57 protein-coding genes, 1 riboswitch and 1 other annotated feature (1 of these 59 running past the window's edge) are annotated in these 57,671 nt (G+C 40.5%); of the genes, 45 read left to right on the forward strand and 12 right to left on the reverse strand.

The features are described 5' to 3' along the window. From BW986_RS21650 to BW986_RS21675, 6 genes are all read left to right on the forward strand, one after another. On the forward strand, positions 1-1,965 hold a 1,965-nt coding region (locus BW986_RS21650), incomplete at its 5' end, for a ribonuclease YeeF family protein (RefSeq protein ID WP_076370679.1). 9 nt (positions 1,966-1,974) lie between these two features. Beyond that, on the forward strand, positions 1,975-2,244 hold the full coding sequence (locus BW986_RS21655; RefSeq protein ID WP_076370681.1) for a hypothetical protein: 270 nt from the start codon (positions 1,975-1,977) through the stop codon (positions 2,242-2,244). Between the two features lie 282 nt (positions 2,245-2,526). Further along, a complete protein-coding gene (locus BW986_RS21660; RefSeq protein WP_076370683.1) occupies positions 2,527-3,549 on the forward strand; it encodes an ADP-ribosylglycohydrolase family protein in 1,023 nt (340 codons plus the stop codon). 107 nt (positions 3,550-3,656) lie between these two features. After that, a complete protein-coding gene (locus BW986_RS21665; RefSeq protein WP_142244713.1) occupies positions 3,657-4,088 on the forward strand; it encodes a hypothetical protein in 432 nt (143 codons plus the stop codon). 138 nt (positions 4,089-4,226) lie between these two features. Further along, a complete protein-coding gene (locus tag BW986_RS21670; RefSeq protein ID WP_076370685.1) occupies positions 4,227-4,649 on the forward strand; it encodes a hypothetical protein in 423 nt (140 codons plus the stop codon). Positions 4,650-5,049: 400 nt separating this feature from the next. Continuing rightward, positions 5,050-5,241 carry a hypothetical protein gene (locus tag BW986_RS21675; RefSeq protein WP_076370687.1) on the forward strand — a complete coding sequence of 64 codons (192 nt, stop codon included), beginning with the start codon at positions 5,050-5,052 and terminating at the stop codon, positions 5,239-5,241. Positions 5,242-5,680: 439 nt separating this feature from the next. Here the strand turns inward: BW986_RS21675 and BW986_RS21685 are convergent, their stop codons facing one another. Beyond that, positions 5,681-6,937: a DUF445 domain-containing protein gene (locus tag BW986_RS21685; RefSeq protein WP_260320927.1), complete on the reverse strand. Its 1,257-nt coding sequence runs from the start codon at positions 6,935-6,937 to the stop codon at positions 5,681-5,683. Positions 6,938-7,200: 263 nt separating this feature from the next. After that, complete coding sequence (locus BW986_RS21690; protein ID WP_076370691.1) at positions 7,201-8,172, reverse strand: bile acid:sodium symporter family protein; 972 nt, start codon at positions 8,170-8,172, stop codon at positions 7,201-7,203. Positions 8,173-8,560: 388 nt separating this feature from the next. On the opposite strand from BW986_RS21690, the gene BW986_RS21695 reads away from it, so the two are divergent. The 4 genes from BW986_RS21695 (at position 8,561) to BW986_RS21710 (ending at position 12,494) form a co-directional block, all read left to right on the forward strand. Continuing rightward, positions 8,561-9,238, forward strand: coding sequence for a response regulator transcription factor (locus BW986_RS21695; RefSeq protein ID WP_076370693.1), 678 nt, complete (start codon positions 8,561-8,563; stop codon positions 9,236-9,238). After that, positions 9,235-10,614, forward strand: a complete 1,380-nt coding sequence (locus BW986_RS21700; protein ID WP_076370694.1) for a sensor histidine kinase — start codon at positions 9,235-9,237, stop codon at positions 10,612-10,614. The genes BW986_RS21695 and BW986_RS21700 overlap by 4 nt, the downstream gene beginning before the upstream one ends. Positions 10,615-10,713: 99 nt before the next feature. After that, positions 10,714-11,820, forward strand: coding sequence for an ABC transporter permease (locus BW986_RS21705; protein WP_076370695.1), 1,107 nt, complete (start codon positions 10,714-10,716; stop codon positions 11,818-11,820). Further along, a complete protein-coding gene (locus tag BW986_RS21710; protein WP_076370696.1) occupies positions 11,817-12,494 on the forward strand; it encodes an ABC transporter ATP-binding protein in 678 nt (225 codons plus the stop codon). Before BW986_RS21705 ends, BW986_RS21710 begins: the two co-directional genes overlap by 4 nt. A 118-nt stretch (positions 12,495-12,612) precedes the next feature. Here the strand turns inward: BW986_RS21710 and bioC are convergent, their stop codons facing one another. The 3 genes from bioC to bioF are packed head-to-tail and all read right to left on the reverse strand — an operon-like array spanning position 12,613 to position 15,411. Next, positions 12,613-13,476, reverse strand: a complete 864-nt coding sequence (bioC, locus tag BW986_RS21715) for a malonyl-ACP O-methyltransferase BioC (protein ID WP_076370697.1) — start codon at positions 13,474-13,476, stop codon at positions 12,613-12,615. Next, complete coding sequence (locus tag BW986_RS21720) at positions 13,469-14,215, reverse strand: alpha/beta fold hydrolase (protein ID WP_076370699.1); 747 nt, start codon at positions 14,213-14,215, stop codon at positions 13,469-13,471. Before BW986_RS21720 ends, bioC begins: the two co-directional genes overlap by 8 nt. Next, entirely contained in the window at positions 14,212-15,411 is a 1,200-nt protein-coding gene (gene bioF, locus BW986_RS21725; protein ID WP_076370701.1) for an 8-amino-7-oxononanoate synthase, read from the reverse strand. The genes BW986_RS21720 and bioF overlap by 4 nt, the downstream gene beginning before the upstream one ends. A 466-nt stretch (positions 15,412-15,877) precedes the next feature. Between bioF and BW986_RS21730 the strand changes: the two genes are divergently transcribed. The 16 genes from BW986_RS21730 (at position 15,878) to BW986_RS31315 (ending at position 28,938) form a co-directional block, all read left to right on the forward strand. Next, complete coding sequence (locus tag BW986_RS21730; protein ID WP_076370703.1) at positions 15,878-16,717, forward strand: YitT family protein; 840 nt, start codon at positions 15,878-15,880, stop codon at positions 16,715-16,717. A gap of 165 nt (positions 16,718-16,882) precedes the next feature. Then, positions 16,883-17,068, forward strand: coding sequence for a hypothetical protein (locus BW986_RS21735; protein WP_076370705.1), 186 nt, complete (start codon positions 16,883-16,885; stop codon positions 17,066-17,068). 358 nt (positions 17,069-17,426) lie between these two features. Then, a complete protein-coding gene (locus tag BW986_RS21740) occupies positions 17,427-18,716 on the forward strand; it encodes an ABC transporter substrate-binding protein (protein WP_076370707.1) in 1,290 nt (429 codons plus the stop codon). A 167-nt stretch (positions 18,717-18,883) separates the two neighbouring features. Next, complete coding sequence (locus BW986_RS21745; protein WP_076370709.1) at positions 18,884-19,744, forward strand: carbohydrate ABC transporter permease; 861 nt, start codon at positions 18,884-18,886, stop codon at positions 19,742-19,744. Then, positions 19,744-20,562 (forward strand): carbohydrate ABC transporter permease, encoded by an 819-nt coding sequence (locus BW986_RS21750; RefSeq protein ID WP_076370711.1) that lies wholly within the window; start codon positions 19,744-19,746, stop codon positions 20,560-20,562. Before BW986_RS21745 ends, BW986_RS21750 begins: the two co-directional genes overlap by 1 nt. 57 nt (positions 20,563-20,619) lie before the next feature. Next, positions 20,620-21,663 (forward strand): LacI family DNA-binding transcriptional regulator, encoded by a 1,044-nt coding sequence (locus BW986_RS21755; RefSeq protein ID WP_076371187.1) that lies wholly within the window; start codon positions 20,620-20,622, stop codon positions 21,661-21,663. Positions 21,664-21,879: 216 nt separating this feature from the next. Next, positions 21,880-22,608 (forward strand): ThuA domain-containing protein, encoded by a 729-nt coding sequence (locus BW986_RS21760; protein WP_076370713.1) that lies wholly within the window; start codon positions 21,880-21,882, stop codon positions 22,606-22,608. Positions 22,609-22,621: 13 nt separating this feature from the next. Then, entirely contained in the window at positions 22,622-23,644 is a 1,023-nt protein-coding gene (locus BW986_RS21765) for a Gfo/Idh/MocA family protein (protein WP_076370715.1), read from the forward strand. 17 nt (positions 23,645-23,661) lie between these two features. Beyond that, positions 23,662-24,702: a Gfo/Idh/MocA family protein gene (locus BW986_RS21770; RefSeq protein ID WP_034305944.1), complete on the forward strand. Its 1,041-nt coding sequence runs from the start codon at positions 23,662-23,664 to the stop codon at positions 24,700-24,702. Between the two features lie 21 nt (positions 24,703-24,723). Further along, positions 24,724-25,692 (forward strand): sugar phosphate isomerase/epimerase family protein, encoded by a 969-nt coding sequence (locus BW986_RS21775; protein ID WP_076370717.1) that lies wholly within the window; start codon positions 24,724-24,726, stop codon positions 25,690-25,692. A 44-nt stretch (positions 25,693-25,736) separates the two neighbouring features. Beyond that, on the forward strand, positions 25,737-25,967 hold the full coding sequence (locus BW986_RS21780) for a hypothetical protein (protein WP_076370719.1): 231 nt from the start codon (positions 25,737-25,739) through the stop codon (positions 25,965-25,967). A gap of 339 nt (positions 25,968-26,306) precedes the next feature. Further along, positions 26,307-26,627 (forward strand): PadR family transcriptional regulator, encoded by a 321-nt coding sequence (locus tag BW986_RS21785; protein WP_016131412.1) that lies wholly within the window; start codon positions 26,307-26,309, stop codon positions 26,625-26,627. Between the two features lie 70 nt (positions 26,628-26,697). Continuing rightward, complete coding sequence (locus tag BW986_RS21790) at positions 26,698-27,051, forward strand: DUF1048 domain-containing protein (RefSeq protein ID WP_076370721.1); 354 nt, start codon at positions 26,698-26,700, stop codon at positions 27,049-27,051. Positions 27,052-27,254: 203 nt separating this feature from the next. Next, positions 27,255-28,016: an ABC transporter ATP-binding protein gene (locus BW986_RS21795; RefSeq protein WP_076370723.1), complete on the forward strand. Its 762-nt coding sequence runs from the start codon at positions 27,255-27,257 to the stop codon at positions 28,014-28,016. Then, positions 28,017-28,766 carry an ABC transporter permease gene (locus BW986_RS21800; RefSeq protein ID WP_076370725.1) on the forward strand — a complete coding sequence of 250 codons (750 nt, stop codon included), beginning with the start codon at positions 28,017-28,019 and terminating at the stop codon, positions 28,764-28,766. It abuts the gene before it with no gap. 64 nt (positions 28,767-28,830) lie between these two features. Continuing rightward, on the forward strand, positions 28,831-28,938 hold the full coding sequence (locus BW986_RS31315) for a carboxymuconolactone decarboxylase family protein (RefSeq protein ID WP_397222837.1): 108 nt from the start codon (positions 28,831-28,833) through the stop codon (positions 28,936-28,938). Positions 28,939-29,194: 256 nt separating this feature from the next. On the opposite strand, the gene rluF is transcribed toward BW986_RS31315, so the two are convergent. The 4 genes from rluF to brnQ all read right to left on the reverse strand — a co-directional run bounded on the left by rluF (position 29,195) and on the right by brnQ (position 33,473). Continuing rightward, a complete protein-coding gene (gene rluF / locus BW986_RS21810) occupies positions 29,195-29,902 on the reverse strand; it encodes a 23S rRNA pseudouridine(2604) synthase RluF (protein ID WP_076370727.1) in 708 nt (235 codons plus the stop codon). A gap of 100 nt (positions 29,903-30,002) precedes the next feature. Continuing rightward, positions 30,003-30,914 (reverse strand): DMT family transporter, encoded by a 912-nt coding sequence (locus BW986_RS21815; RefSeq protein WP_076370729.1) that lies wholly within the window; start codon positions 30,912-30,914, stop codon positions 30,003-30,005. A 172-nt stretch (positions 30,915-31,086) separates the two neighbouring features. Further along, positions 31,087-32,019: an aldo/keto reductase gene (locus tag BW986_RS21820; protein ID WP_076370731.1), complete on the reverse strand. Its 933-nt coding sequence runs from the start codon at positions 32,017-32,019 to the stop codon at positions 31,087-31,089. A gap of 122 nt (positions 32,020-32,141) precedes the next feature. Further along, positions 32,142-33,473 (reverse strand): branched-chain amino acid transport system II carrier protein, encoded by a 1,332-nt coding sequence (gene brnQ / locus BW986_RS21825; protein ID WP_076370733.1) that lies wholly within the window; start codon positions 33,471-33,473, stop codon positions 32,142-32,144. A 97-nt stretch (positions 33,474-33,570) separates the two neighbouring features. After that, positions 33,571-33,817: a binding site (T-box leader), on the reverse strand. Between the two features lie 207 nt (positions 33,818-34,024). Here brnQ and BW986_RS30375 point away from each other — a divergent pair. From BW986_RS30375 to BW986_RS21850, 6 genes are all read left to right on the forward strand, one after another. Next, the gene (locus BW986_RS30375; protein WP_164468807.1) at positions 34,025-34,198 is read left to right on the forward strand and encodes a hypothetical protein; all 174 of its coding nucleotides are present in this window, start codon (positions 34,025-34,027) and stop codon (positions 34,196-34,198) included. A gap of 464 nt (positions 34,199-34,662) precedes the next feature. Next, positions 34,663-37,404, forward strand: a complete 2,742-nt coding sequence (locus tag BW986_RS21830) for a GTPase domain-containing protein (RefSeq protein ID WP_260320928.1) — start codon at positions 34,663-34,665, stop codon at positions 37,402-37,404. A 95-nt stretch (positions 37,405-37,499) separates the two neighbouring features. Further along, a riboswitch (SAM riboswitch) is annotated at positions 37,500-37,605 on the forward strand. Between the two features lie 115 nt (positions 37,606-37,720). Then, positions 37,721-38,833 carry a sugar ABC transporter substrate-binding protein gene (locus BW986_RS21835; protein WP_076370735.1) on the forward strand — a complete coding sequence of 371 codons (1,113 nt, stop codon included), beginning with the start codon at positions 37,721-37,723 and terminating at the stop codon, positions 38,831-38,833. A 56-nt stretch (positions 38,834-38,889) separates the two neighbouring features. Continuing rightward, on the forward strand, positions 38,890-40,392 hold the full coding sequence (locus tag BW986_RS21840) for a sugar ABC transporter ATP-binding protein (protein WP_076370737.1): 1,503 nt from the start codon (positions 38,890-38,892) through the stop codon (positions 40,390-40,392). 1 nt (position 40,393) lies between these two features. Continuing rightward, a complete protein-coding gene (locus BW986_RS21845) occupies positions 40,394-41,398 on the forward strand; it encodes an ABC transporter permease (protein WP_076370739.1) in 1,005 nt (334 codons plus the stop codon). A gap of 284 nt (positions 41,399-41,682) precedes the next feature. Continuing rightward, positions 41,683-42,048, forward strand: a complete 366-nt coding sequence (locus BW986_RS21850) for a winged helix-turn-helix transcriptional regulator (RefSeq protein WP_076370741.1) — start codon at positions 41,683-41,685, stop codon at positions 42,046-42,048. 66 nt (positions 42,049-42,114) lie between these two features. Here the strand turns inward: BW986_RS21850 and BW986_RS21855 are convergent, their stop codons facing one another. Beyond that, the gene (locus BW986_RS21855; protein WP_076370743.1) at positions 42,115-42,645 is read right to left on the reverse strand and encodes an NAD(P)H-dependent oxidoreductase; all 531 of its coding nucleotides are present in this window, start codon (positions 42,643-42,645) and stop codon (positions 42,115-42,117) included. A gap of 642 nt (positions 42,646-43,287) precedes the next feature. Between BW986_RS21855 and BW986_RS21860 the strand changes: the two genes are divergently transcribed. Together BW986_RS21860 and hmpA are read left to right on the forward strand one after the other, a co-directional pair. Then, positions 43,288-44,271 (forward strand): ketoacyl-ACP synthase III, encoded by a 984-nt coding sequence (locus BW986_RS21860; RefSeq protein WP_076370745.1) that lies wholly within the window; start codon positions 43,288-43,290, stop codon positions 44,269-44,271. A 288-nt stretch (positions 44,272-44,559) separates the two neighbouring features. Continuing rightward, on the forward strand, positions 44,560-45,780 hold the full coding sequence (gene hmpA / locus BW986_RS21865; RefSeq protein WP_076370747.1) for an NO-inducible flavohemoprotein: 1,221 nt from the start codon (positions 44,560-44,562) through the stop codon (positions 45,778-45,780). A gap of 362 nt (positions 45,781-46,142) precedes the next feature. Here hmpA and BW986_RS21870 read toward each other — a convergent pair whose 3' ends face one another. Next, complete coding sequence (locus BW986_RS21870) at positions 46,143-47,543, reverse strand: purine-cytosine permease family protein (protein ID WP_076370749.1); 1,401 nt, start codon at positions 47,541-47,543, stop codon at positions 46,143-46,145. A gap of 368 nt (positions 47,544-47,911) precedes the next feature. Here BW986_RS21870 and BW986_RS21875 point away from each other — a divergent pair, with 368 nt between their 5' ends. From BW986_RS21875 to BW986_RS21925, 10 genes are all read left to right on the forward strand, one after another. Beyond that, positions 47,912-48,568 (forward strand): GntR family transcriptional regulator, encoded by a 657-nt coding sequence (locus BW986_RS21875; RefSeq protein WP_260320929.1) that lies wholly within the window; start codon positions 47,912-47,914, stop codon positions 48,566-48,568. Between the two features lie 20 nt (positions 48,569-48,588). Continuing rightward, positions 48,589-49,734, forward strand: coding sequence for an LLM class flavin-dependent oxidoreductase (locus BW986_RS21880; protein ID WP_076370753.1), 1,146 nt, complete (start codon positions 48,589-48,591; stop codon positions 49,732-49,734). Next, a complete protein-coding gene (locus tag BW986_RS21885) occupies positions 49,735-50,313 on the forward strand; it encodes an amino acid synthesis family protein (protein ID WP_076370755.1) in 579 nt (192 codons plus the stop codon). It abuts the gene before it with no gap. Beyond that, positions 50,313-51,107 carry an alpha/beta fold hydrolase gene (locus tag BW986_RS21890; RefSeq protein ID WP_076370757.1) on the forward strand — a complete coding sequence of 265 codons (795 nt, stop codon included), beginning with the start codon at positions 50,313-50,315 and terminating at the stop codon, positions 51,105-51,107. Before BW986_RS21885 ends, BW986_RS21890 begins: the two co-directional genes overlap by 1 nt. A gap of 14 nt (positions 51,108-51,121) precedes the next feature. Then, positions 51,122-52,606 carry an aldehyde dehydrogenase gene (locus tag BW986_RS21895; RefSeq protein WP_260320930.1) on the forward strand — a complete coding sequence of 495 codons (1,485 nt, stop codon included), beginning with the start codon at positions 51,122-51,124 and terminating at the stop codon, positions 52,604-52,606. Positions 52,607-52,664: 58 nt separating this feature from the next. After that, on the forward strand, positions 52,665-53,225 hold the full coding sequence (locus BW986_RS21900) for an NADPH-dependent FMN reductase (protein ID WP_076370759.1): 561 nt from the start codon (positions 52,665-52,667) through the stop codon (positions 53,223-53,225). A 101-nt stretch (positions 53,226-53,326) separates the two neighbouring features. Continuing rightward, on the forward strand, positions 53,327-53,632 hold the full coding sequence (locus BW986_RS21905; protein ID WP_076370761.1) for a hypothetical protein: 306 nt from the start codon (positions 53,327-53,329) through the stop codon (positions 53,630-53,632). A 37-nt stretch (positions 53,633-53,669) separates the two neighbouring features. Then, the gene (locus BW986_RS21910; RefSeq protein WP_076370763.1) at positions 53,670-55,112 is read left to right on the forward strand and encodes an aldehyde dehydrogenase family protein; all 1,443 of its coding nucleotides are present in this window, start codon (positions 53,670-53,672) and stop codon (positions 55,110-55,112) included. 13 nt (positions 55,113-55,125) lie between these two features. Next, positions 55,126-55,380, forward strand: coding sequence for a YciI family protein (locus tag BW986_RS21915; protein ID WP_076370765.1), 255 nt, complete (start codon positions 55,126-55,128; stop codon positions 55,378-55,380). 872 nt (positions 55,381-56,252) lie between these two features. Then, complete coding sequence (locus BW986_RS21925; RefSeq protein ID WP_076370770.1) at positions 56,253-56,705, forward strand: helix-turn-helix domain-containing protein; 453 nt, start codon at positions 56,253-56,255, stop codon at positions 56,703-56,705. 140 nt (positions 56,706-56,845) lie between these two features. Here the strand turns inward: BW986_RS21925 and BW986_RS21930 are convergent, their stop codons facing one another. After that, entirely contained in the window at positions 56,846-57,202 is a 357-nt protein-coding gene (locus BW986_RS21930; RefSeq protein WP_076370771.1) for a hypothetical protein, read from the reverse strand. Between the two features lie 189 nt (positions 57,203-57,391). Between BW986_RS21930 and BW986_RS21935 the strand changes: the two genes are divergently transcribed. Then, positions 57,392-57,671 carry the 5' portion of a hypothetical protein gene (locus tag BW986_RS21935; RefSeq protein WP_076370773.1) on the forward strand. The gene runs 392 nt beyond the window's last position, so only the first 280 of its 672 coding nucleotides appear in the window; it begins with the start codon at positions 57,392-57,394; its stop codon lies beyond the right edge, outside the window.

A 57,671-nucleotide genomic window follows, 5' to 3' on the forward strand; every position in this document is an offset into this window, starting at 1 on the left:
GCGATGAAAATATATGAAGCCAAGACATTGACGGCCGCAACCAAGTCGCGCGCCAAGCAATATGAAGAACTAAAGAAGGAAGTCACAGCCCTGAAGAAAGAATTTCAGGGCATCGTCGGCCTGGATAACGAGTTTCAAGGGGCCGGTGCTGCCGCCATCAAAAGCTTCTACGAAGCGCAAATCGAGGTGGCGGACGCCTGGATGGAACTTTTTACGACCCAGATCAGTTTTTTTGAAGGCATTCCGGCAAGTCTGGAAGAGGCGGACCTTTCCGGAAATACGGTGGTCGAGGTTCCCTTTTTAGATGGCGAAGTCTCGAACGGCATCAACCAATCGAAGTCGCTTGTCGATGAACAAGCGAACGATCTTCAAAGGATCCTCGACAGCATTGACGATATCCTGCCTCTGGATATGTTCGACCAAAAAGACTTTAATGAAAAAATCACGCTGGCCGGACAAAGGCTGGATGACACCGTGACAAAGGTCGAGAATGTCGACCGGCAATTGGTCGAGGAATATGATGTATCCGTCGGGCAGGAAAACGTGGCCGTCGGCCTCTTCCGCGCCTTGCTCGATGCCACCAAACAGGACGGCAACGTTTCGCCGATGACCTTCAATCAATCGGCCTTCAAGAAAAGTGATGTCTATCAAGTGAAGAATGAAGTCGCCGGTCAGATGAAAGACTATCAGACCTTCAAAAAGCAGCAGGCCGAAGCCCGGAAAATCGAACAAGAAATGGAAGAACTCGAAAACCGCCCATGGTACGAAAAAGCCTGGGATACGACAAAAACCTTTACAGGCGAATTCACGGGATATTATGATTCAATCAGGGCCTCAACCGGAGTCGATCCAGTAACCGGCCGCAAGCTGTCCGATGCCGAAAGAATCGCCGCCGGCGCCATGGCCGCCGCTGGATTCATTCCCGTCGTCGGCTGGGCCGGCCGTGCCATCAAAGGCGGCAGCGCCATCTATAAAACCGCCAAAGGACTCAATGCAGCGAACCACGCGCTCGATGCCTATAAAACGACAAAAGGCTTTAGCCTCCTCCAGAAAACCGAATACGGGATATACGGCCTCCTCGCAGCCAACGGCCTCGGCGAAGCCGTCACCGGCAAAGACATGTTCGGCAACCAGCTGACCGAGGAACAGCGCCAGAACGGCCTGTTGATGGCACTCGGAATCGGCGGTGTGGCAGGTGCGGCTAAGATCGTTGATAAAGTAGCAAGTGGTACAAAGTTTATCCCTTACAGTAAAGAATTTGCGCAAAAGCAGGTACATAAGGCTCAAGCTATAATAACAGACATAGCGAGATCAGGAAAAACCACGTTAAACAATATAGGTAATGAAATAGGTAAGAAAGAAATCCCAAAACGGATAAGTATGGAACAAGTTTCCCTCGCAGGAGGTCCAAGCCTACCCCAAGTTGTGATGGAAAAGCAGACAATTAAGGAAGTCTATCAAAAATTCACAGTGAAGGATAGCAAAGTAGAGGGTGTTTCAGGAGAGAGTATTCCTAAGGGTACGGGTAAAGTTGAAACCTTTGGTAAATATTCAACGAATATCGATGAAAAGGTTAAAGTAATTGAAAAAGTAGACTTACCTGATTGGATAAGTGAATCATTTACTGATGGTATTTATAGAACTGTAATTACAGAAGAAAATATTACATTTTATAGAACTTATGGTGGTGGAGCAAAAGTTAATGGAGCATTTGTCACTACTAGCCCAGCTGGAAATAGAATAAATGCAAAAATAAATACTGCATTAGTACCTGATTGGAAAAATTCTAGACAATATGAAGCTGTTATAGAAGTACCGAAGGGACAAGTTTTAAATATAGGTAGAGTTGAAAAGCAATATACAAAATCAGGAGCATTACTAGAAGGTGATGGAGATCAAATACTATTACCCCAAGGGTGGTCTTCAGAATGGATAAAGGAAATTAGAGGGGTTCCAAGTAGATAGGGGGATAAAATGGATAAGAAAAAGCAGTTAATCAACCAAATAAAAGTTGTAATAAATAATCTTGAAAATGATTATTATAATGAAATTACTAGTGGCGTTTTACAACTTATATATAAAAGATATAAGAATGCATTGACAGTATTGGAGAATAATAAAGATATAAGAGAGTTAAATATAATTGGTGGCATAAGGGCTTATATGGATAGTTATAGTGACTATCAAAACCCACTATTAGGAGAGTTACATAAAGCTGAAAAATTAAATAAAGAATTATTATAAAAATAGTTGTTACAAAATTAACTAGAGCTATCTTTATGCCTTACTTAGACCTTGATTGGCTATTTATGCCTTTCAAGGTTTTTTAATGAAATTGACAGTATAAATTTTTGTATAAGAAATATAAGCAAGTAATTTGAAATACTTTATGATTTTTCCTTTGTGATAAAATGGAAAAATATTATAGGGGTTGTAGTATAGATGTTAGTATAGAAGCACATTGAAATTAATCAAGGATTACTGAAGGTGACAAAATAGTACTTTTAAAAAAAGTAGGTGTAATGAATGACAAGCAGAAGAATGGTAGACAGATGGGAAGACGATAGTAAAAGTTTTTTGAGATTTAATCTAAAAAAAAGAATGTTACCAAGTCTGTATGGCAGTATTATTGGAGACATGCTTGGTGTTCCAGTTGAATTTAAAAAAAGAGGGACATTCACTATTAATGATATAACGGGATATGGAAACTATAATCAGCCGCCAGGTACCTGGTCGGATGATACTTCGTTAACTTTATGTTTAATTGAAAACTTAATTGAAAAAAGCGATTTAGCGGAGCTGATGCAAAAATTCGTTCAGTATATGGAATCTGGTTATTGGACACCACATCATGAAATGTTCGATATTGGCAGAACGACAAGTGAAGCCATAACCAAGTTTAAAAATGGAACGCCAGCGCAAGAATGTGGCGGAAATGCAATGTTTGATAATGGGAATGGGGCGTTGATGAGGATTGCTCCAGTGGCATTTATCCTTATTAATAACTTTAATTTCATTGAAAAAATCCAAACCATTAAAAAGTACACGGAAGTAACCCATGCACATCCGCGTTCTGTGGTAGGTTCCATTATTTATGTCGAATTTTTACTTAGACTTTATTATAATAATTCTCCTGAAGATGCAATAAGACAAACAAAAAAACTTTTTGATGAGAATTTTGGTAAAGATCATATATACCAAAAAGAGCTGCAATTCTATTCAAGAATTTTTGAGGAAGATTTCTTTTCATTACCACAAGAAGAAATTCTGTCAGATGGTTATGTCGTTCATACGTTAGAAGCAGCCATTTGGTGCTTAGGAAATTCAGATTCATTTAGCGAAGCCGTTTTAAAAGCAGTGAATCTAGGGGATGATACGGATACAGTAGGTGCCATTACAGGCACGATGGCAGGTATGTACTATAAAATGGACGACATCTCTAAAGAATGGCTTGAGAAAATTACAAGAAAAGAAGATATTGATCAATTAATCGAGAAATTCCATAGTTTTTGTGCAGATAAAGCAATTAAAGAAGAGTATGGAGATTGACGTAAATAACCCATATAAATATAAAAAAACCCCTATAAAAGACTTTTATAGGGGTTTTTTATGCCCAGAGTCCAGTTTATGCTATGTTAAACGGGAAGCGAAGCAGTTTGAATTTGGGTGATGGAAAATTAAATAATGGAGTGAGTGGAAAAATGATAAGAAAAGGTGAGTATACGTTCTATAATGGGAAAGAGTATAGATTCATAGAATCTGAAAGCAAAGGCTTTATAGAAGTAATAAGCAATAATAAGGAAGACATGAATTATGGATTTATCCATTATAAAGATAATATTTATACAAAAGTTATTTCCTTAAATGAAGTAGAAAAGGTATTTTTAATTCATTCTTTTGCAAAATATAAAGGAGAGTTGTTTGGAGCTTCTAATGACGGAAATGGAAAAATTCTTCTATCAACTCCTCATTTAAAACTCGCCGAAAAGTATAGATTTGAACGTACAGATAAATATCTTTATTCTAAAAATGTTAATTTAGATGAAGTTGAAATAATAGAAGAACGAAAACCGTTTTCTTTAGATTAGATAATATATATATCAAAAAAAAAATATATAGAGAAAAAAGAGGTTCCTAGTGTTATTAAAACAATTTCAAATTAACTAAAGCTGTACATATTGAAGCGATAGGAAATGCTGATTTATTTTTGAAATGGGGATTCACTAATGAATAATTTGAATATTGGAATATTGAAAATAGATGGAATTGAGGTAAAAAAAGATACAAAATTAGATTTTTTTGAGAAGTCATTAGCAACAAATCCTAATTTTGAGGTTAGGAAGAGGCAGCCTGATAAAGCAACAGTTGGTTCCTTGAGGCCTATACAATTGGGAAGCAAAAAGTTTTCTGTTAGAATCTCTTTCGAAGATAACATAATACAGGGGATACGTTTAAAAGTTAGTGATCCATCCATTAACCAATGGGACTATGAAGAAAAACTATCTCAGCATGGCGAATGGCTGACAGAGCAAATTGGGTATCCTGAGGGAATATTGTCTGAAAATGTATTTGAATGGGGTAAGATTACACAATGGTATGATCCAAGGTCATGTGATGCAGGGATCAGCATACTATATTTTCAAAGATAAAATGAAAAAGGTGTATATCAGAATCGTGTAAAAAGATAACTTAGATTTTATATTTCTTGAGGTGAAGCTAAAAATGAAATATGCCATATATAATCATAAGGATTACCACCTGAATATCCGTAACGACAGGCTAAGACTAAGAACCCATTTTTACGTTCGATTATTCAAGGGTATTTTATCAAAAAAACTCAATATTGCTGAACCATTCTAATAGCGTCCGATGACGCTTTATTTATTGCATATATACGAATGTTTGAATATCCACCAAGTTCTTTAAGGAAGCAATAAAGCGATTATTCGTTCAATAAGTGGGTATAAAGTATTGAGCGGTCTTTCATTTAATATCTAGCACTAAGTTTTCTTTATGTTGTATAAGGAGAATTTGGTGGGAGGTGATTAAATGAGGAAAGCCTATGGTATAAAAAGGTTAATAATTTACCTTGAGTCGGTAAATTATCCAATTACCGAAGAGGAAATCAATGATCTAATATTAAATAAAAGGATACCCCATCTCAGACCCATCGATAATTTGCTGATTTTTAATTTAGATCATATTGATGGCTGGCTTAGTGATCAGCAATTCAAGCCTTAGTTAATTGAAGCCCTGCTTTAAGTGGGGCTTTGATGAATATGTTGTACAAAAGGAAAAGCTAGCCAAGGTGTTTCTTGAAAACCTTGGCTAGCTTTATGTTTAAAAAAGGCTCTTTTCGTAAAGATTGTTGTTTTTAAAACGAAACGATTTAAGGTTGATTGGAGCGGAAGTGCGAGACTCCTGCGGGAGCAGCGGGACAGGTGAGACCCCACAGGCGTTCACTCTGAGGAGGCTCACCGCCCGCCCCGTGGAAAGCGAGCATCTGGAGGGGAAATCAACCACACCGGATTATTTGGTAAATAGTAACAAAGTATGCGAAAACAGCCTTAAAAAAAGAGGGCCCTGCATATTAACGACATAATAATGGTAACGAATCAGCACCAGTAGATTTGGTAATAACAGTATACTGCAGTTACCAAACCGGCCGAAGGTGCCTGAATTATAACAGCTTAAGTAGAGCCTGTGCACCTGTTAGGATAAGCCCTATTATAAAACCACAGACCGCTCCGTTCACACGAATCCATTGTAAGTCTTTCCCTACACCATTTTCCATCATATCAATCAGTGTTTCATTGTCTAGCTTATCTAAATTTTCTTGTACAAGATTACCGATCTGCGTATGATTTTTTTCAATGAGAACAGTAATTTGTTTCTGTATCCATTGATCGATGTGCGTGCTATTTTCTTTTATGTTGTCCAGTACGTTCTGAATTATTGGAGTCAGGTAAGTATCCATGAAATGTTCATCTTCTACGAAATCCAACGCCTCTTGTTGAATTTGTTGTAGACTTCCCTTTATTGTCGCCTCAGGCTCCCATTTTGTCAGAAGTTGATTTTTCCATTTTTCAACTCCTTCCAACAGTTCCTGGTTATGGTTAATGCCTTGTATCTCATTTCGGATATATAGGATTAAAGCCTCTCTATTTGGTTCTTTCTCGTTTTGTAAATTATTTACGACACTTAATAAAAGGTTTTGTATGATATTCCCAAGTTTCTCTTCGTTAAGCAGACTTTGAATGGATTTAACGGCAAACTGAAGCATGCCTTCCAATTCAATCTTGCTGAGTACATCCATGGAAACAGTGCCAAGTCGGCGGCTGGTTTGTTTTTTCCTTAACCAATCTTCCGCTTTTTTCAAAACATGATCCAAGGCCTTCTTATCAAATTGTTCATTAAGTAACTCTGAACTTACTAGATGAAGAATCTTGCCCATGTCTATGTTAGAAAGTGATGCTTCAATTTTTTTTGCAACGAAAGGTGTAATCTTTTCTATATCTATATAACAAATCATTTGCTTGATCAGTTTAATCAGGACTTTTCTAAAAGTATCACTTTGTATCTCTTTTACTAAAATGGGGATCAATTTTTCTGTAAAAGGAATATGTTTTACTTTGTCTTGAATACTTTCCTTTGATAGCCAGTCATTTTTTAGCATCGAAACAAGTGCATTCGTCATTCTTTTACGATTGTTGGGCAAAAGTGCTGTATGGGGGATCGGTAATCCAAGCGGGTGCCTGAATAATGCAGTGACTGCAAACCAATCTGCTAGACCACCAACTAATCCTGCCTCAAACCCTCCATGTAATAAATCCAGCGGCAACGTACCTTGAAATGGAGTGGTTGCAATATAACCCGCCCCCATGATCATTAGTGAATATTTAGCAATTTTTCTTGACGATTTTATTTTTGGTGACATTCTATTCCTCATCCTTAAAATGATATTCAATTACTATAACCCGAATCATTAGCAAATTCCATAACTTACTTTTATCTAGTAGTATAGCAGGTAGTTCAAAAAAATACTCCCAACAAGGGCAGTCAGTTCATTTATTTGGGGATGGGAAAATCACATATTAAGAATCATTGATATTTTCCTTTGAATTTCAAAGATGAGGATGGTTGATTCACAATAAAAAAAGCCGATTTATTCAATCGGCTTTTTTTATTCATCCAACAATATTATGATGCGTCTGTTTTTATCGAATTATTTGTGCCTGCATTTTTTTTATCTTTCATGCGACTGAAAATAAAGGCTAGAACGGAACCTGATATATTATGCCAAACACTGAAAATGGCACTAGGTACAGCGGCCAAAGGTGAGAAATGGGCTGTTGCTATAGCTACACCTAAACCTGAATTCTGCATACCAACCTCCATTGCAACAGCTTTCTGTTTAGCTAAATCCATCCCGCATATTCGAGCAAAGAAAAAGCCTAGAAGAAAACCAAGAACATTATGAAGAACAACGACTGCAAAAATAAGCAAACCTGTTTTAGCCAGCTGAGCTTGGCTGCCAGCCACTACGGCAGATACAATCAGAACGATGGAAATGACAGATACTAGAGGCAGGGCCTTTGCCCCGGCTTCTGCTTGTTTACCGAAAAACTTTTTAACAATGAATCCAAGCAGCAATGGGATGATCACCACTTGAATGATGGAAATGAATAATGATCCAATACTGATATCGACCCATTTACTTGCCAAGAGCAAAATAAGCAGGGGGGTTACGATAGGCGCTAGAATAGTGGAAACAGAAGCGATGGCCACTGCAAGCGCAACATTTCCCCTCGCAAGAAACACCATGACATTTGATGCTGTTCCACTAGGGCAACATCCAACCAAAATAACCCCAACAGCCACTTCTTTCGGTAAATCGAACCCTATTGCTAATACAAATGCCAGTAATGGCATAATGATAAAATGTCCTGCTACTCCTAGTGCCACTTCTTTTGGACGTCGGAAAACTTCTTTAAAATCCGATGCTGATAGTGTAAGTCCCATGCCAAACATGACAATTCCTAATAATGGAACAATATAGGCTCCAATCCATATAAAATGATTAGGCAAGATATAAGCGATAATGGCAAATATGATGACCCAAATGGTAAACGTTTTACCAGCAAATGTGCTGATTTTCTCTACTACTCCCATAGTGACCCTCCTAGATGTTTTGAAATAAAACAATTATAGTTTATATTCAGAATATTTTAAACCTTTTTTGAAAAAATCAATACATTTTTAAACAGCCTTTTGGGTATTTTCATTATGGACAGTCATATTTAAAACGATGATTTTTGGAACTATTTCGCTGAACTAGTGTGAATATGACGATTTACTATAGAAATAGGGACAGGGTTTTTAGAGATTCTGTTCGCTTTTTTACTTTATCTTTTAATATAAAATAAGAGGGTGCTGTATATTAGTGGCAAACTAGTTTATAAGGAACTGGAGATTGAATTAGTATTTGTTGTTTTACAGGTTTAATTATTGCTATTGTAAGTTTAGCTAGGGCTATAAAAGAAGTGGAGATGTGGTTTCTTTGATACATATATTAATTGCGGATGATGATCGGCATATTCGGGAGTTGCTTAAATTTCACTTGGAAAAGGAAGGGTACATGGTATCGGAAGCGAAGGACGGGAATGAGGCTTCCTTGATACTGGAGAAGGAACGGATCCATCTGGCGGTTGTCGATATTATGATGCCGTTTAAAAACGGACTGGATCTTTGTAAGGAAATCCGGGATCAATATGATCTGCCGGTCATTTTATTGACAGCTAAAGATCAACTTATCGATAAGGAAAAGGGGTATTTTGCGGGTACGGATGATTACCTCGTGAAGCCATTTGAGCCACGGGAACTTCTATTCCGGATAAAAGCGCTATTGCGAAGGTACCGTATGGTGAATTCTGAATCCATCTCATTGAATCAAACGGTCATTGACCGTAAAAGTTATGAAGTTCGAATAATGGGGAATACGCTGCTTCTGCCGCTTAAGGAATTCGAGCTGCTGGCTCAGCTGGGGAGCTTTCCTGATCAAGTCTTTACGCGTGAGCAGCTTATTGAATTGGTATGGGGTGCTGATTTTGAAGGGGATGATCGGACGGTTGATGTCCATATTAAACGGTTAAGGGAACGTTTTGCCGGGCGGACCGATGATTTTGTTATAACGACTGTCCGTGGCTTAGGTTATAAACTGGAGGTCAACAAGAAGTGAAAACACTCTATTTCAGGATAGTTATTCAAACCATTTTGATCATGGTGCTTGCCAGTGTCATCGCTTTTTTAATTTCCAATGTCTATTATCATCAGGTTCAAAAACCCAACAATGGTGAGAAGATAAAGAAAGTCGCAAGTGAGATCGTCTCCTTATATGAGGAGAATCCTGATCAGAATATTGATGCGTATTTAAATCATATTGCAGGATTGCACTATCAAATGTATCTATTTAATGAGCAGGGTGAAGGAACTTTATATGGTGAGCCGTTTCGGGAAACGACATTGGACCCAGATACGATTTCCGGAGTTTTGAACGGGAAGACCTATCAAGGGATCGCCCATTATAATAATGGGTTATTTATTACCGGATTTTTTGAAGATGTATTGATTAATAGCATTGGGGTCCCGTTGAACGTCAATGGCGAAAAGCATGCATTATTTGTAAGGCCGAATATAGAGCTGCAGTTTGGTGAATTCCGCTTTTTCCTTGCAGTTTTGCTTGTACTCACGCTCCTTCTCAGCTTTTTATTTGTGATCATTAACACGCGTTTCATCGTTAAGCCGATTACGAAATTAACGGAAGCTACAAAGAGGATCGCTGATGGGGATTATAATAATGAATTGAATGTCACCCGGAGCGATGAGATAGGGGATTTGGCACAGCATTTCTCGAAAATGACCCATAGTATCCAACGGTTGGATGATATGAGGCAGGAGTTCGTTTCGAATGTATCTCATGAAATTCAATCTCCGCTTGCATCCATCCAAGGTTTTTCCCAAACGCTCCAATCGGAGGAATTAACAAAAGAACAAAGAAATCAGTACTTGTCCATTATTGAAAAAGAAAGCAGGCGCATGTCTTTGTTAAGCAAACAGCTGCTCATGCTTGCTTCGTTGGATAAAGTGGATGATCCGCTGCAACGGTCCAATTTCGATTTAGCGCAACAAATACGGCAAGTGCTGTTCATGCTGGAATGGAATTGGCGGGAAAAAGATATGGTGATCGAAATGGATTTGCCTTCAACCGTCATTTCAGCAGATGAGAAACTTTTAAATCAAGTATGGACGAATTTGATAACCAATAGCATTAAATACTCGGAAAGCGGCAGTTCAATCAATATTCGGATAAAAAAAATAGGCAGTAATGTTGAAGTGATGATTGCGGATACGGGTATGGGAATTCCGGAAGAAGACCTCGCTTATATCTTTGATCGGTTTTATAAAGTCGATAAAGTGAGGAACAGGAGTGAAACAGGCAGCGGATTAGGACTTTCGATTACGAAGAAGACGGTCGAACTTCATGGGGGAACGATCGAAGTTCAAAGCGAACTCGGTAAAGGGACCACTTTTTATATACGGTTGCCCCTTATGTAATCAGTTGTTCATCTTCCATTCATATTGATTGTTTACAATCGGTTCATACCGAATCAAGTTGGACTTGATAGGTAAACAAAAGGAATGGGAGATGAAATAATGTTTTTGGCAATACGTGAACTAAAGCATTCAAAGTTACGTTATCTGCTGATTGGGCTGATCATGGTATTGGTCGCTTTGCTTGTCTTTATCATTTCAGGATTAGCTAATGGACTTTCTTCGGATAATGCTTCATCCATACAAAACATGAAGGCCGACTATTTCGTAATGGAGCATGACTCCAAAAATAAATTGAACCGATCGATCATATCCATGGAGAAGCTGGATGAAATCCGGGCTTCGGCGGATGTTAAAGCAGCCGAAGGTCTGGGACAAATGATGATCACATTGAATAAAATCGGCTCATCGGAGAAAACGGATGTCACCATTTTTGCGACCGATGCCAGTGGTATTTTAGCACCGAAGGTCATTGAAGGAACGAGCTATGACAATGAGAAACAAGGTGAAGTCGTGGCAGATCGCTCTTTAAAAGAAGTGGGGTATAAATTGGGTGATTCACTTAAAGATGAGCTATCAGGTAAGGTTTTCACCATTGTTGGATTTACTGAAAAGCAGTCTTACAGCCACTCACCGGTAGTTTACATGAATGTTAAGGGGTGGCAGGAGATTAATCCTGCATTGAAAAATCAAGAGAAAGATTCAATCAGCACAATAGCCGTGCAAATGGATTCGAAGGCAGAAGAAAATGTACGTGAATCATTGCCTGAAGGACTAACGATCATTTCAAAAGAAGAATCACTTCAGAGTATACCAGGCTACAAAGAGGAACAGGGAACGTTGACGATGATGATTGCCTTTTTGTTTGTCATCGCAGCTTTCGTTTTGGCTGTATTCTTTTATGTGATTACCTTGCAGAAGACGAATCAATTTGGAGTCCTTAAAGCAATCGGGGCCAATACTGGCTACCTGGCAAAAAGTATCGTTGGTCAAGTAATGCTGCTTGCCGTGACATGCATAGCCATCAGTGTTGCCCTGACATATGGCGTCACGTTAATCATGCCAGAAGGAATGCCATTTGAATTGAGTACCGATTTGGTCGTTAAATATTCCGTGTTACTTTTGGTTGTATCCCTATTGGGTTCGCTGCTATCACTATACCGAGTAGCGAAGATAGATGCGATCGAAGCGATAGGGAGGGTATCATGATGGGGAAAAAACTAATATTTGAAAACGTCAGTAAGATTTATGGGGAAGGCGATAATAAGGTGACAGCCCTTGATAATATTTCCCTGAATGTGAGGGCGGGGGAATTCGTTGCCATCGTGGGTCCTTCAGGCTCAGGAAAAAGTACTTTTCTTTCAATAGCAGGTGCATTACTATCTCCGAGCAAAGGTCGCTTAATGCTGAATGATGAGGATATTACAACACTATCCCCAAAGGAATTGACTAGAGTGCGCCTTGAAAAGATCGGGTTTGTCTTCCAGTCATCGAATCTTGTGCCATATCTTAGCGTACGGGATCAGCTTCTGCTACTTTCTGAATTGATTGGCAAGAGGGATAAAAAAACCATGAAAAAGGCGGACGAATTGCTTAGCCACCTTGGACTTGGACATAGGGCAGATCACTTGCCGGAAGCACTGTCGGGCGGTGAGCGGCAGCGTGTAGCCATCGCCCGTTCGCTGATGAATGACCCAGAAATCATTTTAGCGGATGAACCAACCGCAAGTCTTGATTCCAAAAGAGGCAGGGATGTTGTTGAAATGCTTGCACATGAGGTGAAGTCAAGAAATAAAGCGGCCATCATGGTAACACACGATGAAAGAATGTTGGATTTATGTGATCGAGTGGTCAATATTACAGATGGCAAGGTTTTTGGATGAAGTCATAAAACAAACTCCCATGAGTTGATCATTACAATAAGCTATAAAATGGTCGCCGCCTTTCCAAAGGAATTAGGGGAGGCGGCGGCAGAAATAACCTGGTCATTCGGGCCTGCAATCATGTATAATATTTTGCTTGTATCCCAGGGTTATCTTCGGATTGATCCTGTTTTTTAATTTTAAAGAACAAACAGTGATAGGTTGCTTTCACACCTGGTTCATTTCGATATTCTCTGTCGTATATGTTGATTAACTCTCGAAAAAAGGAAGGGCGTTGGCAGTAGTCTTCTTTGTTGCTGTTAGCCGCACCAATCTTTTTAATTGAAGTGAAAAATTCACGTACTGTCTGAAAGTGCTCCAGTTCAAACTTTTCCATTTTTGTAATCTCGATTGGAACTGATGATGAAAAAGGGATTGCATCTTCACAAACTTGGGATAATTCTTCTAGAGAATAAAACATTTGACCTGGTGAACTATCAATGGCAAGCTGAAGCTTGTCCTTCGCCTGTTCATATGACATATGAAGTTCTTGAAATGTATCTATTCCGAACGTTGAAAATATGAGGCTTCCTTTAGCCGTCAATCGTGTAAAAAGTTTTTCAAGGGTTGCAGGAAGATCATTCAGCCATTGAAACGTTGCATTGGAAATAATCAAGTCGTAATTTTCTTTAAGCGCCATTTCTTCGATATCAGTACATAAAAATGTAACACGTTCTTCATCTGTCATTCCTTTCGCCACTTCGACCATTCCTGGTGCCAAATCAACAGCCGTAATAGCGGCATTAGGGAATGTTTTGACGAGTAACCTGGTTAAGTAACCAGTGCCGCAGCCAATTTCAAGAATATTGATTACATGGTTGGTGTTTATTTTAGGAAGCAAATCCATTAATTGTTTTGCCATGTTTTTTTGAACATTGGCATACGCATCATATGTTTTCGCATGTTCACTGAACCGCTTACTTAACAATCGTTTATCAATCATGAATGTACTCCTTTTGAATAAATGTTTTTATATGCTGCATACATTCCTGTGGTTTTGTGAAAAACGGAGTATGGCCAGCATCCTCGATAATATGAAACTCGGCTTTCCCACCCAGGTTTTCTTTAATGAAAGATGAGGCTTCGAGTGGACAAATGTTGTCTTCCCTCCCATGAAGCAATATAATGGGGGCTTCAATCCGGTCGAGTCTTGCTCTAGCATCTTTCTGAAGTAAATAATCCAAGCCAATAAGAAGCGAAAACACATCATCTCCATGAAACTCGCTTTGAATGGTCTTGATGAATTGATGATATAAACCTTCATCTTTTTCAGCTTCGCAAAACATCGCTTCATAGAAAGAAGCCAAAGTCTTCTCTTTATTGCGCTGTAGTTGTTTCTTCATGCGCCCGACCATTCGTGGATCCCAGCCAAATGAATAATTTTCTCCTGTTATAAACCGACTTGTTGCACCAAAAAAGATAAAACCTTTTATTTTTTCTCGATACGAACTTGCAAGTTCAAGTGATACCAGTGATCCTAATGACCAACTCAGTATATAAACAGGACCATCGATGGAAGCGATTGTGTCTATGACTCTTTCTTCAAAGTCATTTAGTGCTCTCATATCTCTCCATTCTATAAATGAAAGGTAAAATACATCTGACAGCGGTTTGATTAACGGTTCAAACGCACCTTTTTCCATTCCCCAGCCAGGAAGCATGACTAAATTCGGCTGTTTCATTCAATAACACCCATTTCTTTTCCAATGATTGAAATCTTTTCAACTGCCCAATCAAGATCTTTTTTATCGTGGAGAGCTGTTACGGTAAACCGGATTCTCGCCTCATTTTCAGGAACGGTCGGCGGCCTGACAGCAATGGCTGCAATTCCTTCCTTCTGCAAACGTGCGGCAAATTCCATCGCTTTTTCATTTTCCCCGATAACGATAGGAACAATTTGTGATCGACTTCCGCAAATATTAAACCCGTTATACGCGAGTTCTTCTCTAAAGTGTTCTGAATGTGTTTGGAGCAGTGAGCGGCGTTCTGGTTCTTGCTGTACAAGTTCAATCGCTGTTTTTATGGCACCGAGAATTGCCGGAGGAAGTGCAGTTGAATAAATGAATCCGCGCATGCGATTTTTTAAATAGTCGATTAGCCATTTTTTCCCGACGACATAGGCCCCGAATGAACCGAGCGCTTTACTGAATGTTCCCATTTGGATATCTATTTTATTTTGAAGTTGAAGATGACCGGCATAACCTTCACCGTTTTTACCGTAGATGCCGCTTCCGTGTGCTTCATCTGTCATTAATAATGCGTTATAACGATCCTTTAACCGAACGAGGTCTTCAAGATAAGCAAAGTCACCGTCCATGCTGAAGACTGTATCCGTAACGATTAATTTACATGCTTCAATTGGTGCTTTTTTCAAAAATGCCTCTAAATGATCTAGATCATTATGACGATAGCGTATATGCTTTGCACGGCTTAAAAGGGCTCCATCGACAATGCTTGCATGATTCAATTTATCGCTATAAATAATATCGTTTCGGGACAGCAGGGTGGAGATGATTCCAAGGTTCGCGTTATATCCACTGTTGATAATGAGTCCTGCCTCGGCTTTTTTCCAATCGACAAGAGCTTGTTCCGCATGCTCGTAAAGGCGATGATTGCCAATAATTAAACGTGAAGCCGTTGCTCCTGCACCATATGTATGTACTGCATCCACCATAGCCTTTTTCAGTCGCTCATCCCCTGCATATCCTAAATAGTTATTAGAAGCTAGATTTAGCATCCTGCACCCATTGATCATAAGCCATGGCTGCTCGGCGAATGCCGTCGATACGAGTTCGCGTTTTTGCGATATCTCTTCTAAATAAGCCAGTTCTTTCTTTATTTTTTCTTCCCAACAAGGTAATTGTTTTTCACTGTGCATGCCCATTCTCCTTTTATATGTTAACTAAAATAACTATAGGTTAACATATAAAATATTCTAATCATGACTCAATGAAACTGTCAAGCTTTGAAAAGGGACTGATAATAAATTAATAATCCATTAATCTGGGAGAAATCAAAGGTCGAAAAAAGACACTTATCAAAAGCTCATTGGTTATTTGTACCAAGTCGAGGAACATGAAACTAACTAGAATAAGTTTAAGGAGAAGGAGGCTAATGATGTATGATTGGACAGCGGCTTTGTTAAGCTAATGTATAAAAGAGCTTAGTGAAAATTAATGCCTTTGTATGTATTAAGCACGTTCATTGAAGATAATCTAACTTCCAAGGTAGTCTTTTTGTTAAACCTTCAAATCTTTGAAGGATTAAATGGAATTCCATGTTACTATAGAGCAGTGAAATTACCGAATTCACATTAACCATTACATAAAGGAAGGGTAATAAATATGAAAAAGATTTCTTTAGATGTTTTCTTTATATTAATAGGAGCTTTTATTTTCGCTTTGGCAATAAATCTTTTCGTCATTCCCAATGAACTTGGTGAGGGGGGAGTCACGGGGATAACCATCATTTTATTTTATCTTTTTGAATGGTCACCAGGGCTGTTAAGTTTGATCATTAACGCTTTCCTGCTCATCGTCGGTTATAAATATTTGTCGAAAATGACAACGGTATATACAATCATAGCCGTTGCATTTAATTCACTTTTCCTGCATTTAACCGAAAGTTGGACGATATCTTCAGACGAATTGGTCATCAATGCGATATTTGGCGGGGTTTTTGCCGGTGCGGGAATTGGCATGATCATTCGTGTTGGAGGCACTACTGCCGGTACGACGATCCTGGCCCGAATTACGAATAAGTATTTAGGATGGAGCTTAAGCTATGGACTTCTGTTCTTCGATTTAATCGTTGCGTTCTCATCTTATTTCATCATTGGTGCAGAAGGCCTGATGCTCACTATCCTTATGCTTTATATTGGAACAAAAACGATGGAATTCATCATTGAGGGATTGAACCCGAAAAAAGCGATTACCATCATTTCAAATGAAGCGGACCAAATTGCAAAACAAGTAACCGAATTGATGGACCGGGGGGTCACTGTTTTTAGCGGTCATGGATACTATACAAAAGCATCCAAGGATATTTTATATATCGTTATAAGTAAGCAAGAGGTACTGAAGTTAAAGAGAATAGTGAAGTCGACGGATAGCAATGCTTTTATAGCCATACATGATGTTAGGGACGTATTTGGTGAAGGATTCCTGGATATCTCGAAGTCCTGATGCGATTTGTGGAGGCGGATATGGTATATGCGAATGAAAAGGCCTAATAGGCTTTTTTATTTTGCACTGCAAAAATTCTGTAAATTCCTAATTTTTTGTTATATTATGTAAGTAAGAAAACACACACCTTGAGGAGTGCAGCCATTAAATGTGGAGGTGTCCAAGATGATCCTTTTAAAAGTGGATGACAGAAAGTCCGGGAAAAGCAATATCAAGTACAGTGTCGTTGATAAGGAAACGAATGAATTGATCATTAGCGGTGTGTTTAAAGAATTTGGACAAGCAAGCGATAAATATTATGAATTGAAGGATGAATACGGTTCATCCAATGTGAAGATGATATTGAAGTGAAAAGAGGGGAGCCGACGGGTTTCCCTTTTTTTCGGGTAATGCGACGAATGAAATGGCCCGTACAATAAATAATCGGATAAAGGAATAATCATAGGTTTCTGAATCATATAATTAGGTTAAGAGAGTTCTTGAAATCCTTTTTTTACAATATACTACAATTTTATTGTAAAGTATGGAATTTGGTGGTAATATAAAGCGCATAAATGTAAACGTTTGCAAAAATTTTTGTGAGGAGGTGATGTAAAAGAAGTACGATAGACTTTGATTTTTATAGAATGAAAGGCTTTTATTTTACTATTTTATGCAAACGTTTTCTTAAAATTGCATGAATCTTATGAAAAAGGGAGAGTCGGTAGGCATGAAGCGTAAAAAATGGTACGGGGGAATTCTTACTGTTTTATTAATTTTTAGTGTGATTTTGGCTGGATGCTCCTCTTCAACTGGTGGAAACAGCGACTCAAAGGATGTCGTGACGCTGGATATATTTCAATTCAAGGTAGAATTCAAGTCGCAATTCGAGGCATTGGCAAAACAATATGAAAAAGAGAATCCAGATGTAAAGATCAAGGTATCGACAGTTGGCGGCGGAAATGATTATAAATCAGCCATTACCGCAAAGTTCGCTTCAGGTGAGGAGCCGGCGGTCTTTAACATTGGCGGACCGGTGGATGTCGAACAATATAAAGACAGATTAACAGATTTAAAGGATACGAAGGCTGCAGCTGCAGCACTTGATGGCACTTTGGATGGTGTGGAAGAGGACGGGCAAGTCCTTGGACTTCCATTTAACCAGGAAGGATACGGCTTGATTTATAACAAACGGATATTTAAAGAAGCCGGAATTAATCCTGATGAAATTACAAGTTATGAAGCCTTAGAGGCGGCAGTCAAGAAAATGGACTCACAAAAGGACAAATTGAAAATCGATGCAGTTTTCGCTTATCCGGTCAAAGAGAAGTGGGTGACTGGAAATCATTTATCCAATGTTTTCTTAGCACCGGAGTTTGATGGAAATGTATTAGAGGCAAGCAAGGCTCCAACGGTTAAATTCACCGATGGTGACAAGTTTAAACAACTGGTCGATATCCAAAATGAATATTCCGTCCAGCCGACAGCAAGCCTCGATTACTCCCAACAAGTGGAAGAGCTGTTCTCACTTGAAAAGGTTGCGATCATTCAGCAAGGCAACTGGGTGTATAACACAGTGTATGATATGGACCCTGAGTTAGCTGAAAAGGGAATTGGCATCATCCCGATTCCAAATGGAGACTCTGCAGGCATGCCGGTCGGCGTACCGAACTATTGGGCAGTGAACAAGAAATCGGATGAAAAGGTACAGGAAGCAGCGAAGAAGTTCCTCGACTGGATGTATACATCCGAGGAAGGGAAAAAAGCCGTTTTGGAAGACTTTAAATTCATTCCTGCATATGAAGGATATGATGTCGAGAAAATTGCCGATCCAATTTCAAAAGAAATTTATAAATACTCCCAAGAAGGAAACACGATTGGTTGGGTGTTTAATGGATATCCGGTTGGTTGGAATGATGATCTTGGGGCAAGTGTCCAAAAGTACGTAACCGGTAAATTGACTTGGGATGAACTTGTCCAACAGAACATTGAAAATTGGGAGAAGATTCATAGCAAATAAGTATTGGGAAATGCAAGTGACCGATCGGCATGAAAACTGTGCCGATTGGTTGTTCCTTGTTATAGAAAAGTCGCTTAGGGAAATTGCCTCGACAAGGGATTCATCAAATAACCCAGTCATGATCTAAAACCATTAACTATTAAATCATTTCAAGGAGGTCGGTTTCGTTGAGAAATCGGGATGCTGCATATTGGCTGTTTTTGACACCTGTTCTTGCTGCACTCATTTTGGTTGTGATCGTGCCACTCATCTACGGATTTTATTATTCCTTTACGAATTGGAACGGTTTAGGGACGCCGGATTTCATCGGTCTTAAGAATTATATGGACTTGTTTACGGATAAAGGGTTCCTTGATACATTTTGGTTCACCATTAAATTTTCCGTAGCGGCAATTGTGGTAATCAATATAATCGGATTAAGTTTGGCTCTCATCGTGACTTCGAAAATTAAATCAAGCAATATACTGCGGACGGTTTTCTTTATGCCCAATTTAATTGGCGGTTTGATTCTCGGCTTTATTTGGCAGTTCATTTTTATTAAGGTCTTCGGTGCGATTGGTGATTTGACTGGGATCGAAGCATTTAATGGATGGTTATCAACGACTGATACAGGTTTTTGGGGATTGATCATTTTAACATCATGGCAAATGGCCGGATATATCATGATCATTTATATTGCCTATTTGCAGGCTGTTCCTGAAGACTTGATCGAAGCTGCAAAAATTGATGGAGCTAACAGCTTCCAGCGTTTTCGCCATATAACTTTTCCACTTGTGGCACCTGCTTTTACCGTCAGTTTGTTTTTGACGCTTTCCCACTCGTTCAAGATCTATGATCAAAATCTTTCTTTGACGAATGGAGCTCCCTATAATTCAACTGAAATGGTTGCGATGAACATTGTAAAATCGGCCTTCACCGAAAACGATATGGCATATGCACAGGCCAAGGCCGTTATCTTTTTCGTGATCGTGGCGGTCGTTTCGCTTACACAAGTCTATTTCAATAAAAAACGGGAGGTTGAGCTGTAATGAGGGGAAAATGGAAATTGTGGCTGATTGGATTCATCGGATTCATTTTGGCCATATTATGGCTCACTCCGTTTTATTTAATGCTTGTAAATGCCTTTAAAATGAAACGTGATATATTTGCCGATACACTGGGACTGCCTGAAACCTGGACATTCGAAAACTTCACTCAAGCTTTCGAGCAATTGGATTTCCTCCGGACTTTATTCAATTCTTTATTGATATCGGGCGTCAGTGTAGTCATCATCATCATTTTTTCTGCGATGGCAGCATACGCTCTTTCCCGAAACAAAAGTAAAATTAGTTCCCTGCTTTTCTTCGTGTTTGTGGCAGCCATGCTAATTCCGTTTCAGTCTGTGATGATACCGCTCGTTGCCCAATTCGGACAGCTTGGGATGTTGAACAAGGCCGGACTGATTTTCATGTATTTAGGTTTTGGATGCAGTCTCTCCATATTCTTATATCATGGTACCTTAAAAGGGATCCCCATCTCACTTGATGAGGCAGCAAAGATTGATGGTGCTAACCGGTTTCAGGTATTTTGGTATATCATATTTCCATTATTAAAACCGATGTCGATTACAGTTGGTATCTTAAATGTCATTTGGATATGGAATGACTATTTACTGCCATCCCTTGTTATTGGCGGAGCGGGATCGGAGACCATTCCGCTTAAATTATTCTTCTTTTTCGGTCAATATACGAAGCAATGGCATCTTGCCTTGGCTGGACTTACTTTATCCATCATTCCAGTCATCATTGCGTACTTTTTTGCTCAGAGGCAAATTATCAAAGGAATTGCAGATGGAGCCGTTAAATAACTATTTAAATATAGGGAATATTAAACCATGTGCGGTGAACGGGGAGTGTTGATGAATTTGTCTGTTACTATAAAAGACGTTGCCAAAAAAGCGAATGTCGCTCCATCAACGGTATCGCGTGTAATCCATAACAGCCCGACTATAAGTGAAAAGACAAAGCGTAAAGTACGCAAGGTATTAAAGGAAATGGGCTATCATATGAATGAAAATGCCCGGAACTTAGTCACGAAGTCAACGAAGGCCATTGGGATCGTCATGAAAAGCTCGGCAAGGGAATCACTTTACAATCCCTTTTTCCCAGAAGTGATCCGAGGCATCGGGGATTTCTGTAATAAAGAAGGGTACAGTCTTTCTCTGACAACGGGCGAGACGGAGGATGCCATCTTTGAGGATGTTGTGAAGATGGTTCAGGGCAGAAGAGTGGATGGCATGATTGTTTTGTACTCTAAAAAGGACGATAAAGTGGTGCCGTATTTATTAAAGCAGGGCTTCCCGTTCGTTTTGATCGGGAAGCCAAGTACGAACATGAGCGGTATTACATTCATTGATAACGATAATGTTCAAGCGGCCAGGGAAGTATCGGAGTTTGTAATCAGTCTTGGACATGAGCGAATTGCCTTTTTAGGGGGCAGTCCCGAGTTTGAGGTGATCCAGGACCGCTTGACAGGCTTTCAACAAGCGATGGAACAGGCAGGGGTGGATGTACGACAGGAATATATCAAATTGATTCCTTTAAATCGAACGGATGGAATAAAGGCGATTGACGAATTGCTGGAATTGAAAGAGGCACCAACCGCTTTTTTGGTAATGGATCTATTATTGGGTGTTCTCTTGCTTGGAGTGTTGGCTGAGAAGAACTTGAAAGTGCCACAGCAAATAAGCGTCGTCTGTTTTAACCACTCAGAATTCATAGAATTTTTAAGTACACCGCTGACAACGGTTGATATCCATACGTATCAGTTAGGGTATGAGGCGGCAAAATGCGTGTTCGATCTAATTGCAAATCCGGAAATGATGGAAAAGAGTATCAGCATTCCTACCAAAATCATAAAGCGGGAGTCGCATTTTGTTGCCGAAAAGGAAATTAAAAGAAAAATGTAGAAATGTTTTACCAATTAAAGCTTGATTTTTGCTAACATAAATTTACAATATAGATTACCACTATTATTTTTGAAAATTCATACTTTGAAGGCATAAAGTATGTTCTTATAAATTGATCTTCTCTAACGCAAACGTTTGCGTTATGAATAAAGAGGTAATAGTTATACATGCAAAGCAAGTTGCCGTGAAATGAATCTTGAATGGAGGAGGTTGTTCATGAGAGTCCTGGTATGGAATGAGTATCGCCACGAGAAAACAAAGCCTGAAGTAGCAAAAGTATATCCGGATGGTATCCATGGTGCAATTGCCGGCTTTTTACAAAGTGGGCAGGTCGAGGTGAGAACCGCCACTCTCGATGAAGAAGAGCATGGATTAACCGAAGAAGCACTGAAACAAACCGATGTACTTCTTTGGTGGGGGCATGTTGCACATGATGAAGTTCAGGATGAAATCATTGCAAGGGTTCACAATCGAGTGCTCGAGGGAATGGGTCTCATCGTCCTCCATTCCGGTCATTTTTCAAAGATCTTCAAACGATTAATGGGCACGACTTGCGATTTGAAATGGCGGGTGGCGGATGAAAGGGAACGGCTCTGGGTAGTTGATCCAAGTCATCCTATCGTTGATGGCATCGGCGAATATATAGAGCTTGAGAAGGAAGAGATGTACGGGGAACATTTTGATATTCCTGCACCAGATCAATTGATATTCGTCAGTTGGTTTGAAGGCGGGGAGATATTCAGAAGCGGTTGCACGTATCAGAGGGGAAAAGGGAGGATTTTCTATTTCCGTCCAGGTCATGAAACATATCCTACCTACCATAATCCAGAGATTCAACGAGTGATCAAGAATGCCGTTAATTGGGTCAAGCCGGAATTTGGAATCGTAACGAACTATGGGAAAGCCGAACCGTTGGAATCCATCTCAGGCAAAGAGCTGAAGTGAAGGAGAGAACAAAATGGGTAAAGTGAAGGTAGGAGTCATTGGATGCGGGAGTATTGCAAAAAACAGGCATTTTCCGGAGTATGATGCACATCAGGAAACGGAGATCATTGCCGTTTGTGATATAGTACCGGACCGGGCGAATGCAGCAGCACAAAGGTATGGCGCGCAAGCATATACTGATTATATAGAACTTTTGAAGAATGAGGAGATTGAAGCGATCAGTGTATGTACCCCGAATTACCTGCATGCACGCATCACAGTTGCGGCCTTGGAAGCTGGTAAGCACGTCCTTTGTGAGAAACCAATGGCTACTTCTTTAGTAGACGCTGAAAAAATGAATGCAGCAGCAGCGAAAAGCGGCAAAATACTAATGATTGGTCATAATCAGCGTTTTGTTCCCTCACATCAAAAAGCGAAGCAGCTTATTGAGAGCGGGGAGGTAGGGAAGGTCTATAGCTTCCGGACGGCTTTTGGACATTCCGGGCCGGAAACCTGGAGCGTGGACGGACTGGAAAGCTGGTTTTTTAAAAAGGATCAGGCAGTCATTGGTGCAATGGGCGATTTAGGTGTTCATAAAGCTGATTTATTAAGGTATATCCTTGGAGAAGAATTTGTTGAAGTGGGAGCCTTTGTGGAAACGACTGCCAAGAAAAATACAGACGTTGATGACAGTGCGGCCTGTATCCTCCGAACGGAGAGCGGTATCATCGGAACGCTTACCGCCAGCTGGTCTTATGCAAAAGAAGACAATGCTACGGTCATTTATGCGGAAAAAGCGGTTTTGCGCCTTGAAGACGATCCGAAATACTCACTGATCATCCATCATGATAATGGAAAGACAGAAACCATCCAATTAGGAAGCATCCAGACTAATGACTCAGAAGGACAGCATGATTCCGAAGTGATCAGCCACTTTGTAAAATGTGTGGTGGACAATGAGGAGCCACTTGTCTCAGGAGTTGAAGGATTAAAATCATTAAAAGTCATTCTTGGCGCGATGGAATCAAATGCATCCCGAAAAATCATCCGCTTATAAAGGGGTTAAAAGTCATCATGTACAAATTAAAAATGGGTATTATCGGTGCTGGCGGCATTGCCCAAAAAAGGCATATCCCAGCTTTTCAAAAATTTCAAGATAAAGTGGTTTTATACGCCATTCAGGATATAGATGAAATGAAGGCGAGAGAAGTGGCGCGTGAATTTCATATCGAGAAGGTTTTCACCAATTATGAAGAAATGTTTGCCGAAGTGGATGCTGTTACGATTGCAACGCCAAATAAGTTCCATGCGGAGATTTCCATTGCTGCTCTGCAAGCGGGTGTACATGTGCTATGCGAAAAGCCAATGGCCATTACAACTGAAGAATGTTTAGCAATAACCGAGGCTGCAAATATTTCGGGTAAAGTTTTATCGACTGCTTATCATTACCGCTTCATGAAGGAAGCCCAGGCTGCAAAGAAAATGATTCAGGCAGGTGAAATCGGTGAACCCTATGTAGCGCGTGTACAGGCAATCAGACGACGAAAAGTCCCTGGCTGGGGAGTGTTTACAAGCAAGGAATTGCAAGGCGGGGGAAGTGTGATCGATTACGGCTGCCATTTGCTTGATTTGGCTTTATGGCTGATGGATGACCCAGAACCGATTGAAATCGTAGGTTCGACATATAATTATGTCAGTAAGGGTGTCGATCAAGTCAATTTATGGGGAAATTTCGATGCCTCTGTATTTGAAGTGGATGACCATGCCACTGCATATATCAAATTTGCCAACGGAGCATCTCTATTATTCGAAACATCCTGGGCCGCGAATATACGTGAAGAAGCAACTGTTTTAAGTTTATCCGGAACACAGGGCGGACTTGATGTGTTCCCGCTGGTCTTAAATCAGGCTAAGCACGGCATGCTCTTAAATAGTGAGGCAGTATGGATGCCAGGGGAGGATACACCAGACCTGCAGCAGGCAGAGAACTTTATTAATAGCTGTCTGGGGTTGGCAGAACCATTGGTAAAACCATCGGAGGCCATGAAAGTTTCGAAAATAATCGAAGCCATTTATCAAAGCTCGGCAAGTGGGAAGGTCATGAGCATAAATTAATGAAAAGGTGAGGTGGGGCTTGTGAAATTAGGGGTTTTTACAGTGCTATTTGCTCAAAAATCATTCGAGGATATGCTTGATTATGTCGCAGATTCCGGATTAAAAACAGTTGAAATCGGTACAGGCGGGTATCCAGGCAATATCCACTGTCCGCTCGATGAACTGCTGGAAAGTGAAGAAAAACGTCAAAAATACCTCGAAGCCGTTCAAACAAGAGGATTAACGATCAGTGCATTCAGCTGCCACGGCAATCCAATCTCTCCAGATGAAGCATTCGCTAAAGAAAGTGATGAAACATTGATTAAAACAATCAAGCTTGCATCCTTATTGAACGTCCCGGTAGTCAATACCTTTTCTGGTACAGCCGGTGATCACGAAGGAGCTAAATATCCAAACTGGCCTGTCGCCCCATGGCCGAATGAGTATACAGATGTGCTGAAATGGCAATGGGAAGAAAAATTGATCCCCTATTGGAAAAAAGCAGCCGCCATTGCCGATGAGCACAATATAAAAATCGGACTTGAACTGCATGGGGGCTTTCTCGTCCACACACCCTACACCTTGTTAAAACTGCGGGAAGCTACATCTGATGCAATTGGCGCCAACCTTGATCCAAGCCATCTTTGGTGGCAGGGCATCGAACCAGTCGGGGCCATCAAAATCCTAGGGAAAGCGGGAGCAATCTACCACTTCCACGCAAAAGACACATACTTGGATCAGGATAACATCAATATGTATGGATTAACCGACATGCAGCCCTATGGAAATATCCAGAGCCGTGCCTGGAACTTTCGCTCTGTAGGATGCGGCCACAGCCTGCAAGAATGGTCCGACATCATGAGCGCCCTTCGCACATACGGTTACGATTACGTTGTCAGCATCGAACATGAAGATCCGCTGATGTCAGTTGAAGAAGGATTCCAACGGGCTGTTACCAATCTGAAAACTGTACTCATCAACGAAAGCCCAACTGATTTATGGTGGGTATAATTTATAGCCCATGACGAGCAGCCTATTGCAGGTTGCTTTTTATATTGGCCCTTACTCGTGAAAAAGTGGAATTCACGAGTAAAAGCGTGAAATTCACGAGTAAAAGCGTGAAATTCACGAGTAAAAGCGTGAAATTCACGAGTAAAAGTGCGAAATTCACGAGAAAAGTGGAATTCACAAGTAAAAGCGTGAAACTCACGAGTAAAAGTACGAAACTCACGAGTAAAGTGGAATTCACAAGTAAAAGCGTGAAATTCACGAGTAAAACAGTATAATTCACGAGTAAAAGAGCAAAACTCACGAGTAAAGTGGAATTCACGATGGCTTTATCCAATGGAGATAACTGGTTTTTTTTAAAAAAATCAAATTGACAGTCACCCTACTACGTGTTACAGCATACCTTGTAGTAAGTAACACTTGATACCAACAGCACTGAATAGTGAAGTTGCAAAAATATTTTTAAGAAAGAATTGACATCTCTGCTACTCGGTGATACAGTTTAGATGTAATAAGTAATACTAAATAGCGTGATTTCCCAAAAGCTATTCAGTAAAGATTCCCCTCAGAACTAAGTTTTACTTAATATAAGTCACAATATAGAGGAGGCTCTGAACATGGAAAATTTAACTGAAATGCTGAAGGGTTCGCTGGAAGGCTGCGTGCTGGAAATCATCAGCCGCCATGAAACCTATGGCTACGAGATTACCCGCCGCCTGAACGAGCTTGGGTTCACTGAAGTCGTGGAAGGGACGGTCTACACCATCCTTGTGCGATTAGAAAAGAAAAAACTGGTGAACATAGAGAAGAAACCGTCAGATATGGGGCCGCCCCGCAAGTTTTACTCACTTAATGAAGCTGGCCGCCAGGAACTTGAATTGTTTTGGAAAAAATGGGATTTTGTATCATCAAAAATCAACGTCTTAAAGTCAATCTAGCTTCATAAGATATTCCGTACGATATTTTTGGAGTGTCTTGTCTGCTTTATAAAAAAGGAGGAAAAATAGCATGATGGAATTGTTCAAAAAAATGATTGGTGATAAAAAAGAGTATAAAATGATGATGGCGCGGGTTGAAGCCCTGCCAGAGGACTACCAGTTTGTATTTAAGAAAATTCAAAACTACATGTGGAATTTCTCAGCGGGCAACGGGATGGATATGCTGCGTATGCAGTATGAATTAATCGATTTGTTCGAAGCCGGTGCGGCGGAAGGCAGACAAGTGCTGGAAATCACTGGGGACGACGTGGCGTCATTTGCCGACGAACTAGTGGCAAATGCTAAAACCTATTTCGCCAAGTATCGTGAAGATTTGAATGAAAGTATCATGGAGCGATTGGGAAAAAATAAATTCAATAAATAATTCCGACTGAATAGCTGGTTACAAATGTGAAATGCCACCTACGCTATTCAGTAATATTTTAGCTCGGTAATAAGTTATACTGATTATCAGTCAGACTAAATAGAGAAGTATAGGCAATCTGTTCCGCAAGGCGCTCGGAAGGATAATTAGGGTTACTGCAAGAGGCTTTGCTGCGCTATTAACTATTAAAAGGAGGAAAATGTATGAGCAATGCAGCGATTTCTGTAAAAGGTTTAAAAAAAACCTTTAAAGACAATGAAGTCTTAAAGGGGGTGGATTTCGAGGTACGGCGTGGCGAAATTTTCGCACTGCTGGGCTCGAATGGAGCGGGCAAGACGACGACGGTCAACATCCTCTCGACTCTGATGAAGGCCGATGGCGGCGAAGTAGGTATTTGCGGCTTTGACGTCCAGCGTCAACCTGATCATGTTCGCCAGAGCATCAGCCTGACAGGGCAGTTTGCAGCTTTAGACGGCATGCTTACAGGGCGGGAAAACCTGCTGATGATCGCCAAGTTGCGGGGAGTTTCCAATCCCGCTCAAGTCGCCGACAATCTGCTTGCGAGATTCAGCCTGACCGATGCGGCCAACCGCCGGGCGGATAAATATTCCGGCGGGATGAAGCGCCGGCTTGACATCGCCATGAGCCTGATCGGGACGCCAGCAGTCATTTTTCTAGACGAACCGACGACAGGGCTTGACCCCGAAGCACGGATTGAAGTCTGGGATACCGTCAAGGAGCTTGCGGGCGGCGGCACGACAATCTTGCTGACGACACAGTACCTGGAGGAAGCCGAACAACTGGCGGATCGTATCGCCATCCTGCATGGCGGAAAAATCATCTCGACCGGGACCCTTACCGAACTCAAGGAGATGTTTCCGCCAGCGAAAGTGGAGTACATCGAGAAGCAGCCGACACTGGAGGAAATTTTCCTCGCGATCATCGGCAAAAAGGAGGAGATGTAAATGAATAGCAAAACAGGGGTATTACTAGGGCGTTTAATGCGCAACATCATGCGCAGCCCGGATACAATTATCACGGTGGCGATAACGCCGATTATGATGATGCTGCTGTTTGTCTACGTATTTGGTGGTGCCATAGAGGCAGGCACGGACAACTACGTCAATTATTTATTGCCGGGAATATTGCTGATGGCTATCGCATCCGGCGTCGCTTACACTTCCGTCCGGCTGTTTACGGATGTAAAGAGCGGGCTGATGGCGCGTTTCATTACCATGCCCATCAAGCGCTCGTCGGTATTGTGGGCTCACGTGTTGACCTCGCTTGTATCCAATGCGCTTACTGTCGTCGTGGTTATCCTCGTCGCGCTATTGATGGGCTTCCGTTCCAGCGCTAATATCCTGGATTGGCTCGCGGTAGCTGGGATACTCGGGCTGTTTACGTTGGCGCTGACATGGCTGGCGGTCATTCCTGGATTGACAGCGGGGTCTATGGAAGGGGCGACAGCCTACTCGTACCCGCTGATTTTCCTGCCGTTTATCAGTTCGGCCTTTGTCCCCACCGAAACCATGCCTAAAATTGTCCGTGCGTTTGCTGAGAACCAGCCAGTGACTTCAATCGTGAATGCGATTCGTGCTTTCTTGTATGAAGGGTCTGTTGGCAACGATATCTGGATCGCGCTTGCCTGGTGCGTCGGCATCATGGTCATCGCTTACTTCTTCGCCAGTAAAGTCTTTAAACGCCAGTTAGGGTAAGTACACCATTATCGGATTAGCCATATCAATAGTCAGCCGCTGCGATGAATGCATTTGCTATCACATGGAAGGCTGCTTAAATGCCGGGGCAACCATCGATGAAATCATGGAAACCTTCAAAATCGGTGTGATTGGTTGCGGCCACTTATCCCAACATGAGATTTGCAATTAGAAGAACGGGAAGTGGTCTATCGCAGAAGGAGAAATTAAATGAATAAAGCCCATAGATGTAATTGACAGGAAAAGAGTAGATTCAGAAGCAAAACCGCTTTGGTTATCGATGTTTCTAAGGAAAAATAAATTCTTTCATTATCATTAAAAGCGTGAAGCTTACAAGTATATTCGCAAAGCTTAAAGCAAATGATTGCTGAAAGTTCTTCTGAAATTAAAAAAGCGATGCCCCCGGTAATCTGGGGGCATCTTCATTATCATCTTTGCCTTGGGGTATAATCCAATTCCTTAAATAGTTCCGTCAATTCATCCTCGGTCAGGTCGCGCCATTGTCCGATCGCCAGTCCGTCCAGATGGATGTTCATGATCCGGATTCGATGTAAATCACGGACTTCGTACCCTAGTGCGGAGCACATTCGGCGGATTTGTCTATTCAGTCCTTGCATCAAAGTAATGTTAAATGTATATTTGGTCAACTGCTCAACCTTACATGGAAGTGTTTTCGTATCCAAGATCTCCACTCCGGATGACATATCTTTAATGAAGGAAGCGGTAAGTGGTTTATCCACGGTTACGATGTATTCTTTTTCATGTTTGTTTTCTGCACGAAGGATTTCATTTACGATGTCTCCATCATTTGTAAGAAGGATCAGACCGCTTGAGTCTTTGTCCAGCCGTCCAATATGAAAAATGCGAAGCGGATGATTTACAAAATCAACGATATTTCCTTTTATGTGTTTTTCCGTTGTACTTGTAATACCTATCGGTTTATTCAGTGCAATATAGACATTTTGCTGTTCCACTTTTATCGGCTTGCCATCTACACGAACATCATCACCAGGTTCAGCTTGACTGCCGAGCTCAGCTACAGTGCCATTAATCGTCACACGGCCCTCGGCTATCCATTTGTCTGCGCCTCTTCGCGAGGTAATTCCGGATTCACTGATAAATTTATTGATCCTCAACTAAAGCACACCTTTACAATCAGATTTTCTTCTTTAAAGGATAACGTAAATCATGGTGCATAGACAAGGGGAAAAGACAAGAAAGCATAGTTGATGAGAATTACTGGATGCTCTTTAAGTTCTTCGTGAAATCTTCCGGATATGCTTTTTTCTTTTTGCTTGTCAGGTAGACCCCAATGAAGACAAAAAGACCTCCTAGGATTTGGATGATCGTAATCGCATGACCCAAAATCAGGCTAAGAATAGCGGTAAATACAGCAATCAGATTTAGATAAATTCCAGCCTGGCTAGCATTGATATGACGAAGGGAAATATTCCAGAAAATAAAGGACCCGACAGATGGGAAGATTCCAATATATAAGAGACCCGTGACGGCTTCACTGCTTAAATCAAGGTTGATTCCCGAGCCAATGGCGAATGGAGCGACGAGAATCAATCCGAGAAATACGGAAACGGCAGTGGCTGAGATTATCGGAATGTTTTTTAGTTTTTTACCAATTATTGAATAGAAGGTCCAAACGAGAATTGCCAGGATCATCAATAAGTCGCCTTTATTGTAAGTGAGCTGGAAAATATCCAGAAGGTGACCTTTTGTCAAGACCAATAAAACGCCGAATAAAGATATGATAAGTCCGAGTGCATGAAGGGATGAAATTTTCTCCTTTAACAGCAAAGCGGAAAAAAGCACAATTAAGGCAGGGTTCATGGAATTGACAAGAGCGGCATTCATGGAAGTTGTATAGGTCAGAGCCCAATAAAGGAAAAAATTATAACTGATGATTCCGAGCATACCCATGACTAACAGCAATCTCCATTCTTTCCATACACTCTTCCAATTTGGCTTTTCGATCCATTGGGCTAAAGGAAACAATAAGAAAACGGCTATTAGCCATCGCGAAAATGTTAGTTGGATTGGGGAAAGTTCGGTCACAACGTATTTTCCGAAAATGTAATTACCGGCCCAAAACAAATTTGCCAAGATAAGAAATAAAATAACAATGGATTTTTTCATCAGACTGCCTCTTCCTTAATTGATGGAATATTCACTAAATATATCAAAATAGGAGTACCTAAGCAATATAACGAGCCTAGTAGTCAATTTTTGTACAAGGATGTACCAAAGGGCAGGATAAATAGAAAAAGGCCGTTCAACATGAGCTGAACAGCCTTTTTTCACATCTATGTTAAGCGAAAATGGCACTGATTTCGGCGATTTCATCCATGGTTAAATCGACATCCAAAGCTTGTAAGTTGCGTGTGACCTGTTCTGGCTTTTTCGCTCCGGGAATCAGTACATCTATCGAGTGCCGAGTTAAATACCAAGCTAGTACGACATCGGCGACATCGGTATGCTTCCTGTTGGCAATCGCCCGGACTTCTTCCACTTTTTGCAGGTTGCTTACAAAGGCTTGTCCTTGGAAAAGCGGACTTTTTGCCCGGCCGTCCTCGAATGTTGATTCCTGATTATATTTGCCGCCGAGCAGACCGGAAGCAAGGGGGAAATAAGGAATGAAGGAAATATTATTTTCGGCTGTATATGGCAGTAGGTCTTGTTCTGCCTCCCGTTTGAATAGATTGTACTCGGATTGCAACACATCGACATAGCCGTCTTTATTCGCTTCCTTCAATTGTTCGAACGAAAAGTTCGAGACGCCGATCGACTTGATTTTGCCTGCATCCTTCAATTCCTTTAAGGCACCTACAGCTTCATCTTTAGGGGTATCCTCATCAGGGAAATGGATATAGAATAAGTCGATGTAGTCCGTTTGGAGCCTTTTTAGACTCGATTCCACAGCACTTTTCAGAAAAGCCGGAGAGTTATCAAAGACGATGTTGCCATTGGCAAATTTATGTGCTCCTTTAGTGGCAAGGACTATATCCTCGCGTTTGCGACTCTCTTTAAGGATTTCACCGATAAGTTCTTCTGAACGCTCAGGACCGTAAATGTAAGCTGTATCCCAAAAGTTGATTCCCTCTTCCAATGCCGTTCTCAAAACATCCCTTCCTGTATCCTCACTTAGATTAGGGAAAAGGTTATGTCCGCCAATTGCATTCGTGCCAAGGCCAATCGGATTTACATACAGATCTGTTTTTCCAATACGGGTTTGCTTAGACATATTACTTATCATCTCCTTCGACCCCATCATAACAAAAAGTGGATGCCGATTTCCAAAATAAAGCAATGCAGGCGTGTGCAAAATAAGCAGATGACCGGTAAAATCACCTGCTTACTTCATTATTATAGTGTTTCGATTTCCAACTCTTCAGCTTTAGCTGTTTGTCCAAATTGACTGAGAAGAAGGCCAAAGGTTGTACCGACGAGAGCAGGGATGATCCACTCCATGCCGTAGGCAGAAAGGGGAAGGGCATCACTCAAAGTTTGTACGGGTCCTAATTGTAAGCCGAAGGCATTCAGTCCGTCCATCAAGGCGAAAACTCCTGTGAAAATCATTGAACTGCGATAAACCATCTTCGGGTTTTTGAAATGACGGCTGAAGAATGTCAGGACAATCAGGACGATCGTTAACGGATAAGCCATCACAAGGAATGGTACAGATACTTTCAAAATTTGATTCAGACCCATATTTGAAAGGATGAAACCGATGATTGTTACAATCAGAATGACGGTTTTATAGTTCAGCTTGGGGAAAAGTTTCGAGAAATACTGTCCGCAAGCAGTCGTTAACCCGACTACGGTGGTGAAGCATGCTAAAGTGAAAATGATGCCGAGAAGTACCTTCCCGCCAGTTCCAAGTAAAAGGGTGGATGCGACAGTGAGGATATCCGTTCCGTTTTCGAATGCCCCATCGGCTGCCATGCGTGCTCCCATTACACCTAAGGAAATATAAACTAAAGAAAGCAAAACACCAGCGATGAGCCCCGCTTTTACTGTATATCTCGTCAATTGTTTTCGTTCGGAAATCCCCCTTTGCTGGATTGAAGTAAGGATGACGATCCCAAAAGCCAAGGAAGCTAGAGCATCCATCGTGTTGTAGCCCTCGATGAACCCTTTCGAAAATGCTCCTGCAGCATATGCTTCGGTTGGAGCTTGGAATGGAGCATCAAGCTTTATGAAACCAACGACACAGAGAATGACCATGGACAAAAGTAGAACGGGTGTAATCCAGCGTCCCATGAAGGTCTCCATTTTTTCTGGATTCAGTGAAATGGCATAAACGATGATGAAAAATATGGTTGTGAAAATGAATAGGAATAGTGATTGATTCATTGAGTCGCCAAGGTATGGCCTGAAGCCCATTTCATAGGCAACATTCGCATTCCGTGGAATGGCTAGAAAAGGCCCGATGCTTAAATAGATGACTACCATGAATAACGTGCTGAATAGAGGATGCACACGGGCCCCGATAGTTTGTGCCCCGCCTTTAACAAGTGAGACTGCAAGAAGCACTAAAATTGGCAAGCCGACTCCGGTGGTGACAAAACCGGCAATGGCGGGCCAGAAAGAAGTTCCTGAAGATGCTCCTAAAAAGGGAGGGAAAATTAGATTCCCCGCTCCGAAGAACATTGAGAAAAGCATAAGGCCGATAAATAATGTGTCTGTTTTTTTCATGGTGATTTCTCCTTTTTTTAAAATGATAACTCCCGCCGACTGACCTGAAAAAGGCTGATTAAAGTGTTTTGTGCAAATAAAAAACTCGCCCCTGAAAATCAGGGACGAGTTTGTGCTCGCGTTACCACCCATATTCCGCGCTTCAAAGAAGCTGCGGCACTCAGTCAACGTACGTATTCATACGTGATCCATTGTAACGGCGGAAACCCGTCAAAGCCTACTGCATTTTCAGCTTTGCATCTCAGAGATGATTTTCGGATAGGCCTTGGACATCGACTTCCACCACATGTCGACTCTCTGTGGAACAGGGTTCTCATCTTACTCTTTCTCTTCATAGATTTTATAATATAAAGATAATTTAGCAAATTCAGATTATGAAGTCAACATAATTTATCATTAATCCTTTTAAAGGAGCAGGAAATTAGTCCCTCGTTGGCGAAACTTCCTATATCCAGAGGGTATTTTGAAAAATAATAGGATATTACTCCCTATTATCTTTCTAATCGCAACTATATTATAATAGAAGGCAGAACACTAAAGGAGACAACAGTATGTCTGAAAATAAAAAATTAAGCCTGGCGGATGCAGTCAAACAAAAACTGGCTCAAAAGCAAGCGGGATCAAGTAAAGATAAATTGGAAACAGGCGTTGTGAAGAAAACGAAACAGCTTAAAAGCCAGTTGACCAAAAAGCCGAATAACCAACGTAAGCGTACAGGGGTATAATCCTAATTTGTCAAAGGACAACGACTGTTCGGAGCTTATCAGAGAGCAGTTACCTTTTATGAATGAGGGTACTGCTTTTTTATATGAACGGAAAAATGGGGATTTAGTAATGGGCGGGGCAGGGTGATTTTGCATTTTTACCGTTTATAGGCAGAAGAAGGGATGATCTTCTGGTAACTATCTGATGGGTGGTAAAACTAGAAAAAACATATTTTCTCGAATATGGAAATGACATTTCTGTATCGCTTTATTAAAAACATTACAGTTCCATTTGTTTCTGTTTTAAAATTGTAAGAGTGGTGACATGTTGTTACCATATTGTTTTGCTAAAATAATATTTTAAGGTTTTGTAAATGATTTTTTAACTAAAGGAACCTATAGATTGAAGTTAGGTCTACTAGAAGGCTTATAGAATCAGTGATCATCCTTTAATTGAAAATATGAAATATATCGGGGGAATAAAGATGGACGAACGGCTGATCGGCAAAAAATATTATGAAACGATGATTGAAGATACAAGGAAGCACCCGATTCAAGCTTTGGGTGAAATGTTTCTCGTGGAACAAAAAAAGGAAAGAGCGGATTTAACCGCAATTCGATTTGCTCAAGGAGAAGTATATTTTCAGCATCATGACTATGAAGCAGCCATTTTTAAATGGGAGAACATAGAAGGGGAACTTGGTTCATGGGCGAAGAAAAACATCGCTGATGCTTATTTTGAACTGGAAATGTACTCTACCGCAGAGGATATCTATAAATCCGTCAATACGGATGAAGCGGTCTTGAAAACAGAGGTTCTTTTGCAACTTTTTTCCCTGTACATAGTGGAATCGAGAAATGACCTGGCTTCCAAAGTCGTGAAAGAAGCAGTCGAGTTTCAACCGGATTACCCGAATGTCACGGAAATCGCACGCGCCTTTTTCGAAGATCAAAAGGATTGGAACAGTGCGGTGGTATTAGCGGCCAATGAAAGTATCCGTACAGAATCAATGGGCTGGTTCGATGTGCTGAAGACGTATATCCAGCAGGGTGTTGCCCAATCGATGGATCCGGATTATTTTTCAACTGTCCTTGGTTCTCTATACACACTCGACCAGGAACGTTTTGAAAAGGTGACCGTTGCCCTTTGGAAAAATTATAAATATACGGATTCTTATTTCGAATGGCTTAGAGTGATTAATAACTTGATAGATACCATCGAATTGAACAATGCGGATGTATGGGATGATCTTTCCGTCTATTACAGGGATGCATATGCAGGTCTGTTAGAAGGAACGCACCTAATCAAAGAATTAAGTCCCGTCGTGCCAAGGTTGCTGGAAAACTGGCTCAAAATCGCAGATGGGGAGCTCTCGCTGTTTGCGGCGGCATCAGCGTTGTCCTGGAATGAAATCTTCCCGGATACGATCAATGCGCTGGTCATTCAGGATGCAGAAAGCCTGCTTTCGAAATCCCCTAAATTAGGGGGCGGACTGGAAGCGGGAGAGAAACTGTTCAATTCCATTATCCAGTGGTCTGAAGATAATGATTTAAAGGTTGGCAATAAGCTTAAATGGATGGTAGATGGGCTTAAGGATACCCGGAATTTCAATCTTCTTCTTGCAGGAAGTACAGGAAATGGCAAGACATCCTTCATTCAGTCAATCGTGGGTGAGAGCATTGCCGCTGAAGATCATTCGTCACTAGTCAGTGTCAAAGACGGGGATGATTTGGAAATCCTTGAAATTACCGATACAGATAGCAAAGTTGTCATGGAGCTAACTGATTTGGATGAAACACGCCGCCAGCGCGGGACTATTGTCGATGTGACAATCATTAGTGACTACTTAAGAAATAATCATCTGAGATTATTGGATACACCGGGGTTCAATGGGGAAAAAAGCGTGGAATCCGATTTCCAAGGCTATTTACATGGCAGTGATGGCCTGATGTTCGTCCTTGACGCCAGGGCTCCTTTCACTGGCAGCGAACGGGATCTGTTATTGGAAATTCAAATGATGGCTCCGAAACTGCCGATTCATTTCTTATTAAATAAAATGGACACGATATACAGTGATCAGGTCGCAGTCCGGATGGAAGACGAAACATGGGATAAAGTGAATGCATATTTCCCGAATGCGAAAGTATTCGCTTTCTCCAAACATTATGACAGCAGGCAGCAATTGAAGGACCTTTCAGCCTTCCTTCAATCGAATTATCAAGATGAGAATTGGAAGGAAAGAAGATCTGAAAAAATCCTGGCATTCATTCGTAAAACTTTATCTTATCTGTTAGAAAAACGGACAGCCAATGAGCGGAAATGCGAGCATTCCATCTCTTGGAATGAATCGATGGAAGTCAAACTGAATGGGGCGGTCAATCAACTGGCTGATTTGGAAAAAGAAAAAAGTGAAAATATCATAAGGTCGTATCGTCTGCTTAAGGATGAAGTGAAAAATCAGCTTTATTCTAAAATTCCTGAATTACTGAGGGATTGCTCTAAATCATTAACGGAAAGCAGTGATTTCAGCCAGGTCCATGTACAGTTAAACCAGGAAATGAATGAGCGGATTCAAAACTTCATTTCTGACAAGATCATGCCTCAATATTACCGTTCTCTTCAAGACTGGATTGCCAGTTCCCAAATGGAGTTCTCACAAAGCCAGCAGTTTATGGATGAGATGAGTGCCGGATTCAATGAATTATACAAAGAAGAACGGATTACGCTTGCAGGTGACTTCAGGGTATTGGATGACTGGCGCCGGGATGCCGATCGGATGACAAGCAGTATCCGCATCGAAAACGTTAATATCCTTTTGCGCAGGACTCCATCACAATTGCTGCTTAAAGGAGCAGGGAAGCTGTTTGGGGCGATACCGCAAAATAAAGCCAATATGTACAATCGTTATAAAAAATATCTGGAAAGTGAAGATTACTTGGATGTTGCGGAAATGATCACGGAACGTTTCCTTACCCAATTTGGATTGTTTGAAAAATCCTTGGATCGGGACATTTCACTTTTCTATCGCAGTTCATTTGCCTTACTTCAAAAAACGATTGAACAAACGCAGACCGAGATAAAAGACTACCAGGCTGCATTGGAGCATATGAAAGAAAATCCGGAAGTTTACCGTGACCCGATCACTTTGTTCGAGGTGAAATTAAGGCAGTTGGAGCGGCTTGAAAAAATCGAGAAAAAGCGTCTAGCCCAGCTTCAAAGAAAATAAAAAATACCGGGGAACATTTTAAATATTCAAAAATCTATTGACTTTACGACTATATCCCTATAAAGTGATAATTACGAAAACGTAACACAATATATCTCTTATCAAGAGTGGCGGAGGGACTGGCCCTAAGATGCCCAGCAACCGTTCCATTAGGAATTGGTGCTAAATCCTGCAAAACAGAAATGTTTTGACAGATAAGAGAGGGACAAGTCTGCAAAACAGCTGATTAAACCTCTCTATATTAGAGAGGTTTTTATTTTGGGATTTACACCAACTTAACTGATAAGACTAATTTGAAAACATGGAGGGAAACAAGATGAGAAGATCTATTAAAGGGATATTCATTTCAGCCATCGCTTCGGCTTTGCTTTTAACGGGTTGCTCCACTGGGCAAAGTTCCACAGAATCGAAGAAAGAAGAAAAAGTATCATTTGAAAATGTACCGGAAAGATTTGCAGATGGGGACGGAGCCAAGATCAAAGTGATCCGTAAAATTGGCGGTGATGATCATACGGCCCAATACCTGGCGGGGGCGAAGGAAGAAGGAGAAGCACTGGGATTTCAAGTGGATACATATACAGCCAATGGTGATACGGCTAAATTCCATGATGCGATAGCGCAGGCTTTGGAGGAAGATTACGACGGCTATATCATTTCCCATGGTGATGATGCAGCAACTGTGAATGACGTTCAAAAGTTGGTTGATGCAGGTAAAAGCGTTGTCACGTTCGATTCAATAAGCGATCTATCTAAAATAGATGGCGTGACATTAACCTCACAGGATGATGAAGAGTTGGCAACACTGGCTTTTGATAAACTGATAAAAGAGCAGAAAGGTAAAGCGGCTATTGCCTATCTTTGGGTGGATGGCTTCCCACCAATGGTAAGAAGAAATGCAGTCTATCAGGAAAAACTAAAAGAAAATCCTGGGATTAAAGAAGTCGAAAGATTCGGAGTGGCATCTGCTGATACTTCGGTTCAGACACAAAATGCTGTAGCCGCAATGCTGAATAAATACCCTAAAGGTAAATTGGATGCCATTTTCGCAACATGGGATGCCTTTGCCATCGGTGCAGCCCGTGCGATTAAAGAAGCGGGCCGCGATGAAGTGAAGATATATGGTATTGATGTATCTAACGCAGATCTCCAGGAAATCCAATCGGCTGATAGCTCATGGTCCTACACGGCAGCGGTCGATCCCAAGTTGATCGGTGCAGTGAATATGAGGTTATTGGCTAAAAAATTAGCGGGCGAAGATACTCCGCAAACCTATGACTTAGAGGCTTCACTTATTTCACAAAAGCAAGTCCAAGCCTCAAAAGAAGCGGTAAACATGGCAAATTTGTCTGGTATTGTCGATGGCTGGGGTGAATCTACGGAATTTGAAGAAGATTGGATGAAAGTTTTGAAAGATCATTATAAAAAGTAAAAAGAGACACTCTCTTTCCAGTGAAGGGAGTGTCTGTTCAATAAGGGGGAATGGACATGGGCACGCAACTAGAGATGAAGAAGATTTCGATTGAATTTCCGGGGGTGAAGGCGCTGAGTGAAGTTGATTTTTCCGTACAATCAGGGACAGCCCACGCATTGGTCGGTGCAAACGGAGCAGGGAAATCGACATTAATGAAAGTTTTATCGGGAGCCCATGTTCATTATTCAGGTGACATTTTCATTGATGGGGTGAGGCGGGATATCCGCTCGCCAAAAGCGGCTCAGGAACAAGGCATTCAAATTGTTTATCAGGAAGTGGATACAGCCCTAATCCCTTACTTAACGGTTGGGGAAAATGTAATGTTGAATGATATGGTCCAAAACATGGGGAAAAAACAGAGGGTCCGATGGAAAGAGCTGCACAAACGAGCCTCTAATATTCTTGAAGATATGAAAATTCGTGTCCCTTCGAAAAAGCTGGTAAGAGACCTTACCTTGGCTGAAAAACAGATGGTCCTGATAGCAAGAGCTGTTTCGACAGAATGTAAGTTCCTGATTCTCGATGAGCCAACTGCTCCGTTAAGTCATACGGAAACGACAGAACTTTTTCGAATTGTAAATGAATTAAAGCAAAGAGGCGTGGGAATCATTTTCATTTCACATCGTCTGCCTGAGATCTTTGAAATCTGTGAGGAAATTACGATCATGAGGAATGGGGAGCATGTCACTTGTCGAAAGAAAGAGGACATAACCCGTAACGAAGTCGTAGAGAATATGCTCGGGAAAACCATGGATGAACAGTTTCCAGAAGTGAATGCTTCAATCGGAGACGTCATTCTGGAAGTGAACGGATTATCAGATGCCGAGAAAGTCAAGAATGTCAGTCTGAACATTAAAGCGGGCGAAATAATCGGCTTGGCAGGGTTGGTCGGGGCGGGAAAAACGGAACTGTGTAAAACCCTTTTCGGTCATACTTCGATTAAAACGGGTGAAGTAATCCTGAATGGTCGAAAGCTTTCGTTGAAATCACCGCACGTAGCAGTAAAAAGCGGTCTGGCACTTGTACCTGAGGAACGCAGGAAAGAAGGGGTCCTCGTTCAGGAATCAGTCTCGGCGAACTTGACTGCAGCCAGTCTCGGCAAATTCTGTAAGACGTTCAGTTTCGTGGATCGTAAGGCTGAAAAGGAAAAGGCGAAGGAAATGATCGCAAGTCTCGGCATTAAAACTCCTTCAGGGGAAGCGACTGTCGAAAACCTTTCAGGTGGTAACCAACAAAAAGTTGCCATCGGAAAATGGCTTATGGCCGATGCGGATGTATACATATTCGATGAACCAACCAAAGGAGTCGATGTTGGAGCCAAAAAGGATATATTCGAATTGATTGCAAAGCTTGCAAGGAATGGGAAAGCGGTCATTTATGCATCATCCGAGCTTTCCGAAATAATCGGCATTACCAACCGGACATATGTGTTATATGACGGGAGCACTGTCATCGAACTAGAAACGAACAAAACGAATGAAGAAGAACTACTATTTTATTCAACAGGAGGAAAATAGGATGAGCATACCCATTCCTGTTACACAAACAGCGAAAGCGAAGAAAAAGCTGGAACTATTCGACTTTTTCTATAAATACGGCACAATATTGACGATTATCATTCTGATTGGAATTTTTGCCGTGTCCAATCCATCTTTCATTCAAACTACTAATCTGGTCAACATCCTGCGTTCCATTTCAATCGTGACCATCATTGCGATAGGCATTACGATATCCCTTACCGTGGATGGCTTCGACCTTTCCGTCGGCTCTGTCGCATCATTGGCCAATGCCATCGTCATATCAATGTTCGTCTGGTTTTCGCAGGATACATTAAACGCCATACTAGCTGCGATCGGCGCCTCGCTTGTCGTAGGGGCTTTGAATTCATTCATGATCGTTAAATTGAGAATTCCCGACATGCTGATGACATTGGCTACCATGTTCATTATCCAGGGAATTGCCCTTACTTATACAAAAGGGGCAACGGTTTCGCAAAATATGGTCATGCCCGACGGAACATTCGCAACAGGACTGATCAGCCCATTTTTCGCCAAAATTGGCCAGGTACCATGGATAATCCTGATCATGGCAGTCATTGTGATTGCGACCCATATCTTTTTGACATATACGAAGCATGGTCGTTATATGTACATTATTGGGGGAAATAAGGAAGCGGCGAGACTTTCCGGGATATCGGTTAATAAATACAAAATCCTTGCCTATCTGCTTTCAGCCCTATTAGCTGCAATCGGGGGGATTGTCCTCGCTTCAAGGGTCATGACCTCGGAGATCAATTCAGGTTCCCCCTATTTAATGGACGCCGTTGCAGCAGCCTTCATTGGTTCCTCCGTTTTAGGAGCGGGAAAACCGAATGCCTTTGGAACCTTTGTCGGTGCAGTCCTGATCGGAATCCTTCAAAATGGTTTGATCATGATGTCCGTTCCGTATTATGCGATGGATATCGTCAAAGGAACAGTGCTGGCCCTTGCGCTCGCGGTAACCTATTACAAACAAAAACACTAAAATGGTTTCGTCCCGTTAATCTACAGAAATCCTATAATTGTGAATTTTGAAGATTGATAAAAATCCTGTTGGAATGCAACAGGATTTTTCCTTTTAAAAAGGGGAGGGCTATGGATATAAATTTTCGCCATTTTACTTAATGATATTTATTTACACTAATATGGAGAAGCCACGATAGCGAAACTTAAAAGGGACCTTATTTACCTTTTAATAAGATTGATAATGATCTATTGTAAAGTATGAACATTCATACCCTATACTTTTCTAAAGGAGAGTGTAAACTTATGCGCGAAACCTGTGTTCCGACTGGCGTGAAACCAAATGACACTGGCTTTGGATATACGTTGTCTTTAATAGGTGGCAAATATAAAATGATCATAATGTATTGGCTGTCTGAAAATAAGGTTATGCGGCATAATCAGCTGAAGCGAAGTATCGGTACCATTTCATTTAAAACGCTAAGCATCATGTTAAAAGAGTTGGAGGCTGACGGTCTTGTCATACGCAAGGAATTTCCCCAAATACCTCCAAAAGTAGAATATTCATTATCTGAACGTGGTCTATCTCTCATTCCATTGTTAAATATGATGTGCGAGTGGGGAGAGAAAAACAGTTTGCCAGCTCAGGAGACTGTACAGCCGAAGGTGTAGCCATTTTGATTAAATCAAAAGAAGTATTTCCTTAACAAGGAAATACTTCTTCAATGAAACCGCCTATTAAAGGTTGTCAACAAAATACAAATAATCTAGTGCGCTTTTTTCCAATTCGCTTGCAGGCGGCTCATTTTCAGCACCATAAAACGCAAAGAATGAACGATAATCTGCATTACAGTATAGGAAGGTAGTTTCAAATGGAGATAATAAATGTTCAAGTGTATAGCGATATCTTCCATCTTCACGATAATCCTCTTTGTTAATCCCGGCAGAGACAGCTAAAGCAGCTTTCCGATCCTTTAATTTATCGCCTCCATTTGTACCATAAGCCCAACCATAAGTAAAAACATCGTCAAGCCATTTTTTTATGAGAGGCGGACAATTAAACCAATAAAAAGGGAACTGTAAAACAAGGTTACCATGCGATTCAATTAATTGCTGTTCTTTTTCCGCATTAATGTTTCCGTCAGGGTAAACCTTATTCAATTCGTGTACTGTATACTTTTCCGGATATTTCCTAAGTTCTTCTACCCATCGCTTATTTATGACGGATGTTTCTAGACTTGGGTGTGATACGATAACAAGAGTCTTCAAAGATTTCTCCTCCTTAATTTTATTTATGTTAAGTATAAAGTCCACCCTGCAAGTATGTAAGTATGCACTTTTAGGATAGGTACTTACCTAATGGAGAGTGTAAAGCAGGCATAAAACATCCAATCTATTAGGATATTTGAAATATTATTTATATTAATAAACTTGAATTGTTACCGTTATGGTTAGGAAATTAAAAGTGGTAATCGGTTTTCTTTCTGAACTAACGAGCGGTGAGATCAGGGCGGTCTTTAGACGACTGAGTTTGTAGACAAAAGGAGTCCATCTAAAAAAAGCAAAGTTGATTGGAACGGAAGGCGCGAGACTCCTGCGGGAAAAGCGAGTGCCTGTAGAGGAAATCAACGATTTTTGCAAACTCAATTAATATCGAGTTTGTCTGCCCTGCATTAAAAGTTATATCACTAATAATCGCGTAACAGGATGTTCTGGCTACGATATACCTTACTATTTAGGAGCAGAATCTTCTTAATTATCAGTAACGATCGTTCTTTGTCGTTCAGCTCTTTTTCTTATGGGTTTAAAGGAACCGGTAGTTGCATAAGATTTTTTTTACTTTATAATTAGTACCAGGTATTAATATCAGTTATAAAATTGATGCAATTCATAACACGAGGTGGTTATTTTATGTTCAAATCCAAAGCACGTATTACTGCGATAGGTTCTTATGTTCCAGAAAAAAGGTTAACAAATAAGGACTTAGAAAGAATTGTTGAAACCAATGATGAATGGATTGTTAAACGTACTGGTATTAAAGAGCGAAGAATTGCACATGAAGAAGAGTTTACTAGTGATATAAGTTATAAAGCTGTAAAGGATTTAATGGAACGGTATGATAAATCTGTCGAAGATGTTGATATGATTATTGTTTGTACATTTACACCTGATTTCAACACTCCTAGCGTAGCTTCTTTAGTCCAAGCAAAGCTAGGTATTAAGAATACTGGAGCTATTGATTTAAACGCTGCTTGTGCAGGGTTTACTTATGGGTTGCATGTAGCTAATGGATTAGTAACATCTGGTTTAAACAAGAAAGTTCTTGTTATTGGAGCTGATACTTTATCCAAACTTATGGACTATGAAGATCGAGCCACTTGTATTTTATTTGGAGATGGTGGAGGAGCAGTTCTTGTAGAATATGATGAAAAACAGCCAAGTTTTCTTTCTTCATATTTATATTCGGAGGGTGAAGGCGGAAAACATCTATATAGTACAAACCTATCGACACGCATAAATGGTGAAGACTTAAATGACAGCGGCAACCTTGTACAAAATGGACGTGAGGTTTATAAATGGGCTGTCACGACCGTTCCAAAAGGAATGCAAACTGTGATGAAAAATGCTGAATATCAATTGAATGATGTTGATTGGTTCGTACCGCATAGTGCAAATTTAAGAATGATCGAGTCAATATGTGAAAGAAGCGGCTTTCCAATCGAGCGTACTTTATATAGCTTAGTGGAGTATGGAAATACTTCTTCAGCAACAATTCCATTATCTTTGGAAATAGGGATAAAAGAAGGGAAGCTCAGTGGTGGTGAGAAGATTTTATTATATGGTTTCGGCGGCGGATTAGCTCAAGCTGGATTGCTTATCAATTGGACCCTATAACACTTTTTTCTGCTACTGATCAGCAGCTTTGCTCTTAGTGATATAAAGGGTCAGTTTAAGTTAACAAGGATACTAAAATAATTCAAAGACACTGTACTAATAGGTATGGTGTCTTTGAATTATTTTAAGGGATTTCAAAATCTCCAAATGGGCGAAAGTCGCCTTTAGTAAGAAATTTGGGTTGGTTAGTGATAAGTGAACAGTGCCAAAATATCATGTTTACTCCAATATTTAGTGGGAATGCTATTTACAGTAAATATCTCTGGAATTTGAGGAGGAAATTTTAACATGCTTGATGCTAAGACCATAGAAATCGTTCAGTCAACAGCACCTGTTCTCAAGGAACATAGTAAACCAATAGGTAAGAGATTTTATGAATTACTATTTTCAAAAGCTCCTGATTTGTATAATCTTTTTAACCAAACGAACCAAAAAAGAGGAATTCAACAAGAGGCCTTGGGATATGCTGTCTATGCTGCAGGAGAACATATTACGAACCTTGAAGCGATAAAACCGGTAATTAAAAGAGTCACTGAGAAACATCGTGCCATAGGAGTCAAGCCTGAACAGTATCCGGTTGTAGGTGAAACGTTGCTTCAAGCAGTTAAAGATGTGTTGGGTGACGCAGCCACAGCTGAAATCATAGAGGCATGGGGAAAGGCCTATGGCTATATTGCAGATGCCTTTATTGATATTGAAAAAAACCTTTATGAGGAAACAGAACATCAGCCTGGTGGATGGGAAGGATATCGAAGCTTCGATATCGATAAAAAGATAAAAGAAAGTGATGTGGTAACCTCCTTTTATCTAAAGCCTACAGACGGAAAACCCATTGCCTCCTATCATGCTGGGCAATACTTAACACTTAAGGCTGAAATTCCTGGCGAGGAATATACGCACATACGCCATTACAGTCTTTCGGATTCACCTGGTAAGGATTACTACCGAATTAGTGTTAAACGTGAAGATGCCGATGTAGTTGCTCCATCTGGAATTGTATCTAACTATTTACATAAACAGCTGCAAGTTGGAGATACGCTGCACTTTTCTGCTCCTGCAGGTGACTTCGAACTGGATAACACCGATTTACCCGTTGTTCTAATTAGTGGGGGTATTGGAATTACACCTTTGCTTAGCATGTTAAATAACATTATAGAAAAGCAACCACAACGTCAGGTTACGTTTATCCATGCAACAAGCAATAGTCAAACACATGCTTTTAAAGATCATCTGCAACAAATAGTAAATGAACACCAACATATAAAATCATATGTAGTCTATGGTGCACCAACAGAATTCGATCGGACCTCTGGACATTTTGATAAAGAAGGATATGTGGGTTTAGACTTCCTGCAATCTATCGTTCCATCAAAAGAAGCTAATTTTTATTTCTGCGGACCTATTCCTTTTATGGAAGCAATCAATGAGGCCCTGAATAAATGGAATGTATCGAAAGACCATATTCATTATGAAGTATTTAGTCCACTCGCTATTTTAGGAGGAAAATAAGTAAACTAAATTTGTGAATAAAAAGGATTTTTCATTGAAGTGAACCCAAAAAGTTAGGCACTTTATTTAATTATGCAGCCTTGAGGGCATGAACCGGGTAATCTACCTGGCTCATGCCTTTTAATTTTATCTTGATTCGTTGAAAATTGCAGTGATGTTTGAAATGCTCCATGCTTTCAAATTAAGAGGGGATAAACCGCGATGAATTTATAGGTTATTATTCTTTCCAAGTACTCTAATGCAGCATGTAATTATTCATCAATCGTAAAGTCAAAAACTGCACCTCAAATTGTTAGTAAGTGACTAACGATTGGGGTGCAGTTCATTTTAGGGTTCTCAGTTATCCGACACTTGATATTAATTTACTTAACACTAGCGTCTGTTTTCTCTATCGAACCAACCTCTTGTTTTAGTGCATTTTCAGCGATATTCAACTTTTTTCTCATCGGGAAATAATATAAAACAGCTGGGACAACTAACCCAATAATCCAAGCGATATCTGCCCCTTCAAAGGCCTTGGCTATCGGTCCTACATAGAATGATGTATTTATAAAAGGGATTTCCGCCAAGATTGATACAAGAAATGCCATACAGGTAATCCAATTTATTTTTCCATACTGACCGTTCACATCGAAAATATCTTTAACATTGTAACGGCCATGTCGCAGCAAATAATAATCAACAAGATTAATGGATGTCCATGGAATTAAAAAATAACTAATGAAAAAGATGAAATTCAGGAAAAAGGATAGAAAATTACTCTGACCCAGTAAGCACAATACGGTTCCTGCAACTGTTACACAGAATATCATTCCTATTCTAACTTTGGGAGTGACCTTTAATTTAATAAACGGTTCAATTGTCGTTATCGTTGCCATGAATGCCCCATATAGGTTAAAGACATTTATAGCAAGTTGTCCAAAGATGATTATAAAGAACATGATTAAAGCAAAATTTCCAAACAGGCTGGCCAAATTACCGCCAGAGTGATCAAGGAAGTTAGGAATCGCAATGGTTAAGGTTGCGCCTAATGTCATCATCCATATGGTACCGATGACAGTGCCAGCGTAACTATACCAAAATGTATGGGCAGTGGGTGTGGTTATCGGTAGATAGCGAGAATAGTCCGCAACGTAGGGGGCATAGGCCAGTTGCCATGTGGCAACCATACTGACGGCCAATAAAAACACTGGTATATCCAAATTCCCCATTGCCCAACTGCCTGCCGGGACTTGCAATTGGAAGACTATATATGTAGCTACAATATAAATGCAGAGAGACGCCCAGGACAATAATTTTTGCATTTTATGAATTAAGTTATAGCCATAAATGGTGGCCACGAAACAAAGAACATTTAACAGTATTATGCTCCATGTTTGGTCGATCTTTGTTAAGCTGCTTAAGGTTTGCGCTGCAAGCAAACCGCTGCTGGCAAAGAAACCTAAATAGACAAACATAACGAGAAACAAGGGGAAAATGGCTCCGATTACACCAAATTGAGCCCGGCTTTGGATCATTTGCGGAATTCCGAGTTGAGGTCCTTGAGCTGAATGGGAGGCCATGAAAATGGCGCCTAATAAGGTACCGACAATTATTGCAGCCAGACTCCAAAATAAATTAAGTCCTAATGTAATTGGCAATGCCCCGGTCACAAGAGTGGTAATATGCATATTTGCCCCAAACCAAATTGGAAATAAATCACGGGCCTTGCCATGGCGTTCATTTGCCGGAATATATTCTATACTGCGAGTTTCAACTTTCATCAATTTACCCCCTATCAAATTCGTTAAACTACCATGTACCATGCAAGCTTATTTTATAGAATCACTATAATTGTAAGCGTATACAGATGTCAATATTTTCAGAAAAAATAATTTTTAAGGAGATTTTCCTAAATGATCAGTGCATTCATCTATGAATTTCAATAAATCAGATCAATTATTATATTGAAAATATGAAACCCCAGTTTGAAAATTATGGAACAGTGTGTCTTCGAATGAAAAATAAAATTTTATATTTTTTGAATTGACAGTCTATTTATCATGACCTATAATTGCACTTATCAAGAGCTTGCATGGTACATGGTACAAACTTTTAGAAGGAGGGGCTTTTCATTACAGCTATCTTAACGTTGGGGATTACCGCTCAGGTTACGAATGCCATACGCGAATCAATAGTAACTGGAGAATATGAACCGGGACAAAAATTATCGGAAACAGTTTTATCTGAATATTACAAAGTTAGCAGAACCCCTATTAGGGAAGCATTTAAACAGCTAGAAAGAGAAGGGTTAGTCGAAATCATTCCAAGAGTTGGAACATGTGTGACCAAACCAACTGAAAAGGAACTAAATGAGTTATTTACTTTAAAGGAAGTAATGGAAGGGCTTGCAGCGGGTTTGCTCGCAGAAAGCGGCAGTGCTGAAGACATTAATAAACTTAAGCAAGCGGTGTCCGACATGGAGATTGCTATACAAAATTCGGATAAAAAGCTATATGTCGAGGCTAATGATGTTTTTCATTCAGTCATTCAAGAAGGAGCCAACAACTCTAAATTAAGTTACATGCTAAATTTGCTGCTCAATCAAATACCTTATAGACAGTATGTCTTTTTAACCATCGAAGATCCGGTTCGCCGTGAGAGATCACTAAAGGAACATCAGGCGGTCTTGATAGCCATAGAAAAAGGCAATCGGGAGGAAGCGGAGAAGGCAATGCGGGAGCATGTAAAAGCAAGCGGAATGCAGCTTAAGATGGACATAGCAAAAAAACTTGGTCAAAAAAAGTGATATGAGGGGGAATGAGTTTTATGAAATTCGGAATCTTTGCAAATCTTGCAGGACAGGGAAGACATGATGAGTATTATAAAGTGTTGGATGAAGCCCGTGAGCAAGCCATTTACTGTGATGAAAATGGTTATGATTCGATTTGGTATACCGAACACCACTTCGGTCATGAAGGAAACGAACTGATTTCTAACCCGATCTTAATGGGTGCCGATATTGCTGCACGTACAAAGAACATTCGAATTGGCCAAGCTGCCAATGTCGCCACTTTCTGGCACCCACTGCGTTTGGCGGAAGACATAGCAATGCTTGATCAGTTAAGCAAAGGTCGTGTGGAAGTTGGCCTGGCTCGTGGATTATACGGAAGGGAAGCGGCTAATCTAAACACTTTGGCAGATCCAGCAAATCAAGAACAAAACCGGGCACTGTTTGAAGAAACATTGGAAATTTTAAAAAAGGCATGGTCAAACCGTTTCTTTTCTCATCAAGGTGACATCTATCAATTTCCTCCTAAAGGTTTAAAGTGGAGTCACCCTATGAGTCCATCAACTTCGGAATTCATGGATATGGAAAAAGGCGAAATTGATAAAATTTCCCTTATGCCTAGACCTTACCAGCAATCACTTCCACTGTGGCAAGTAATTGATTCACCGCGATCCATTGAATTGGCTGCGGAGAACAATATACAAGGAATGTTTTGGATGCCTACCGTAAAAGAACTAAAAGGCCGTTTTGAACTGTATCGTGAAAGGGCTTCCAAATCCAGAGGCTATGAAGTACCACTTGGTCAGGGTATTGCTTTAGTACGTGATGTATATGTAGCGGAAACCATGGAACAGGCTCGTCAAGATGCGGCAGAAGCAGTATTGAACAATTATCGCTGGATTTGTCACTGGAGGGGGCTAAGCAACCTTATGGATCCGGGCGAAACAGTAAAGGAAGGACAGGAATTGAACTACGAATTCCTACATCCAAGAAATTTATTGTTTGGTACACCTGAATATGTAGCTGAGAAAATTCAAGAATTGAAGGAAGAGCTGAATTTAGAAACATTACTGCTTTGGGTGAACCATAATGGTTTGCCACATGAAAAAATGATGAAAAGTTTAAAATTGTTCACGGAAGAAGTTATGCCAAAATTCACAGAAACTAAAATGGGGGTAATGTAAATGTTAGATATTCGTAAAGTGTATACAGCTATTGAAGAAACACGTATTGAGGGCGGTAAAAAAGTAGAGAATCCCATCAAGATGATAATAACTATGGCTGTTATCAAAAACCCATGGGCTGGTAGAGGGTATGTTGATAATTTAAAACCGGAAATTGACGAATATGCACCGCAAATTGGCGAACTATTAGTTGCTGAACTATTTAAGCACATTGGTTCGGCTGATGATGTCGAAGCATTCGGCAAGGCAGCTGTCGTGGGAGTGGATGGGGAAGTTGAACATGCATCAGCTTTTATCCATACCTTGAAATTCGGTAACAAATTCCGGGACGCCGTGAAAGGAACGAGTATCTTAAGCTTTACTAATAAGCGTGGTGGCGCTGGAACTGCGGTGCTCATACCGATGGTACATAAGACAGATGACTCTGAACGTTCTCATTTCATTACATTTGAAGCTTCTATACCTGATGCACCGAGGGCCGATGAGATCGTTGTTGCTATTGGGGTTTCTACAGGAGGACGTCCTCATCCGAGAACAGGAAACAGGCATCAAGATATGGTTGAAATGGGGCTGGTTTAATGCCAACTACATTGCATGGAAAAGATTCGCTTCATTATGAAGAGAAAGGGATTGGTCAATCGCTTATCTTTATTCATGGTGTTGGTCTTGATCTTACGATGTGGGAAGAACAAGTTGAAGATTTGTCGAAACATTTCCGTGTTATCACATATGACATGGTTGGGCACGGAGGATCCGAGCATCCTCCGGGTCCTTATTCCCTTTCACAGTTTGTTGAGCAGTTAGCAGAACTAATGAATCACCTACGAATTGAGAGAAGTCATATTATTGGTTTCTCCATGGGGGGGATGGTCGCTCAGGCATTTGCATTAAAATATCCGGATAAAGTGAAAACGCTAACAATCATGAACGCAGTGGCCAATCGGACGGAGGAACAGAGGAAAGCCGTTTTAAAAAGAGTGGAAGAAGTGAAAATAACGGGACCTTTGGCAACAATTGAACCAGCCATTAAACGCTGGTTTAATCCAGAATTCTTAAACTTTCAAGAAGAAACAGTCAGTAAGATTCGGAAAAGACTTCAGACAAACGACGCTGCTTCATATTTAGCTGCCTATACACTTTTTGCAACAGCAGATGAAGATTTGTGGCCGCAGATTCACCAGATCAATATACCGACCCAAATTATAACAGGGGAGCATGATATAGGTTCAAATCCTGAAATGGCGAGACAAATGCATGAAAAGATTGTGCATTCAGAACTAATGATAGTACCTAATATGAGGCATATGCTACCGATGGAAGGATCCAAAATAGTGAACGAAGCTATTAGGTCGTTTATTGAAAGGCAAAAGTAAAGGGGTGACTCGATGTGAAAGAGCTGAAGAAATATCAGATGTATATAAACGGAGAATGGGTAGAATCATCAAGTGGTGAATATTTCGATAGTTATAACCCTGCAACTGAAGAAGCTTGGTGTCAAGTCGCAAAAGGGAATGTTGAAGATGTAAATCATGCGGTTCAATCTGCGCATAATGCATTCTTGCATTCAGGGTGGACTGATATGACATTCACAGAGCGGGGGCGCCTGGTTAGAAAGCTTGGAGAGCTGATTGCTATTCACTCTGAAGAGCTTGCGAAAGTCGAATCACTGGATAATGGGAAATTAATACGTGAAATGCGTGGTCAGGTAAAATATTTACCTGAATTTTTCTATTACTATGCAGGGCTAGCAGATAAAATCCATGGTCAAACCTTACCAATTGATAAAAAAGATATGTTCGCTTTTACATCCAAAGAGCCGCTGGGGGTAGTAGCCGCCATTACTCCTTGGAATTCCCCTCTTTATTTAACAACCTTGAAGCTTGCACCTGCACTTATAGCAGGAAATACTATAGTCATTAAACCTTCAGAAATGACTTCGGCATCTCTATTGGAGCTGGTGAAACTGGTTGAAGAAGCTGGTTTTCCACCTGGTGTAGTCAATGTCGTTACCGGCTTTGGAATGCCTGTAGGCGATACACTCACCTCCCATCCCCTTGTAAGGCGTGTGGCCTTTACGGGAGGTTCGGAATCAGCACGGCACATTGTTCGTAATTCGGCTCAAAATTTTGCTCAGGTATCACTTGAACTTGGAGGGAAATCACCGAATATCGTGTTTGAGGATGCTAATACGGATAATGCCGCGATGGGAATCATAGCTGGTATATTTGGTGCTTCGGGGCAAAGTTGTGTGGCTGGTTCACGTGCATTTTTACATGTCGACATTTACGATGAAGTGATGCAAAAACTCGTAGATCGTGTATCGAAAATTAAGATTGGTGATCCTTTTCAAGATGATACAGAAATGGGACCGCTGGCAACGCAAGCCCAATTGGAGCGTGTCCAAAAATACGTAGCTATCGGGTTAGATGAAGGTGGAAAACTTGTTTGCGGAGGTAAAAAGCCTGAATATTTAGATAAAGGATGGTATTATGAGCCCACAATCTTCGAACATCGCGATAACGATTCCCGTATTACTAAAGAAGAAATATTTGGTCCTGTGTTAAGTGTTATCCCTTTTAAAGATGAAAAAGAGGTTATTCAATTAGCAAACAGTACTGATTACGGATTAGCGGCAGGAATTTGGGTGAGTGATATTGCAAAAGCCCATCGAGTCGCGAAAGCTATACGTGCTGGAATCGTATGGGTGAATACCTATCGAAGTATATCACCAATTGCTGCAATCGGCGGCTCTGGCCTAAGTGGTTATGGAAGAGAAGGCGGTTATGAAGCGATTCATGAATATATGCAAGATAAAGTGGTTTGGATCAATACATCATCTGAACCGATTCCTGACCCGTTCATAATGAGGTAGTGAAATTTGAAGGGTAGACGCCTGGTATCAAATTGTATTAATAAGGAGGAAAAGTGAAATGAAGTTACTGGGAATTTCAGGGACGATAATAGGAACAAAGACGAAAGTTGTTATTGAAAAGGTTTTAGAGGAAGTTAGGAACAACCATCCTGATATCGAGGTCGAACTGCTTGATTTGAAAAAGTATGATGTTCAATTTTGTGATGGCCGTAATCCGTCAACATACACTGGAGATACGAAAAAAGTAATTGATATCGTTACCTCAGCAGACTTTTACATTATAGGAACACCAATATTCCAAGGGTCGATTACGGGTGCTCTTAAAAACTTATTTGATTTAATACCCCCGAAGGATTTCCGTAATAAAGTAATGGGACTTGTGGCTACTGGTGGAACCTACCAGCATTATTTAGTGATTGAAAATCAGTTGAAACCGATAGCCAGTTATTTCCGGGCATTTGTTGCACCTGGCTCTGTTTATGCTCATAACGACCATTTCAATCAACAAAACGAACTGGTTGATGAGGAAGTTTTAGAACGTATTTCAATGCTGGGTGAAGAAGTCGTTTTTATGCAAAAAGCATTGAAAAGTACTAAACCAGAGCATCAATTAAGCTAAAAGATAGTAGATTTATAAAATGAAAAAAACTCCAGCTGATAAATCGTTTTGGAATTGAGTACATTTCAATTAACAGAGCTAAGTAGCAAGGAGGGGACAAATTGCTATTAGATGTAGAAGAGATAATAAACTTAACTGATTTATCCTTCATTAAAGTCTGTAATGAACAGTATGGGATCAATAGAGGGGTTTATAATACCATTGATGCTTGGTTTTATAAACAAGGAATTAGTAACATTCTAGAAAGACGAAATAGCATATTATATTTTCTTGAATTTATTAAGCGAAACTCCGGGAATGAAAATAACCACTGTAAATTTGGTCACGGTGGATTAACGACAAAATTAGAAGAATATTATTTTCCAAGAATGGAATCGACCGTTTCAAAAATTGCCTCTAATCTTTAAAAGAATTACATACAAAGAGTGAAGGGTGGCTGGGAACATGACAATCATAGATAAAGTAGAAAAAAAGCATTTACTAATTAAAGGGGAATGGGTGGAGGCCAAGGAGTATAGTCAACTACGATCTCCTTTTTCAGGAGAAGTCATAGCTGAAATCCCCCTGGCTACAGACGAAGAGACTGACCAGGCTATCGAAGCGGCGCAAAAAGCTACAAAGGTGATGGCAAAAATGCCGGCCCATCAACGTGCGAAAATCCTTGAAACATTGGCCCATCTTCTTGAGGAGCGTGCAGATGAAGCCGCTCAAATCATATCTATTGAGTCAGCGAAGCCGGTTACAACCGCGAAGGGCGAGGTGGCGCGAACCATTGAGACGTACAAGTTTGCCGCTGAAGAAGCGAAAAGAATTCATGGAGAAACGCTTACACTGGATGCCGCCCAAGGTGGCGAAAATCGACTTGGTTACACTGTACGTGAACCGATTGGAGTGATTGGGGCCATAACACCTTTCAATTTCCCCATGAATCTAGTCGCTCATAAAGTAGGTCCTGCCATCGCCGCAGGAAATACAATTGTATTAAAGCCAGCAAGCCAAACGCCTCTATCCTCTTTGTTCCTCGGAGAACTATTAAAAGAAGCAGGATTGCCTGCAGGAGCATTAAATGTGGTCACGGGTGGAGGAAGAGTGGTTGGAGACAAATTGGTCACTGATTCAAGAGTAAGTATGATTACTTTTACCGGTAGCCCAGGAGTTGGGATTGGCATTCGCAACAAAGCTGGATTGAAACGAGTGACGCTGGAACTGGGATCCAATGCAGCAGTCATCATTGACAGTGGTGTGGATATCGATAAGATTATTTCTCGTTGTGTGACTGGAGCATTTTCAAACCAGGGACAAGTATGCATTTCTTTGCAAAGGGTTTATGCTCATGAAGAAGTCTATGATCGTTTTGTTGAAAAGTTCTTAGAAGCAACGAAACTATTAAAATTAGGTGATCCGCTTGATCCGGAAACGGATGTTTCCGCATTGATCTCCCCAAATGATGTTGAAAGAACCCTCAATTGGATTGAGGAGGCGAAACAAGATGGAGCCAAGATTGCAACAGGTGGAATAGCGGAAGGCAATATCCTTCATCCGACCGTCATATTGGATGCCGATGCTTGCTCAAAGGTATCTTGTCATGAAGTGTTCGCCCCTATCGTTTTGATTAACAAGGTTCAATCAGTAGAACAAGCAATTGATTTAGTGAATGATTCGAATTACGGCCTGCAAGCAGGGATTTATACGAACGATGTACGTACAGCACTGGATGCGGCAGAAAATTTACAAGTTGGTGGAGTCATGATCAACGACATTCCGACATTCCGTGTGGATAATATGCCGTACGGTGGAGTGAAGGAAAGTGGAACTGGCCGTGAAGGATTAAAATATGCAGTGGAAGAAATGACAGAAATGAAGCTGGTTGTCTGGAACCGAAATTAGGGAGTGGAAAATCATGGCTTATTATGCAGCAATTTTACATATGATTGATGCTGAAAAAAATATAGAAGTGCGCCCACAGCATATTGAGTATTTAAACGAACTTGATCGTAAAGGGAAGATTTTTGCAAGAGGGCCTTTTGCAGATGGCTCAGGCGGCTTGGTTGTCTATATTGCAGACACATTTGAAGAAGCACTTTCATTAGCGGAAAATGATCCCCACGTTGTACATAAGGTACGTAGACTGGAATTAAAAGAGTGGATCATTTAATAACGAAACGTTATGAGTGTTGCAATGAAATTATACCGGGAGCTTGAGACAGTTCCTTCATTATAGGGAGGGTTGCCGAGGCAACCTTTTTTTATGCATGTGCAGGTCAACTCCATAATGAAAAGATAAAGTTCTACCAAAAGGGTGTAACCATATTAATCAGACCTTACTATCCTTTGATAACTGCCAGTTGTTAAACGTGAAAGTATTGAGTGCAAAAAGGTTCAAAGAGCGAAATTTAAAAAAATGCTTCGTGAAATAAACAAGCGGGATTACACCGGTTTTATAAAAAATAGGTTTAAAAGTCTTGTCTATACAAGGCTTTTTTTGAATTATGGTCAATGGGTTAATTCTTGATATATGTATTAGTAAGATGGCTTATTGGATTGAATAATTATATGATGGAGTAGCTGCTTACAATAACTACTCTTAGTTTTAGGCTGTTTTCGCATACTTTGTTGCTATTATCAAGTAAAGCGGTGTGGTTGATTTCCCCTCCAGATGCGCTTTCCGCGGGGCAGGCGGTGAGCATCCTCGGCGTAAACGCCTGTGGGGTCTCACCTGTCCCGCTGCTCCCGCAGGAGTCTCGCACTTGCGCTCCAATCAACCTTAAATAGTTTAGTTTTTAAAAACAACAATCTTTACGAAAAGAGCCTAGTTTTAAGAAATTTAAGACACTCTGTCGAATAACTGGCTTCAATTTTTAAAAACTTTAACTTCTATAGCAGTTCCGGAAAATTAAACTGATTCCTTGATATATCAAGGTTTTCTTCGGTGTCACTCATAAGTTGCATAGTAATGCGCTTATTACTATCTTTACTTTGCATAATTCATCTCACAATATTAGGAGTAGGAAAGGCGATGAACTCATTATGATTTTTAGCGAACGATTAAAAAAAGAACGGGAAAAAAGAAATTGGTCACAAAATGATCTTGCAGAGAAGATTCACGTTAGTCGCCAATCTGTGTCCAAATGGGAAACGGGAAAAAATTATCCAAGTATTGAAGTACTCATTAATTTAAGTGATTTATTTCAAATTACGGTAGATGAATTACTAAGGAGTGACGAGGAATTGAAGGAAAAAATAATACGGGAAAGTAAGCAGTTAGCATTTCCAAAAAGGAAAATGTTTTTTGATATCGTATTTATAATAGGAGCATTTTTGTTGGTGTCTAAATTAATCATTTTTGGTCTTAATAAATTTGTTGGCACCGATATTACAATTTTAAAAAGCATGCCAGCTGTATCGAATTTTTTACCATTAGCATTGATGGTTATTGGTGGTGTAGGTTCAGACTATTTGAAAGATAAATATGTAGATTGAACGGAACCTGCGTATAAAACTGTATAATGAATCACAAAATGGACTATTTTCCCCTTTATATTAGGGGAAGGGAATACTTTTTGATTGAACATGATCATAAAAGAACAGAACCTTTGAATTTCAGGCTCTGTTCCTATTTGTTATTTGAACTTTTGCACTTCTTCTTTTCCCTCGAATTTGTTATCTTTCAATATGCCGATTTCTTCAATATGGTTTCGTGCCGTTTCATCCCCTAATTTATAGATGAGGGCATAAAGTCTTTTCATGGCTGCATCGTATTTATCATTTGCCCGGTCATGATGATAGAGAAGGTAGGGCACATGTGAACGGGCATATGCCTCCAGGTCATCTGTCCGGTGTTCCTCCAAGCATTGTTTCAATTCTGCAAGTTCCTCATCAGTTGCGTGTATAGTGAAGCTCGGATTCTCTTCAAGTTTTTGTCCGAGTACGTCGCCGCTGACCAAATCGACATGGTATGTCTGTTTTTCCTGCATCATCCTGCACATCATCCTTTCAGGCGTTTATCTATTCTGTACCACTATTTGTAAAAAGTTAATCATGAACGTAAACATTTTCTTAATGAAAAAGATAGAAAATAGAGGTATCGGATTTCTTATCAAATGGTTTAAGATGGATTTACAGAATATTATGGAAAAGTGAGGAGTGACATAGTGAAGAGGTCAATCATGGTTATTTTTTTTGTGTTGATTGCTTCAGGCTGCGTAACAAGGAATTATGATTCCAATATGGATTTAGGGAAAAGTCAGTTGAATGAGGAAAATTATTTAGAAGCCCATGAGGCATTTGAATTAGCTTATAAAGAAGCAAAAACACCGGAAGCAAGGGAGTTAATGGATCTTTCAGGTTTTCTGGCAAGTGGGATGAAGAATTACGACGAACAGGATTTTGGTTCGGCCAAAAGCGATTTTGAAAAAGCAACGGCATATAAAGCAAAATACCGGGAAG

The sequence above is a fragment of the Peribacillus simplex genome (assembly GCF_900156045.1).
GTDB lineage: Bacteria > Bacillota > Bacilli > Bacillales > DSM-1321 > Peribacillus > Peribacillus simplex_D.

What these genes read in the sequence shown, in the direction of transcription:
- BW986_RS21655 (WP_076370681.1), top strand. Translation starts at nt 1,975, where the DNA reads ATGGATAAGAAAAAGCAGTTAATCAACCAAATAAAAGTTGTAATAAAT.
- BW986_RS21660 (WP_076370683.1), top strand. Translation starts at nt 2,527, where the DNA reads ATGACAAGCAGAAGAATGGTAGACAGATGGGAAGACGATAGTAAAAGT.
- BW986_RS21670 (WP_076370685.1), top strand. Translation starts at nt 4,227, where the DNA reads ATGAATAATTTGAATATTGGAATATTGAAAATAGATGGAATTGAGGTA.
- BW986_RS21675 (WP_076370687.1), top strand. Translation starts at nt 5,050, where the DNA reads ATGAGGAAAGCCTATGGTATAAAAAGGTTAATAATTTACCTTGAGTCG.
- BW986_RS21685 (WP_260320927.1), bottom strand. Translation starts at nt 6,937, where the DNA reads ATGTCACCAAAAATAAAATCGTCAAGAAAAATTGCTAAATATTCACTA.
- BW986_RS21690 (WP_076370691.1), bottom strand. Translation starts at nt 8,172, where the DNA reads ATGGGAGTAGTAGAGAAAATCAGCACATTTGCTGGTAAAACGTTTACC.
- BW986_RS21705 (WP_076370695.1), top strand. Translation starts at nt 10,714, where the DNA reads ATGTTTTTGGCAATACGTGAACTAAAGCATTCAAAGTTACGTTATCTG.
- BW986_RS21710 (WP_076370696.1), top strand. Translation starts at nt 11,817, where the DNA reads ATGATGGGGAAAAAACTAATATTTGAAAACGTCAGTAAGATTTATGGG.
- bioC (WP_076370697.1), bottom strand. Translation starts at nt 13,476, where the DNA reads ATGATTGATAAACGATTGTTAAGTAAGCGGTTCAGTGAACATGCGAAA.
- BW986_RS21720 (WP_076370699.1), bottom strand. Translation starts at nt 14,215, where the DNA reads ATGAAACAGCCGAATTTAGTCATGCTTCCTGGCTGGGGAATGGAAAAA.
- bioF (WP_076370701.1), bottom strand. Translation starts at nt 15,411, where the DNA reads ATGCACAGTGAAAAACAATTACCTTGTTGGGAAGAAAAAATAAAGAAA.
- BW986_RS21730 (WP_076370703.1), top strand. Translation starts at nt 15,878, where the DNA reads ATGAAAAAGATTTCTTTAGATGTTTTCTTTATATTAATAGGAGCTTTT.
- BW986_RS21735 (WP_076370705.1), top strand. Translation starts at nt 16,883, where the DNA reads ATGATCCTTTTAAAAGTGGATGACAGAAAGTCCGGGAAAAGCAATATC.
- BW986_RS21740 (WP_076370707.1), top strand. Translation starts at nt 17,427, where the DNA reads ATGAAGCGTAAAAAATGGTACGGGGGAATTCTTACTGTTTTATTAATT.
- BW986_RS21750 (WP_076370711.1), top strand. Translation starts at nt 19,744, where the DNA reads ATGAGGGGAAAATGGAAATTGTGGCTGATTGGATTCATCGGATTCATT.
- BW986_RS21760 (WP_076370713.1), top strand. Translation starts at nt 21,880, where the DNA reads ATGAGAGTCCTGGTATGGAATGAGTATCGCCACGAGAAAACAAAGCCT.
- BW986_RS21765 (WP_076370715.1), top strand. Translation starts at nt 22,622, where the DNA reads ATGGGTAAAGTGAAGGTAGGAGTCATTGGATGCGGGAGTATTGCAAAA.
- BW986_RS21770 (WP_034305944.1), top strand. Translation starts at nt 23,662, where the DNA reads ATGTACAAATTAAAAATGGGTATTATCGGTGCTGGCGGCATTGCCCAA.
- BW986_RS21785 (WP_016131412.1), top strand. Translation starts at nt 26,307, where the DNA reads ATGGAAAATTTAACTGAAATGCTGAAGGGTTCGCTGGAAGGCTGCGTG.
- BW986_RS21790 (WP_076370721.1), top strand. Translation starts at nt 26,698, where the DNA reads ATGATGGAATTGTTCAAAAAAATGATTGGTGATAAAAAAGAGTATAAA.
- BW986_RS21795 (WP_076370723.1), top strand. Translation starts at nt 27,255, where the DNA reads ATGAGCAATGCAGCGATTTCTGTAAAAGGTTTAAAAAAAACCTTTAAA.
- BW986_RS21800 (WP_076370725.1), top strand. Translation starts at nt 28,017, where the DNA reads ATGAATAGCAAAACAGGGGTATTACTAGGGCGTTTAATGCGCAACATC.
- BW986_RS31315 (WP_397222837.1), top strand. Translation starts at nt 28,831, where the DNA reads ATGGAAGGCTGCTTAAATGCCGGGGCAACCATCGATGAAATCATGGAA.
- BW986_RS21815 (WP_076370729.1), bottom strand. Translation starts at nt 30,914, where the DNA reads ATGAAAAAATCCATTGTTATTTTATTTCTTATCTTGGCAAATTTGTTT.
- BW986_RS21820 (WP_076370731.1), bottom strand. Translation starts at nt 32,019, where the DNA reads ATGTCTAAGCAAACCCGTATTGGAAAAACAGATCTGTATGTAAATCCG.
- brnQ (WP_076370733.1), bottom strand. Translation starts at nt 33,473, where the DNA reads ATGAAAAAAACAGACACATTATTTATCGGCCTTATGCTTTTCTCAATG.
- BW986_RS30375 (WP_164468807.1), top strand. Translation starts at nt 34,025, where the DNA reads ATGTCTGAAAATAAAAAATTAAGCCTGGCGGATGCAGTCAAACAAAAA.
- BW986_RS21830 (WP_260320928.1), top strand. Translation starts at nt 34,663, where the DNA reads ATGGACGAACGGCTGATCGGCAAAAAATATTATGAAACGATGATTGAA.
- BW986_RS21835 (WP_076370735.1), top strand. Translation starts at nt 37,721, where the DNA reads ATGAGAAGATCTATTAAAGGGATATTCATTTCAGCCATCGCTTCGGCT.
- BW986_RS21840 (WP_076370737.1), top strand. Translation starts at nt 38,890, where the DNA reads ATGGGCACGCAACTAGAGATGAAGAAGATTTCGATTGAATTTCCGGGG.
- BW986_RS21845 (WP_076370739.1), top strand. Translation starts at nt 40,394, where the DNA reads ATGAGCATACCCATTCCTGTTACACAAACAGCGAAAGCGAAGAAAAAG.
- BW986_RS21850 (WP_076370741.1), top strand. Translation starts at nt 41,683, where the DNA reads ATGCGCGAAACCTGTGTTCCGACTGGCGTGAAACCAAATGACACTGGC.
- BW986_RS21860 (WP_076370745.1), top strand. Translation starts at nt 43,288, where the DNA reads ATGTTCAAATCCAAAGCACGTATTACTGCGATAGGTTCTTATGTTCCA.
- hmpA (WP_076370747.1), top strand. Translation starts at nt 44,560, where the DNA reads ATGCTTGATGCTAAGACCATAGAAATCGTTCAGTCAACAGCACCTGTT.
- BW986_RS21870 (WP_076370749.1), bottom strand. Translation starts at nt 47,543, where the DNA reads ATGAAAGTTGAAACTCGCAGTATAGAATATATTCCGGCAAATGAACGC.
- BW986_RS21880 (WP_076370753.1), top strand. Translation starts at nt 48,589, where the DNA reads ATGAAATTCGGAATCTTTGCAAATCTTGCAGGACAGGGAAGACATGAT.
- BW986_RS21885 (WP_076370755.1), top strand. Translation starts at nt 49,735, where the DNA reads ATGTTAGATATTCGTAAAGTGTATACAGCTATTGAAGAAACACGTATT.
- BW986_RS21890 (WP_076370757.1), top strand. Translation starts at nt 50,313, where the DNA reads ATGCCAACTACATTGCATGGAAAAGATTCGCTTCATTATGAAGAGAAA.
- BW986_RS21900 (WP_076370759.1), top strand. Translation starts at nt 52,665, where the DNA reads ATGAAGTTACTGGGAATTTCAGGGACGATAATAGGAACAAAGACGAAA.
- BW986_RS21910 (WP_076370763.1), top strand. Translation starts at nt 53,670, where the DNA reads ATGACAATCATAGATAAAGTAGAAAAAAAGCATTTACTAATTAAAGGG.
- BW986_RS21915 (WP_076370765.1), top strand. Translation starts at nt 55,126, where the DNA reads ATGGCTTATTATGCAGCAATTTTACATATGATTGATGCTGAAAAAAAT.
- BW986_RS21925 (WP_076370770.1), top strand. Translation starts at nt 56,253, where the DNA reads ATGATTTTTAGCGAACGATTAAAAAAAGAACGGGAAAAAAGAAATTGG.
- BW986_RS21930 (WP_076370771.1), bottom strand. Translation starts at nt 57,202, where the DNA reads ATGATGCAGGAAAAACAGACATACCATGTCGATTTGGTCAGCGGCGAC.